The following is a 54,582-nucleotide window of genomic DNA, read 5'->3' as shown; positions in this document are numbered from 1 at the left end:
TGATCGAGGACACCGACTCCCTGGGCGTGTGGGACTGCCTGGAGGAGTACCCGGCCGACGACGTGGCGGCCGTCTACCGGCGCGGTCCCGCCGAGAGCGGCATCTACACCTGGATTCCGCAGCCCGTCGAGGGCCGCTGGTGGAGCTACTGACGGCTCACGCCACGGCTCGTCCCACGACCCGTTCCACGGTTCACTTCCGGGTACCGAGCTGCCGCCGGAGGGCGGCGGCGAAGTCCTCGGCCGCCATGAGCTGGGCGCGCAGCGTCTCGCAGCGGGCGTCGGCCACCTTCCGGTAGGCGTCCAGGCGCTCCCGCAGGCGCTCGCGCTCGGCGTCCGGCAGCGGCTCGTCGGAGGAGAGCCGGTCGGTGATCCGCAGCAGGTCCCGCATCTCCTCCAGGGAGAAGTCCAGCGGCTTCATCCGGCGGATGACCATCAGACGGTCGACGTCGGCCTCGGTGTAGAGGCGGAACCCGCCCTTGCTGCGGGCAGAGGGGACGACGAGTCCGACCTCCTCGTAGTGCCGGATGGTGCGCAGCGACAGGCCCGTGCGCTCGGCCACCTCGCCGATCTGCATCCACCGTTCGGTCATCGCCGCGCTCGTTTCCTGGCCATGTGCCATCGCCTTTCGAAATGGTGAGCGGAAACCGCGCGCGGCATGAATCATAAGTTCCCGGGCGGCGCTTGCCTGTGATTCACAACTCAGCGACCGGACTCTCCTCTAACGTTAGGGTAGAGTCGGCTTGTCCGCGGGCGGAACGACGCCCTCCCGCGGATCTTCCGGGCCATGATGCCCGACCGGCTCCGGACACCGGCCGCCGGGATCTCCCCGGTCCTCACCCGCCGTCCGGCACGGCGGGCCCGCGGCCCCTCCCCACTCCCCACGGAGCCGCGCACGCCGCGCGCACGTCCCCGCCTGCCGCGCCCGAACAGAAACGGATGCATGTCCGCCAACACAACGACGGCAGCCCGCCGGCTGCGCCCGTCCCGTCCCGACTGGCTGTCCTCGGCGAAGGTCCTCCGCACGGAGGTGCTGGCCGGTCTGGTGGTGGCCCTGGCCCTCATTCCCGAGGCGATCTCGTTCTCGGTCATCGCCGGGGTCGATCCGGCGGTGGGGCTGTTCTCCTCCTTCACCATGGCCGTGGTGATCGCCTTCGCCGGGGGCCGCCCGGCGATGATCTCCGCGGCCACCGGCGCCGTCGCGCTGGTCGTCGCCCCCCTCAACCACGAGCACGGCCTCGGCCACCTGGTGGCCGCCGTCATCCTCGGCGGACTGATCCAGATCGCGCTGGGCGCGCTCGGGGTGGCGAAGCTGATGCGCTTCGTGCCGCGCTCGGTGATGGTCGGCTTCGTCAACGCCCTCGCCGTCCTGATCTTCCTGGCCCAGGTCCCGGAACTCACCGACGTGCCCTGGCCGGTCTATCCGCTGGTCGCCGGCGGCCTGGCGCTGATGGTCCTGTTCCCGAAGGTCACCAGGACGGTGCCCGCCCCGCTGGTGTCCATCGTCGTCCTGACCTCGATCACCGTGGCCGCCGGAATCGCCGTCCCCACCGTCGGCGACCGGGGCGAACTGCCCTCGGCGCTGCCGACTCCCGGCCTGCCCGACGTGCCGTTCACCGTGCAGACCCTGACCACGGTCGCCCCCTACGCCCTCGCCCTGGCGCTGGTGGGTCTGATGGAGTCGCTGATGACGGCCAGACTGGTGGACGACATCACCGACACCCGTTCGGGCAGGACGCGCGAGGCCGTCGGCCAGGGCATCGCCAACGTCGTCACCGGCCTCTTCGGCGGCATGGGCGGCTGCGCGATGATCGGCCAGACCATGATCAACGTCAAGACCTCCGGCGCCCGCACCCGGTTGTCGACCTTCCTCGCCGGCGTCTTCCTGCTGCTCCTGGTCGTCACCCTGGGCCCGGTGGTCTCCACCATTCCGATGGCCGCCCTGGTCGCGGTGATGGTCCTGGTCTCCTTCGCCACCTTCGACTGGCACTCGGTCCACCCCAGGACCCTGAAGCGGATGCCGCCGGGCGAGACCCTCGTCATGGCCGTCACGGTGGCCGTCACCGTGGCCACCCACAACCTCGCCGCCGGCGTGGTCACCGGCGTGATCGCCGCGATGGTGGTCTTCGCCCGGCGCGTGGCCCGCCTGGTGGAGGTCTCCGCCGTGGTCGATCCCGACGGCACCAGCGTCGTCTACGCCGTCACCGGCGAGCTGTTCTTCGCCTCCTCCGACGACCTGGTCCACCGGTTCGACTACGCCGGCGACCCGGACGACGTCGTAATCGACCTCTCCGGCGCCCACATCTGGGACGCCTCCTCCGTCGCCGCCCTGGACGCGATCGAGACCAAGTACGCCGCCCGCGGCAAGAAGGTCACCGTCGTCGGTCTCAACCGGCCCAGCGCCGCCATGCGCGGCAGGCTCGCCGGGCGGCTGAACGCCGGGCACTGAGGAACGCGCGCCGGAACGCGCCGGCCGCCCGGTCCCCTCCGAGGGGTCCGGGCGGCCGGTGTGCTCCACGGCCCGCGGGGGCGCCGGATCAGCCGAACGGGATGCGCACGACGGACCGGTCACCGGTGCCGAGGGTGCTGGGCCCGTTGCCGATGGCGTTCCAGACCTCGACGCGGACCCTGCCGTTCGCCATGTCGCCCAGGCTGCCGGTGGCGGACTTCAGTCCACGGGCCTCGGTGTAGTGCTCGAAGCCGGGGACCGGGTCGGTGGCGAAGTACTGGTAGGTCTCCACGCGGTCCCAGCTCCCGTCGCCGGTGCGGTCGTAGGAGACGCGCACCTGCTGCCCGTTGGCGACCGTCGTCCCCGCGTCCACCTGGAGGTCGAAGCGGGTGGCGCCGCCGTTGTACCTGCCGTTCACGCCCGAGACCGTGAAGGTCTGCGGCTGGTACGGCGTCCCGTCGCGGTTGACGCCGCCGGCCGAGGCCAGGGTGACCGTGCCCGGGGAGCCCGCGCTGCCGAGCGTGCCGCCGGAGTTCAGGTAGAGCGTGCTGGACGTGGGCGGGTCGGTGGGGCCGCCGGACCCGCCGCGGGTCCAGACGGCGACGTAGTCCACCAGCATCGAGCGGCCGGGGACGGTGGCGGAGGTCGGGGTGGCGAACCCGGCCACGCCGTCGGGGAAGGCGCCGCCCATGGCGACGTTCAGCAGGATGAAGTAGCCCGCGTGCTCGGTCATGTTCGACCAGGTGGTGGCGGTGAACTGGCTCTGGGTGAGCCGGTGGAAGAGCTGGTCGTCCACGTACCAGCGCAGTTCGTTGGGCGTGACGCTGCGGTCCCACTCGAAGCGGTAGGTGTGGAACGCCGACTGGCAGGTGGACCCCGGGCAGGCGCGGCTGGCGCCCAGGCCCTGGGTCTCGTTGCAGTCGCCGCCGGGGTTGACGCCGCAGTGCAGGACGCCCCAGACGGCGTTGATGCCGTTGACGTTCTCCATGATGTCGAACTCGCCGATGGCCGGCCAGTTCCAGTAGTTGCCCCGGTAGGGGGAGCCCAGGGCCCAGAAGGCGGGCCAGTAGCCGAGGGCGGCGTCGCCGGTGACGTTCGGCATCTGGAGGCGGCTCTCGATCCGCAGCACCCCGCCCGCGGGCGCCTTGAAGTCGGCGCGGCGGGTCTCGATGCGGCCGGAGGTCCAGTTGCCCGCGCTGTCGCGCAGCGGCGTGATGCGCAGGTTGCCGTTGCCGTCCAGGGAGAGGTTGTCGGGCGAGTCGGTGTAGCGCTGCCGCTCGCCGGTGCCCCAGTTGGCGGGCCCGCCGGGGTAGTTGTGGCCGGTGTCGATCTGCCAGTTGGTGGAGGACGGCAGCGAGCGGGCGGGACCGTCGAAGTCGTCGCTCCACACGAGGTTCCAGCCGGGAACGGGGGGTACGGCGCCGCGCGCGGGCGGCGCCAGCAGGCCCGAGGTGAGCAGGGCCAGGGCGAGGGCGCCGGTGACCAGCGCGGCGAGAAGGGCCCCGGCCCCGCGCCCGGGTCTGCGGCGGGACAGGGGTGGAGCGGTGTCGTACGTGCTCATGGGAGCACCTCCTGCCTGGTGGGAGGGCGGCGCGGACGGCCCGCACCGGGGGGTGCGGGGGTGGGGGGACACGCCGCGCGAAGGGGGGTTGAGAGCGCTCTCACGTCTTATAAGTGCACTCACGCGGGGCGTCAATGACCTGACCACGTCAATTTCATGAAGACGGCGGAGCCGATGGGGTGGAATGCCGCACCCGTCCGCGTTCACCACGGAAAACACGACAGAAGGTGTCAGGTATCTCCGCGACCATGGCGGCATGACGACCAGTTGGGCGGACTTCGAGCGGACCGACCCCCGGTTCGCCTCGACGGTCCGGGCACGTTTCGAGCAGTACAAGCACCACGTCCTGGCCACGCTCCGTGCGGACGGGTCCCCGCGCCTCACCGGGCTGGAGGCGGACTTCCGGCACGGCGAGCTGTGGCTCGGCATGATGCCGAACTCCCGCAAGGCGCTGGACCTGCGGCGCGACCCCCGGTTCGCGCTGTACGCCAACCCCGGGCCGGACGACTCCATGTCCGACGGCGACGTGCGGATCAGCGGCCGGGCCGTGGAGGTGACCGACCCGGCGGTGATCGCCCGCTACGCCGAGGCCGTCGCGCCGCCGGAGCCCTTCCACCTGTTCCGGGCCGATCTGACCGAGGTGGTGCGCATCTCGGTGGAGGGCGAGGAACTGGTGCTGCGCACCTGGCGCCCGGGGCACCCGCCGCGCACGATCCGGCGCGGCAACGGCGACGAGCCGCCGCGCGTGGAGCCGGAGCGCGACGGGGCGCCGGCCTGAGGACCACGGGGTGCGGGGCGTCCGGCCGGGCGCCCCGCACCCTCGGAACCCCTCGCACCGGCCCCCTCAGTCGAGGACGTGCCGCAGGTAGGACCGGGGATCGGCGAGGTAGCGGCGCCAGTGGTCGACCAGGGCGAGGTCGCTCCAGGCCACCCGGCGCATGCCGTGCTCGCCGACCTCGACGATGTCCGCGCCGGGCAGCGCGGTCAGCAGCGGCGAGTGGGTGGCGCAGATGACCTGGCTGCCGTTCCGCACCAACTGGTCGAGGTAGCCGAGCAGTTCGAGGCAGGAGGAGAACGACAGCGCCGCCTCCGGCTCGTCCATCACGTACAGCCCGGGCTGGAGGAACTTCTGCCGGAACGCCGCGAGGAAGCCCTCGCCGTGGCTGACCGAATCCGGCGCGAAGCCCTCCCGGTACAGCGCGTCCAGCGCCGTCTCGGCGCGCAGGAAGAACCCCTTGCGGGCGGACCAACTGCCCAGCATGCGCCGTCCGCGCGGTGCCGCGTCGAAGCGGATCCGCTCGCCCAGCACCGACTTGGTCCGGTGGCTGGCGTAGCGCCAGTCGTGCGAGCCGCCCCAGGAGTCCAGGCCGAAGCCCTCCGCGAGGGCCTCGACCAGCGTCGACTTGCCCGAGCCGTTCTCCCCGACGAGGAAGGTCACCGGAGCGGTGAAGCGCAGTCCGTCCGCCAGGAGCTCACGCACACAGGGCACGGACCAGGGCCACTCCCCCTCGTCGTACGAGGCCACGTGTGCGTACGCGCGTTCGACGATCATCCGCCGAGTCTCTCACGGCACACGTCCGGGGGACGCGCCCGCAGGAGGAGCCGCCTCCCCCTCTCCGTCCTTCGCGCGGCCGAGGGGGCGGACGAACCGCGGCGGCACCTCCCACTCCCGGCCGCCCTCCAGGGGCCTAAGGTGGACGTAGGACCCCATCACGTCCATCACGACGCCGGCCCTTCCGCTGCGGACGTCCACGACCCGCTCCCCCAAGGACGGCAGGGCGCCGCTCGCGTCCCGCCCCTTCACCGCCGCTCCTCCGGTTCCACGCACCGCCCGGCGCACCGCTCGGTGCACCGCTCGAAGAAGTCGGCCAGACGGTCCGCGAGATCCGCGTGGCAGCCGCCCAGTTCGACGTGGGGGAAATCGGCGAAGCAGTGTCCGGCCCGCAGGGAGGGGAGGGTGATGCCCGTCGCCGCGCGCATCGCCGCTCCCAGTCTCTCGGCGGCCCGCTTCGCCCGCTGGTGAACCGCCTCGTCGGGCAGGTGCGGCTTCATGTGCTCCATGTCGGCCTCCGACGCCGAGTCGCTGTCCGTGAGCCCGGATTCCCCGGACCCCTTGTTCATGGAACGTAACCGCGCGATCACACAGAGCGGTACGGTGTTCATGCCTGCGGAACGTGAAACCCCTGAAAGCTCGCAAGAACGCGGGGAGTCGCATGGGAGCCAAGACGCCGAACGAGGGCCTGCGGCGGGTCCTGGCCGAGAGCCGCTGGTCACAGGCCCAACTCGCCATGGCCGTCAACCGCGTCGGGGCGGAGGCCGGGCTGCCCCTGCGGTACGACGAGTCCGCCGTGAGCCACTGGCTGAGCGGCACCAGGCCGAGGAAGGCCGTACGGCCCCTCATCCGCGAGGCCCTCTCCCGAAGGCTCCGCAGGCCGGTCACGCTGGCCGAGATCGAACTGGAGCCCGAGGAAACAGCTCCCGACACGGATACCGTGGAAGGACTGATGAACCTCGGGAGGACCGACATGGACCCTTCGCGCAGGAGCGTCCTCGGGGTCGGGCTGTTCTCCGTCGCACTGACCGTCCCCGGCTGGCAGGACGTGGTGGGCCGCATGGAGGCCGTCCGGACGGGCCGCGGCACGCGCATCGGCTGGCCGGAGGTCGACATGGTGATCGCCATGACCGAGCGCATCAGCGAACTGGACGACCAGTTCGGCGGCCGTCACGCCCGCCCCATGGCCGCGTCGTTCATGGTGAACACCGTCGCGGCCTACCTGCGCGCCGACGCCCCCGAGGACGTGCGCAAGGGCATGCTCTCCGCCGCCTCCGACCTGTGCTACCTCACCGGCTACATGGCCGTGGACGAAGGGCTCCAGGGGCTGGCCCAGCAGTACTACCTCAAGGCCCTGGAACTGGCCGGCGCGGCGGAGGACCACCTGACGTACTGCACGACGCTGCGCGGGATGAGCGTCCAGGCCGTCGACCTGGGCCACGGCCCGGAGGCCCTGCGCCTGGCCGACGCCGCCGCGGCGGCCTCCCCGCAGGCCGGGCCGCGGATGCGGGCCTTCCTCGCCGGTCAGCAGGCCCACGCGGCGGCCCAGACCGGCGACCGCCGCGGTGCGCTGGCGTACCTGAGGGAGGCGGAGGTGGCGATGGAGAAGGCCGAGTCACGCGCAAAGACCTTCGGTTCCTACAACCCTTCGTCGCTGATGTACCACGTTGGCCAAGTCCGGTACGAACTGGGCGACGTACCCGGCTCCATCGCTGCGATGCGGGAGTCCGACAAGCTGCGCCACCATTCGTTCCGCCGGAACCGTGTGCGGTACCTGTCCATGCTCGCCGAACGGCAGTTGCAACTGGGTCACCTCGAAGCCGCGTGCTCCACCTGGGGCAAAGCACTGGATATCTACCCCCAGGTGCAGTCAGGGCAGTGCGACGAGCGCATCTCCACCATGTACGCGAGCATCCGCCCGCACCTGCGGAACCGCGCCGCCCGCGAACTCCACGAGCGGGCCAGGGCGGTGGCCCCGGCCGTGCTCCGGGCCTGAAGCCCCCGCCGCCTCAACGGGGCGCGCCGCAGGGCGGGTTGACGGCGACGGCCTTGAAGAACGTGTAGTGGAGGGTGCCGTCGTCGTCGGCGATCCGGCGCAGTTCGGCGATCCCCCGGTCCCAGTCGTCCGGGGTGGTCAGGCCGAGGGCCAGCGCGTCGTCCCGGACGCCCTCGAACAGGGCGATGAAGGTGTTGCGGGTGAAGCCCTCGACCAGCTCCGGCCGGGTCCGGTCGGCGTAGACCGTCCGCGGGCGCACCACGACGTCGCCGTATCCGGCGCCGGTCAGCAGCGGTTGCAGCCTGCGGCCGATCAGCGCGTCGCCGCCGGCGGCGGCCTGCAACCGGACCTGGCAGTCGATCACCGCGCGGGCGCGGGCGCCGTCGGGGTGGAGGAGCGCCGACCCGTGGTCGCCCTCGACCACGGTGATGCTGCCGCCCGGCCGCAGCAGGCGGCGCAGGTCGCGCAGTGCCCGCTCCGGGTCCCACAGGTGCTCCAGCACGAAGCAGACGAAGAGGTGGTCGAAGGACGCGTCGGGGAACGGCAGGTCGAACAGGTCGGCGCGGTGCCACTCGACCGCCGCCCCGGGGCAGTGGGCCGCCACCCTGGCGCGGGCCCGTTCCAGGGAGTCCCCGTCGACGTCGACGGCGGTGATGTGCGCCCCGGGGCTGCCCGTGACCAGGTGCACCGTCTGGGCACCCACCCCGCAGCCGGCCTCCAGCACCCGGCTGCCCGCGGGGTAGGCGGTGCCCTGGTGCAGCAGTGCCGCCAGGATGTCCGCCTGGTCGCCCAGCCGTCGGGTCTCCTGCTCCGAGTACCCGTGCACGTAGTCGACCGTCATCGCGCCCCGCTCTCCCGTCGTTGTTCCCGATCCGGTGTTCACGGCTCCACCCTGGCCGCACAATGGCCCGGTGGACAGAGCCAAAGACAGTCCTGCCGACCGGTCCAAAGAGGCCGGGCTCCAGGCGGTCCGGCCCCCGGCCGCCGGGGCCGACTTCCTCCAGCTCGACATCGGCGAGGCACCGGCCGGCGGGCTGGCCGACTGGCTGGCGGGGCGGCTGCGGCTGGCGATCGCCGACGGCCGGCTGCCGGTGGGCAGCCGCCTGCCCGCCACCCGCGTCCTGGCGGCGGAGCTGCGCGTGTCCCGGGGCGTGGTCACCGACGCCTACCGACGGCTGGGCGAGGACGGGCACGTCGCCGGGCGCGGCCGGGGCGGGACGGTCGTCGTCGCCGCGCCCGTCCGGGCGCCCGCGCCGCCGACGCCTCCCGCGCCCGCCGGTCCGCCGTCCCCGGAGGCGGTCTTCGCCGCCGCGCCCGGCCCGGACGTCTTCGACCTGCTGCGGGCGGCGCCGGCGCGGATCGACCTGACCCCCGGCACACCGGACCTGGCCGCCTTCCCCCGGGCGGCCTGGCAGCGCGCCGAACGCCAGGTCCTCGGCGACCTCGCCTCCCCGGACCTGGGCTACGGCGATCCCCGCGGGGCGCCCGCGCTGCGGCTGGCCGTCGCCGGCTGGCTGGCCCGCAACCGCGGGGTCCGGGTGGACCCCGGCGAGGTGCTGGTCGTCTCCGGCACCGCCCAGGCCCTCACCCTGTTCGCGCAGGTGCTCCACGACGAGGGGGTGCGCGCGATGGCGGTGGAGGACCCCGGTTCGCTCGGCGCCCGGATGCACCTGAACGCCCGCCGGCTCGCCACCCCGCCGGTCCCGGTCGACGCCGAGGGGGTGCGCGTCGGCGACCTGCGCGCCACGGGCGCCCCGGTGGTGCTGCTCACCCCGGCCCACCAGTTCCCCACCGGCGTGGTGCTCAGCGGGGACCGGCGCCGCGAGCTGATGCGGTGGGCGGCCGGGGGCGGGCTGGTCTTCGAGGACGACTACGACGCCGAGCACCGCTACGACCGGCCGCCCGTCCCCGCCCTGCGGTCGATGCTCCCGGACCGCGTCGTCTACGCCGGCAGCGTCTCCAAGCTGCTGGCGCCCGCGCTGCGGGTGGGCTGGGTCCTGGCGCCCCCGGCGTACCGGGACGCCCTGGTGGACGCCAAGCGGTACGCCGACCTGGGCAACGCCGTGCTGCCGCAGCTCACCCTGGCACGGCTGATGGAGTCGGGCGAGCTGGAGCGCCACCTGCGCCTGCTGCGCGGACGCCACCGCCGCCGCCGGGACGCCATGGTCGGGGCGATCGGGAGGCACCTTCCGGGGGCGGTGGTCTACGGGGCGGCGGCGGGCCTGCACCTGATGGTCACCTTCGACGCCGGTTTCGCCGACACCGACCTCGCGGCCGCCGCGCTGGAGCGGGGCGTGAAGGTCCATCCGCTGTCCTGGCACGCCCGGCTCCCGCACCGGCCCGGGCTCGTCCTGGGGTACGCGGCCCGGACGCCGGACGAGATCGGCGAGGCGGTGGCGGTCCTGGGCACCGTCGTGCGGCGCCTGCTCTGAGCCGCAGCCGAGCGCGCAGGCGGGCCGCGTCCGGAGCCCCGGGAATTCACGTGCCGCGCGGCGCCCGATCGTCGACAATCCACGCGTGGTCATCATGAGCGTCGACAAGGCCGACCGCGGCCCGTTCCCCCGATCGTCCCTGACCGCGCTGGCCGGACGCGCCTTCGGCGCGATCCCGCCGCCGGCACTGGTGCTGCTCGGCATCGTCAGCGTTCAGGTGGGCGCGGCAGTGGCCAAGCACCTGTTCGGCGCGGTGGGCAGCTTCGGGACGGTCGCGTTGCGGCTGTTCTTCGCGGCAGCGGTGCTGGTGCTGGTGTGGCGGCCGTCGCTGCGCGTGAACCGCCGCACGTGGACGGTGGTGCTCGGCTACGGCGTGACGCTCGGCCTGATGAACCTGTGCTTCTACCTGGCACTGGCCCGGATTCCGCTGGGGATCGCGGTGACCGTCGAGTTCCTCGGGCCGCTGGCGGTGGCCCTGGCCGGGTCGAGACGGTGGCTGGACGCCTTCTGGGCCGTGCTCGCGGCAGGCGGTGTGGTCCTGCTGATGGAGGGACGCGGCGACCTCGACCTCGTCGGTTTCCTGTTCGCCCTCGCCGCGGGGGTGTGCTGGGGCCTGTACATCCTGGTCGGCGCGGCGTTGGGCCGCCACACCACGGAAGGCAACGGCCTGGCCCTGGGAATGGCCGTCGCGGCACTGGTGGTCGTACCGTTCGGCGTGGCCGACGGCGGGACGGCGCTGGTTCAGCCGTGGGTCCTGGTCGCGGGGCTCGGCGTGGCGCTGTTGTCGTCGGTGATCCCGTACTCGCTGGACCTGGAAGCGCTGCGCAAGATCCCACCGCGCGTGTTCGGCATCCTGATGAGCCTCGAACCGGCGATGGCGGCCCTCGTCGGTCTCGTCGTGCTCCGGGAGTCGCTGCACTGGTCGCAGTGGCTCGCGGTGCTGTGCGTGGTGGCCGCATCGGCGGGTGCCACACGGAGCACCCGCCCGGACGCCTGACCTCCGGCAACGGCAGGAGCGGTCACCTCGCCGGTGCCGGACGTGCCGCCGGGCCGATCGGAGGTTTCCGCGCCGCGGCGGGTCACAGCCGGAGCAGCGCCTCGTTCGCCGCGGCGCGCAGCTCCGGGCGTTCCCGGGCGGCGAGCAGCACCAGCCGGGCCCGCCGGTCGCCGAGCGCCCCCAGCCCCTCCACGCAGGCCCGGGCCACCGGCCAGTGGTGGGCGGGCCCCGCCAGGAGCCGGTCCAGGACGCGGATCAGCGTCGGTACGGAGGAGGGCGCGCGCAGGGCGGCCAGCAGCCGCACGGGGTGGAGGGCGTAGGAGGTGCGCAGTTCGTTCTCGGCCAGTGCCACCGCGGCCCGGGCGGTGCGCGGGTCGCCCAGGCGCAGCAGGGCCCGGGCGGCGGCGGCGCCGCGGGGCGGGTCGCGGTGGTTGAGCAGGAACACCAGGGTCTCGAAGGCGCGGCGGTCGCCGGCCCGGCCGAGGGTGCAGGCGGCCAGTTCCCTGGCCCACAACGGGCGCGCGGGGGCGGTGAGTTCGGCGGCCAGCGCGTCGCGGGCGGCGGGGGTGTCCCGCCGCGCCAGGGCGAGCAGCCGCTTGAACTCCTCCGGTTCCGCCTCGGCCCGCAGCCGCGCCACCAGCGCCTCGTCCACCGTGCCGGCCGTGTCGTGCACGTCCACCACCCCGCTCCCTCCCTGTGGCCCGCACCACATCCCCGGAAGCGGTCTACCCACTGGTGTTCTTGTTACCCACAAGTTAGCCTGCCCGACGGAGCGGTACCCCCGCTCAGGCGGCCTGGTGACGCGGCCGCCTGATGAGCAGTCGGTTCAGCACGCGTACGCAGGACGGGCACACGGCCCCGGGACAGGGCCGGTCTCGCCCGCTTCTCCCCCTGCCGTACGACGCGGGTCGGCGCGGTCGCGCGCGCCCGCGTCCACTCCTCTTCTCTCCTTTCTTCCAGCTCTTCCCGTCGTCACCGTCTCTTCTCCTCCCTGGAGTCCCGTGATGGACCGTCCCACCCTCTCCACCGTCGCCGTGGTCGGCCTCGGCACCATGGGCACCGGCATCGCCGAGGTCCTGGCCCGCGCGGGCCGCGAGGTCATCGGCATCGACACCGACCAGGACGCCGCCCGCCGGGCCGCCGCCGCGCTGGAGGCGTCCACCGCCCGCGCCGTGGAGCGCGAGCGCCTCACCGAGCGGGAGCGGCGCGACGTCCTCGCCCGCTTCCGCACCTTCGGCGACCTCCAGGCCGCCGCGGAGGCCGATCTGGTCATCGAGGTCGTGCCGGAGGACTACGGGCTCAAGCACCGGGTGATCACCGAACTGGACGGCATCGTCAAGCCGTCGGCCGTCATCGCCACCGGCACCAACGCGCTCTCGGTCACCCGGCTGGCCGCCGACTCCGCGCGCCCCGAGCGCGTGCTGGGGATGCACTTCTTCAACCCCGCGCCCGCGATGAAGCTGGTGGAGATCGTCTCCAGCGTGCTGACCGCCCCCGAGGCGGTCGCCGCGGTCACCGACCTCGCCCTCGACCTGGGCAAGGAGCCGATCGCGGTCGGCGACCGGCCCGGCTTCGTCGCCGACGGACTGCTGTTCGGCTACCTCAACCAGGCCGCGGCGATGTACGAGTCGCGGTACGCCACCCGCGAGGACATCGACGCCGCGATGCGGCTGGGCTGCGGCCTGCCGATGGGCCCGCTCGCCCTGCTGGACCTGATCGGCATCGACACCGCCCGCACCGTGCTGGAGGCGATGTACGCCGAGTCCCGCGACCGGCTGCACGCGCCCGCCCCGGTCCTGGGGCAGCTCACCGCGGCCGGTCTGACGGGGCGCAAGGCCGGGCGCGGCTTCTACACCTACGACGGTCCGGGCTCCTCCGCCGTGGTGCCGGACGCGCTGACCCCGCGCGCGGACGGGCGGGCCGGGACGCCGCGCGAGGTGCGCTCCGTCGGCGTGGTGGGCTCGGGCACCATGGCCGCCGGCATCGCCGAGGTGTTCGCCGGGGCGGGCTACCCGGTGGTGCTGGCCGCCCGGAGCGAGGAGAAGGCGGAGAGGGCCAGGGCCCGCATCGCCTCCTCGCTGGAGCGGTCGGTGCGCAAGGGGCGGATGACGGCCGGGGAACGGGAGGAGACGCTCGCCCGGATCACCCCGGCCGGTGAGCCGGCCGCGCTGTCCGGCGTCGACCTGGCGGTCGAGGCGGTGGCCGAGGACCTGCGGGTCAAGAAGGAGCTGTTCACGGCGCTGGACGGGGTGTGCAGGCCGGGCGCCGTGCTGGCCACCACCACCTCCTCGCTGCCCGTGGTCGCGTGCGCCCGGGCCACCTCGCGCCCGCGGGACGTGATCGGGATGCACTTCTTCAACCCCGCGCCCGCGATGAAGCTGGTGGAGGTGGTCCGCACCGTGCTGACGGACGACGACGTGCACGCCACCGTGCGCGAGGTGTGCGGGCGGATCGGCAAGCATCCGGTGGACTGCGGCGACCGGGCGGGCTTCATCGTCAACGCGCTGCTGTTCCCGTACCTGAACAACGCGGTGAAGATGGTGCAGGCGCACTACGCGAGCATGGACGACATCGACGCGGCGATGAGGCTCGGCGGCGGCTACCCGATGGGCCCGTTCGAGCTGCTCGACGTGGTGGGGCTGGACGTGTCCCTGGCGATCGAGCGGGTGCTGCACCAGGAGTTCCGCGAGCCGGGCCTGGCCCCCGCGCCGCTGCTGGAGCACCTGGTGGCCGCGGGCTGCCTGGGCCGCAAGAGCGGGCGGGGCTTCCGCGAGTACGCGAGGCGGTGATCCCGGCGCGCCCGGCGCACCCGCCCCACGCGGACCCCGGGTGGGGCGGGCTGCTGGAACGTGGCTGCTCACCCGCGGTTTGCAACGCGGCGTGTAACGTTCCACACATGTCCCAGCCCGTTGAATCCGCCCGTCCGCACGTGCCGAACCAGCGTCTGAAGATGCGCCGCGAGCTGGCCGCCGCCGCGATGGAGCTCTTCGCCACCAAGGGCTACGAGGAGACCACGGTCGACGAGATCGCGGCGGCGGCGGGGGTGGCCCGGCGCACCTTCTTCCGGCACTTCCGCTCCAAGGAAGAGGCGATCTTCCCGGACCACGACGACACCCTGGAGCGCGCCAAGGCGGTGCTGGACGCGGCCCCCGCCCACGAGAACCCGCTGGACACCGTGTGCCGGGGCATCAAGGAGGTCCTGAAGATGTACGCGGCCTCCCCGGCCGTCTCGGTCGAGCGCTACAAGCTCACCCGCAAGGTGCCCACCCTGCGGGAGCGGGAGATCGCGTCCGTGGCGCGCTACGAGCGCCTGTTCACGCGCTATCTGCTGGGCCACTTCGACGAGACCGCCGTCTCCCACCGGGACGGGGAGGACGACGGGCTCGACGAGCCGCTGCTCGCCGAGGTCGCCGCGTCGGCGGTGGTCACCGCGCACAACCACGTGCTGCGGCGCTGGCTGCGCGCGGGCGGCAAGGGCGATGTGGAGGCCCAGCTCGACCGCGCCTTCGCGATCGTGCGGCGGACCTTCGGCACCGGCTTCGTCGCCGGCCGGGCCGCCGCCGGGGCGCCCCCCGCCGCCACCGCCAGGGCCGAGAACGAGGTGCTGGTGACGGTGGCGCGCACGGACGCCCCGCTGGACCAGGTCATGCGCACGATCGAGCAGGCCCTGCGCCGCGGCTGAGCGCCCCGGGCCCCGCGGCGTCCCCGCACCGCCCCGCGCCCCTCCGTACAACAGCACAGATCCGGACGAACGCCTGTGGCCGCCTCCCCCCGGAGGCGGCCACAGGCGCTCATGCGTGCACCGCGCTCAACGGATGAGAGAAATTCCTGGCACCCAGTGTCTTGTGTGCTGGCACGCAGTGCCATAACGTGAGCCGTGTCCGGGCACTGTCCCCACGGCCGGTCCGTGCGTCCGGACGCCCGCGTCACCGGCACTTCCAGCGCTACCGCGCCGAGCCGCACTCCCCCGCCGAACCGACGGCACCAGCAGCTCATCAGCACGACCGGACAAGACCCCAGCGACCCCTCAAGCGTCCCGAACGCTCGCCGGAGGCCACACGTGAAGGAAATCCTGGACGCGATCCTCGCGTCGGACAGCACGCCCGCGGACTTCGCCCACCTTCCCCTGCCCGAGTCCTACCGCGCGGTGACCGTGCACAAGGACGAGGTGGAGATGTTCGCCGGGCTGTCCACCCCCGAGAAGGACCCCCGCAAGTCGCTGCACCTGGACGAGGTGCCGCTGCCGGAACTGGGCCCCGGCGAGGCGCTGGTGGCCGTGATGGCCAGCTCGGTGAACTACAACTCGGTGTGGACCTCGATCTTCGAGCCGGTGCCGACCTTCGCCTTCCTGGAGCGCTACGGCAAGCTCTCCCCGCTGGCCGCCCGCCACGACCTGCCGTACCACATCATCGGTTCCGACCTGGCGGGCGTGGTGCTGCGCACCGGCCCCGGCGTCAACGCCTGGCGGCCCGGCGACGAGGTCGTCGCGCACTGCCTGTCGGTGGAACTGGAGTCGGCCGACGGCCACGACGACACCATGCTCGACCCCGAGCAGCGCATCTGGGGCTTCGAGACCAACTTCGGCGGCCTCGCCGAGATCGCCCTGGTGAAGTCCAATCAGCTCATGCCCAAGCCCGCCCACCTGACCTGGGAGGAGGCCGCCGCCCCGGGCCTGGTGAACTCCACCGCCTACCGGCAGCTCGTCTCCCGCAACGGCGCCGCGATGAAGCAGGGCGACAACGTGCTGATCTGGGGCGCCAGCGGCGGACTGGGCTCCTACGCCACCCAGTTCGCCCTCGCCGGCGGCGCCACCCCGATCTGCGTGGTCTCCAGCCCGCAGAAGGCCGAGATCTGCCGCTCCATGGGCGCCGAGGCGATCATCGACCGCACCGCCGAGGGCTACCGGTTCTGGAAGGACGAGCACACCCAGGACCCGAAGGAGTGGAAGCGCTTCGGGGCGCGCATCCGCGAACTGACCGGCGGCGAGGACGTGGACATCGTCTTCGAGCACCCGGGACGGGAGACCTTCGGCGCGAGCGTCTACGTCACCCGCAAGGGCGGCACGATCGTCACCTGCGCCTCGACCTCCGGCTACATGCACAGCTACGACAACCGCTACCTGTGGATGAACCTCAAGCGGATCATCGGCTCGCACTTCGCCAACTACCGCGAGGCGTGGGAGGCCAACCGCCTCATCGCCAAGGGGAAGATCCACCCCACGCTGTCGAGGACGTACCCCCTGGAGGAGACCGGCCAGGCCGCCCACGACGTGCACCGCAACGTCCACCAGGGCAAGGTCGGCGTGCTGTGCCTGGCGCCGCGGGAGGGCCTGGGCGTCCGCGACCCCGAGACCCGCGCCGAGCACCTCCCGGCCATCAACCGCTTCCGGAACGTCTGAGGTCTCCCGTGGGCGAGCACGAGAAGCACCAGCGCAGGCCCAAGGACCGTCCGTGGCTGATGCGGACGTACGCCGGACACTCCACCGCCGAGGCGTCCAACGAGCTGTACCGGCGCAACCTGGCCAAGGGTCAGACCGGTCTGTCGGTCGCGTTCGACCTGCCGACGCAGACCGGCTACGACCCCGACCACGTCCTCGCCCGCGGCGAGGTCGGCCGGGTCGGGGTGCCGGTCTGCCACCTCGGCGACATGCGGCGGCTGTTGAAGGACATCCCCCTGGAGCGGATGAACACCTCCATGACCATCAACGCCACCGCCATGTGGCTGCTGGCGCTGTACCAGGTGGTCGCCGAGGAGCAGGGCGCGGACGTCTCCCGGCTCTCGGGGACCACGCAGAACGACATCGTCAAGGAGTACCTCTCGCGCGGGACGCACGTCTTCCCGCCGGGCCCGTCGCTGCGCCTGACCACCGACCTCATCGCCTACACCGTGGCGCACATGCCCCGGTGGAACCCGATCAACATCTGCAGCTACCACCTCCAGGAGGCCGGGGCCACCCCCGTCCAGGAGATCGCGTACGCCATGTCCACCGCCATCGCGGTGCTGGACGCCGTGCGCGACTCCGGGCAGGTGCCGCCGGAGCGGATGGGCGACGTCGTCGGCCGGATCTCCTTCTTCGTCAACGCGGGCGTCCGCTTCGTCGAGGAGATGTGCAAGATGCGGGCCTTCACCCGCATCTGGGACCGCATCACCCGCGAGCGGTACGGGATCGAGGACCCCAGGCAGCGCCGCTTCCGCTACGGCGTCCAGGTCAACTCGCTCGGCTTGACCGAGGTCCAGCCGGAGAACAACGTCCAGCGGATCGTGCTGGAGATGCTGGCCGTCACCCTCTCCAAGGACGCCCGCGCCCGCGCCGTGCAGCTCCCCGCCTGGAACGAGGCGCTCGGCCTGCCCCGGCCCTGGGACCAGCAGTGGTCGCTGCGCATCCAGCAGGTCCTCGCCCTGGAGAGCGACCTGCTGGAGTACGACGACCTGTTCGCCGGGTCGCGCGTGGTGGAGGCCAGGACCGCGGAGCTGGCCGAGGGCGCGCTCGCCGAGATCGGGCGCATCCAGGAGATGGGCGGTGCCCTGGCCGCGGTGGAGTCCGGCTACCTCAAGGCGCAACTGGTCGCCTCGCACGCCGAGCGCCGGGCCCGGATCGAGTCCGGCGAGGAGAAGGTCGTCGGGGTCAACTGCTTCCGGGAGACCGAGCCGAGCCCGCTGACCGCCGACCTGGACGCGGCCGTGCTGACCGTGGACCCGGCCGTCGAGGCCACGGTGGTGGCCGCGCTCCACCGCTGGCGCGACGAGCGGGACGAGGCCCGCGCCCAGCAGGCCCTGGCCGGGCTGAAGAGGGCCGCCGCGGGCGACGCCAACCTGGTGCCGGCCACCCTGGAGTGCGCCCGGGCCGGGGTGACCACCGGGGAGTGGGCGTGGGCGCTGCGGGACGTCTTCGGCGAGTACCGGGCCCCGACCGGGGTGGGCGGCGCGCCCCTGGCGACCCCCGCCGAGGAGGGCTCCGCGCTCGCCGCCGTACGGGCCAAGGCGGCGGCCACCGCCGCCGAGCTGGGCTGCGGCAGGCTGCGGCTGCTGGTCGGCAAGCCCGGCCTGGACGGGCACAGCAACGGCGCCGAGCAGATCGCCGTACGGGCGCGCGACGCGGGCTTCGAGGTGGTCTACCAGGGCATCCGGCTCACCCCCGAGCAGATCGTCTCGGCGGCCGTCGCCGAGGACGTGCACTGCGTGGGGCTGTCGATCCTCTCCGGCTCGCACGCCGAGCTGGTGCCCGACGTGCTGGAGCGGCTGCGCCGCGCCGGTGCGGGCGAGGTGCCGGTCGTCGTCGGCGGCATCATCCCGCGCTCCGACGCCGAGGCGCTGCGCGCCGCCGGGGTCGCCGCGGTCTTCACCCCGAAGGACTTCGGCATCACGGACATCATCGGCCGTATCGTCGACGAGATCCGCACCGCGAACAAGCTCGACCCCCTGGAGGTCCCCGCATGACCACCGCACCGTCCGCCGGAGCCGCCGGAGCCGGTTACGACCGGCTGCGTCCGCGCCGCTCCTGCCTGGCCGTGCCCGGCAGCAACCCGCGCTTCCTGGAGAAGGCCCAGACGCTCCCCGCGGACCAGGTCTTCCTGGACCTGGAGGACGCCTGCGCCCCGCTGGCCAAGGAGGGCGCGCGCCACCAGATCGTGGACGCGCTCAACAACGGCGACTGGAAGGGCAAGACCCGGGTCGTGCGGGTCAACGACTGGACGACGCACTGGACGTACCGCGACGTGATCACGGTCGTCGAGGGCGCCGGCCCCAACCTGGACTGCATCATGCTGCCCAAGGTGCAGGACGCCACCCAGGTCCGGGCGCTGGACATGCTGCTGACCCAGATCGAGAAGACGATGGGTCTGGACGTGGGCCGCATCGGCATCGAGGCGCAGATCGAGAACGCCCGGGGCCTGGTCAACGTCGACGAGATCGCGGCGGCCTCGCCGCGGCTGGAGACCATCGTCTTCGGCCCGGCCGACTTCATGGCCTCCATCAACATGAAGTCCCTGGTCGTGGGCGAGCAGCCGCCCGGCTACCCGGCCGACGCCTACCACTACATCCTGATGCGCATCCTGATGGCGGCCCGCACCCACGATCTCCAGGCGATCGACGGCCCGTACCTGCAGATCAAGAACGTGGACGGCTTCCGCGAGGTCGCCGGCCGCGCCGCCGCGCTCGGCTTCGACGGCAAGTGGGTGCTGCACCCGGGCCAGGTGGAGGCGGCCAACGAGGTCTTCTCCCCGTCCCAGGAGGACTACGACCACGCCGAGCTGATCCTCGACGCGTACGCGTACTTCACCTCCGAGGAGGGCGGCAAGAAGGGCTCGGCGATGCTCGGCGACGAGATGATCGACGAGGCCAGCCGCAAGATGGCGCTGGTCATCGCGGGCAAGGGCCGGGCCGCCGGCATGCGGCGGACCTCGAAGTTCGAGCCGCCCGCCGGCTGAGGCTCCCGGGAGCGGGCCGCCCCCCGCGGGGAAGGGGGCGGCCCCGGGCCGGGCACCGTTCGTCCACCACACCACCGGAGAGTCACACCATGCAGTTCGGCCGCACCTACGAGGAGTTCGAGGTCGGGGACGTCTACCGGCACTGGCCCGGCAAGACGGTCACGGAGTACGACGACCACCTCTTCTGCCTGCTGACCATGAACCACCACCCGCTCCACCTGGACGCCCACTACGCCGAGGGGACGACGGACTTCGGCCGGAACGTGGTGGTCGGCAACTACGTCTACTCGCTGCTGCTGGGCATGTCCGTGCCGGACGTCTCCGGCAAGGCGATCGCCAACCTGGAGGTCGAGTCGCTCCGGCACGTGGCGCCGACCTTCCACGGCGACACGGTCTACGGCGAGACGACGGTGCTGGACAAGGTCCCGTCGCGCTCCAAGTCCGACCGCGGCATCGTCCACGTCGAGACCCGGGGCTACAAGCAGGACGGCACCCTGGTGTGCGTCTTCCGCCGCAAGGTGATGGTGCCCACCGCCGAGTACGTCGAGAAGCGCGGGGGCGAGCAGCCCGGCCGCCCCGAGCCGCGCGAGGCCGGGCGGAACGCCGAGAAGGGAAGCGAGTGAGATGGGGCGCCTGGCGCAGACCGAGGGGCTGACGGACGTCCAGCGGGAGATCCTCTCCACCGTCCGTGACTTCGTCGACAAAGAGATACTTCCCGTGGCCACCGAGCTGGAGCACCGGGACGAGTACCCGGCCCAGATCGTGGAGGGCCTGAAGGAGCTGGGGATCTTCGGCCTGATGATCCCCGAGGAGTACGGCGGCCTGGGTGAGTCGCTGCTCACCTACGCCCTGTGCGTGGAGGAGATCTCCCGCGGCTGGATGAGCGTGTCGGGCATCATCAACACCCACTTCATCGTCGCGTACATGATCAAGCAGCACGGCACGCGGGAGCAGAAGGAGTACTTCCTGCCGAGGATGGCGGCCGGCGAGGTCCGGGGCGCCTTCTCGATGTCCGAGCCGGGCCTGGGCTCGGACGTGTCGGCGATCACCACCAAGGGCGTGCGCGACGGCGACGAGTACGTCCTGACCGGCCAGAAGATGTGGCTGACCAACGGCGGCACCTCCTCCCTGGTCGCGGTGCTGTGCCGGACCGACGAGGGCCACCCCGACGGCACCCCGCCCCACAAGTCGATGACCACCTTCCTGATCGAGAAGGAGCCCGGATTCGGGCAGGTCAAGCCGGGTCTGACGATTCCCGGCAAGATCGACAAGATGGGCTACAAGGGCGTCGACACCACCGAGCTGATCCTGGACGGCCTGCGCGTCCCGGCGAACCGGGTCCTGGGGGGCGAGACCGGCCGCGGCTTCTACCAGATGATGGACGGCGTCGAGGTCGGCCGGGTGAACGTGGCCGCCCGCGGCTGCGGCGTGGCGCAGCGCGCCTTCGAGCTGGGCATCGCCTACGCCCAGCAGCGGCACACCTTCGGCAAGCCGATCGCCCAGCACCAGGCGATCCAGTTCAAGTTGGCCGAAATGGCCACCAAGGTCGAGGCGGCGCACGCCCTGATGGTGGGCGCCGCGCGGAAGAAGGACTCCGGACGGCGCAACGACCTTGAGGCGGGCATGGCCAAATACCTCGCCTCGGAGTACTGCAAGGAGGTCGTGGAGGACGCGTTCCGCATCCACGGCGGTTACGGTTTCTCCAAGGAGTACGAGATCGAGCGGCTCTACCGCGAGGCCCCGATGCTCCTGATCGGTGAAGGCACTGCCGAGATCCAGAAGATGATCGTGGGACGACGCCTCCTGGAGGAGTACCGACTCCAGGGGTAAGATGCCTCCTTCGGGGTGTTTTCCCGGGAATGGGACCGCACCCCGACCGGGGGCGTCCCGAGGAGTTCCCGGTCCGGACTGGCGCTCTGGCTTGCCCAGTTGCCACCGGTAACCGATAGCATCCCGGGAAAGCCGCCGTCCCCCGTGTATACGCGGCACCCTCCGCTACGAAGGTCATCCATGCCCCACAGCCCATCCTCTGCACAACGCGGCCGTATCCGTCTCGCGCGCGGAGCGTCGCCGTGGCTCCTCCCGACCGTTGCCACCGCCGCCCTCGCCCTGGCCCGCGCCAGACGCTCCCGGCGCGCGGCCGTGGCAGCCGTGCCCGCCACCGCCCTGGCGGCGGGCATGCTGTGGTTCTTCCGCGACCCCGAGCGCGAGATCGCCCAGGGCCGCGTCCTCTCCCCGGCCGACGGCGTGGTGCAGAGCATCATGCCGTGGAAGGACGGGCGCACCCGCGTCGCGATCTTCATGAGCCCGCTGAACGTCCACGTCAACCGCGCCCCGATGGCGGGCACGGTGACGTCCGTGGAGCACGTCCCCGGCGGGTTCGTCCCGGCGTTCAACAAGGAGAGCGAGAACAACGAGCGGGTCGTCTGGCACTTCGACACCGAGCTGGGCGACATCGAGATGGTTCAGATCGCCGGCGCCGTGGCCCGGCGGATCGTCCCGTACGTCGAGCAGGGCACGAAGGTCGAGCAGGGTGAGCGGATCGGTCTGATCCGCTTCGGTTCGCGCGTGGACCTCTACCTCCCGGAGGGTGTCGAGGTCGCCGTCGAGGTCGGCCAGCCCACCACCGCGGGGGTGACTCGCCTTGACCGTGATTGACCCCGGACGCCAGACCTGGGTGCCTGAGGCCGAGGTCGGGGACGGCGCCGACGAGATGGACGACATGCCGCTGTCGATGCGGCTGTCGATAGCCGACGCCCTCACCCTCGGCAACGCCACCTGCGGCTTCATGGCGGTGTACTTCACCACCACCGGCGTGCTGATCCCGCACCTGACCGGCAGCGGGGACGGCGGCATGGCGCGGCACAGCGCCGCGACCGCCGTGATGCTGATGCTGCTGGCGTCGGTGTTCGACCTCTTCGACGGGCTCGTGGCGCGCAAGCTGCGCAGCTCGGCGATGGGCGCGGAGCTGGACAACCTCTCCGACCTGATCAGCTTCGGGCTGGCGCCCGCGTACTTCGTGCTGGTCTGGGGGATGGTCGCCAACGACGCGCACCAGCGGTTCTCGGCGCTCGCCGCGATCGTGGTGCTGCTGGCGGTGGTGCTGCGCCTGGCGAGGTTCTCCTGCGTGACCCTGCCCAACGGGGTGTTCCAGGGCATGCCGAGCCCCTTCGGGGCGCTGACGGTCGTCTCGATCGTGCTGCTGGAGCTGCCCTTCGTCCCGAGCCTGCTGGCGATCGTCGGGGTGGCCTGGCTGATGGTGAGCCGGGTGGAGTACCCCAAGCCGCGCGGCTGGCTGGCGGTGGCGATGCTCGGCTGGATCGTGCTGAGCATGGGCCTGCTGACGGCCTGGGCCTTCGACGCCCCGGGCGGTGAGCTGCTGCTGGAGACCGGCTGCGCGCTCCAGCTCGTGCTGGGCGCGGTGATCCCGCTGTTCGCCACCGCGCGGCGGGTCAACGCCTTCCGCGACCACCGCCGCGAGGCGCGGGCGGCGGCGCAGTCCTAGAGGACCGCGAGGACGGCCGGTCCACCTCGGGCGCCGGACGGGTTTCGACCCGTCCGGCGCCCGATCGCTTTTCGTCCGTCTTCCCCACTGCCCCGTCCGGCGGACGGCACACCCGTCGGCGGGAGGCGAAACTCCCGTCACCGGCGGGTGTGAGGAGGTGTGAGGACGGCCACGTCCGCCCGGTGGGCGGCGGCGGCCGGGAGGCGGGCCGCCGGGTGCCGGGTCACTCCCCGAAGGAGAAGGCCCGGGCGTGCTCCGAGGCCGCGGCCGGGCGGTGCACCTTCAGCCCGCCCTCGGTCTCCGCGTCGGGCTTGAGGATGAAGCTCTGCCGTGTGGAGGGCAGGTCCGGGTCCGAGAAGTCGTGCCTGATGCCGAAGCCGCCGTCGTAGGCGTCCAGGGACAGCAGGGCCTCCGCGACGCCCTCCCGGGTGAGGTCCTTGCCCTCGCACGCCTTCTTCAGCGCCGTGCCGAAGGCGGAGGCGGCGCTCCATCCCGCGGCCACTCCGTTGTCCAGGACGTCGCCGGGGTAGGCCCTGGCGTACTCCCGGGCGAGCCTGGCGGGGCCGGGCTCCGCCGAGCCGATGGGCAGGGTGGAGGCGGCCACGTAGTAGTCCTTCCGCAGCGCCGGGCCCGCCTGGGTCTCCAGCAGTTGCGGGGCGAACGCCGAGTTGTTGCCGACGACCGGCACGTCCAGGCCGCCGGCCGCCGCCACCCCGGCCAGGGAGGCCGCCTGGCGCGGCCCGGCGCTGATCACCACGGCCTTCACCCCGGCCCGTTTGAACGCCGCCACCTGCGCCGACATGTCCTCGTCGGTCGGTTTGATCTTCTGCTCGACGAGGGTGAGCCCGGCCCGCTCCGCGACGTACCGGGAGCCCTCCAGGGCGTTCTCCCCGTAGTCGCCCTCGAAGTAGACGTGGCCGATCCTGTCGCCCCGGGCGATCCTCTTCTCCTTCAGGAGGAAGTCGACGGCGTTGACCGTCTCCACGTCGTACGTCGCGCCGACGGTGCGGACGTACCGGCTGCCCAGCAGGTGGGCGGACCAGGCCTGGGGCAGCACCAGCAGTTTGTCCCGGGTGTCGATCCGCTCCTTGACGGCGCTGACGAACGGCGAGCCGAGGAACTGCACGAAGCCCACCACCCGGGGCTGGAGCTCGGTGTAGGCGGGGATGGCCCTGCCCGCGTCGTAGCCGTGGTCGCGGACGGTCAGCTCCAGCTTCCGTCCGCAGATCCCGCCGTCCTCGTTGATCCGGTCGACGTAGAGCTGCTGGGCCTGGGTGACGCTCTTGCCCAGGGAGGCGTAGACGCCGGTCATGTCGGTGAGGGCGCCGATCCGGATGACCTCGTCCGTCACGCCCTTGTCGGTCCGCACTCCCCCGGCGCCCGTGCCGCCGGAGCCGCCGTCGGCCGCCTTGCCGCTGCACCCGGCCGCGAGGAGGGTGAGGACGGCCGCGGCGAGCGCCGCCGCCGTGCGTGGTGTGCGCGTCTTCATGGTCTTCATGCCTCGTCCTTCATGAGGGGTCCGCGGCGGGCGGCGAGCCGCACCAGGCCGCCGGGCAGGAACAGCACGACGGCGACGATCGCGGCGCCGTACAGGTAGCGGGACATCTCACCCGGGGCGACCCCGCCCGTGCCGGGGGCGGAGACCAGGGGCAGGGCCTCGCTGTAGCGGGTGAGGACCTGGGGCAGCAGGGTGACGAACGCGGCCCCGGCGACGGCTCCCGCGACCGAGCCGAGACCGCCGATGACGATCATGGCCAGGTACTCCAGGGAGAGGACGAGCCCGAAGTACTCCGGCACGGCCTGCTGGAGGACCAGGGCCAGCAGCACCCCGGCCAGGCCCGCGTACATCGAGGACAGCACGAAGACCGCCGCCCGGTGGCGGGCGACGGGCACGCCCATCACCCCGGCCGCGATCCGGTGGTCGCGGATGGCGTGCATCGCCCGGCCGGGCCGGCCGCGCAGCACCCCGCGGGCGAACAGGACGCACAGGGCCAGCAGGACCAGCCCGGCGTACCAGAGCTTCTCCATCGCCTGGAACGGCACGGCGGCGACCACGGTCTCGCTGTCGTCGAAGGTGATGCCGAACAGCGACAGCGGCGGCACGGCGCGGCCGTTGTAGCCGCCGGTCAGGTGGTGGGCGTTGAACAGCACGTGCTGCCCGACGAAGATCAGCCCCAGGGTGGCGATGCCCAGGTACGCCCCGCGCAGCCGCCCGGCGATCGGGCTGAACGCCCCGCCCGCCGCGCCCGCCAGCAGCACCGCGAGGACCACCGCCAGCCAACTCGGCAGCCCCAGGCCGGCCGGTTCCCCGGCGCCGTCCCCGCCGTCCCCGGCCAGCACGCAGTAGCCGTAGGCGCCGACGGCCAGGAAGAAGGCGTGGCCGAGGGAGAGCTGGCCGGTGGCGCCGGTCAGCAGGTTCAGGCCGATCGCGCCGATGGCGGCGGCCATGGCCAGCAGCCCGGCCTGGAGCCAGAAGCGGTCCAGGTAGAAGGGGAGGGCGAGCAGCACCGCGCCCCCGGCCGCCGCCGCGTACACCGCGGGGCGGCGCGGCCGGCCCAGGCGCGGGGCCGGGCGGCCGGACGCGGCGCGGTCGCGGCCGGCGCCGGGGCGTTCGGGGGCGGGGTGCTCGGTGACGGCGGGACCGGACGACTCAGACACGGGCGGACTCCCTCGTTCCGAACAGGCCGGTCGGCCGCACCAGCAGGACCAGGATCATCACCAGGTAGGGCGCCAGGTCGCCGATGCCGCGGCCCAGGAAGGCCAGCTCGCTCTGGTAGCCGGTGGCCAGGGACTGGACGACGCCGATGACCAGCCCGCCGGCCAGGGCGCCGGTCGTGGAGTCCAGGCCGCCCAGGATCGCGGCGGGGAACGCCTTGAGGGCCGCCAGGGAGGTGCCGCGCTCCAGGCCCGGGGTGGGGAAGACGCTCAGGAACAGGGCGGCCACCGCGGCCAGGGCGCCGGCCACGGCCCAGGCGGACAGCGAGACGCGGCCCAGCCGGATGCCCATCAGCGCCGCCGTCTCCGGGTGCTCGGCCGCCGCGCGCATCGCCACGCCCCAGGAGGTGAGGCGGAAGGCCAGCAGGAAGGCGCCGATGATCAGGGCGGCGGCGGCGAAGGCGGCCACCCGGGTCTGCGGGACGGCGACCGGCCCGAGGGTGAGGACCGCATCGCCCCACGGGTCGCCCATGGGGTGGACGCGGGAGCCGATCCGGCGGGTCAGCTCGGTGATCAGGACGATGTCGACGCCGATGGTGACGATGGCCAGCACGCCGTGGTCGCGTCCCCGGTAGCGGCGGACCACCAGGAACTCGATCAGCGCGCCCAGCGCCGCGGCGCCGGCGACGCCCACCGCCAGGGCCGGCCAGAAGCCGATGTCGTCCCCGAGCACGGCGGTGAGGTAGCCGCCGGCCAGCAGCAGGGAGGCGTGGGCGAAGTTCACCACCTCGGTCGCCCTGAAGACGATCACGAAGCCGAGGGCGATCAGGGCGTAGACGGAGCCGATGGACAGTCCGCCCAGCAGCAGTTCGGCGAAGGTCGTCATGCGGTCGCCGCCTCCTGCCCCAGATAGGCGCGGAGGACGGCGGGGTCGCGCTGCACCCGCCCGGGCGGCCCGTCGGCGATCCGGCGGCCGAAGTCGAGCACGGTCACCGCGTCGGCGAGCCGCATCACCAGCCCCATGTCGTGTTCCACCAGGACGATCGAGATGCCCAGGCCGTCGCGCACGCCCGCGACGAGCGAGGCGGTGCGGCGGCGTTCGGCGGCGGTCATGCCGGCCACGGGCTCGTCGAGCAGCAGCAGCCGGGGCTCCGCGCACAGCGCGCGGGCGAACTCCACCAGCTTGCGCAGCCCGTACGGCAGCGTCCCGGCGGGCCGGTCCAGGTGCCGCTCCAGGCCGGTGAAGGCGGCGATCTCGCGCACCCGCGCGCGGTGCCGGGCCGCCTCGCGGGCGGCGGAGGGCAGCCGGAGCCCGGCGGCCAGGAAGCCGGCCCGGGTCAGCCGGTGGCGGCCCAGCATCAGGTTGTCGGCGACCGTGGCGTGCGGGGAGAGCGCGATGTTCTGGAAGGTGCGGGCCACGCCGAGGGCGGCGATCCGGTGCGGGGCCAGGCCGGTCAGCTCGTCGTCGCCGAGGCGGACGCTGCCAAAGGAGGCGCGGCAGACGCCGGAGAGCACGTTGAGGGTGGTGGACTTCCCCGCGCCGTTGGGGCCGATGACCGCGTGCACGCTGCCGGGCTCGACGGTGAAGGAGACGCCCTCCAGCGCGGTGAGCCCGGCGAAGCGCACGGTCAGGTCGCGCACCCGCAGCGGCGGGACGTCCGGGGCCGTCACGCCGACCACCTGCGCAGGGCCGGGACGGGGGCGGGCGCGGCGGAGGCGGAGCCGGGTGCGGGGTCGTCGGCGATGCCCAGGTAGCGGCGGCGCACCTCGTCGGAGGCGGCGAGTTCGTCCGCCGGTCCGGCCAGGGCCACCTCGCCGACCTCCAGCACGAACGCCTTCGAGGCCAGCCGCAGCGCGACGGCCGCGTTCTGCTCGACCAGCAGCACCGAGGTGCCCTGGGCGTTGATCTCCCGTACGGTCTCGGCGATCCGCTCGGCCATCAGCGGGGCCAGGCCGAGCGAGGGCTCGTCCAGCAGCAGCAGTCTCGGCCGGGCCATCAGGGCACGGCCCATCGCCAGCATCTGCTGCTCGCCGCCGGAGAGCAGCCCGGCCCGCTGGTGGGCCCGCTCGGCCAGCACCGGGAACAGGTCGTGCACCCGCGACCGCGCCTCCGCGACCGCGCGGCGGCCCCCGCCCGCCCCCAGGGCGCCGGCGCGGAGGTTGTCGGCCACGGTCATCCGGGCGAACACCTGCCGGCCCTCGGGGACCTGCACCACCCCGGCGGCCACCACCCGGTCGGGGGTGAGCCCGTCCAGGCGCCGCCCGGCGAAGACGACCGAGCCGGAGCCGATCGTCCCGCCGTGGAAGCGCAGGGTGCGCGAGATCGCCCGCAGCAGGGTCGTCTTGCCCGCACCGTTGCCGCCGAGGACGGCGACCACCGCGCCCTCGGGTACGTCCACGGAGACCGCGTTCAGCGCCCGTACCGGGCCGTAGCCCACGGACACCTCCCGCACCTCCAGCGAAGCGGCCGCCATCGGCCCTCCTCCTCGTCCGTCCTGCTTCCGTCCTGCTCGCCCGGCGGGCCCACCGGGGATCACGGCGCTCACCCCAGCACCGGCCGCGGCGGCCGTCCACGCGGGCGGCCGGATCCGCTGCCCGTGACCAGGGGCGCGGGGACGGGGCTGTGCACGGGCACAACGGACCGGCCGCCTCCGGTACGGCGGCGGCCGGACGGAGGGACGCGGGGGGCGGTCACACGCGGAGGCCCGGACCGCTTTCGGGCGGTCCGGGCCTCCGGGTCGTTCCGGCTCCCGTGCGGGTCAGAGGCGTTCGGCCGCCAGCCGTTCGGCGGCGCGCTCCAGCAGCGGGCCCGCCTGCGCCATGCAGACGGCCGGGTCCGGTTCGAGGTCGGTGAGCGCGTACGCCGCCTCGATGCCGGCGGCCCGCAGCGCGTCGGGCCCGATGCCCAGGCGCCCGCACACCGCGACCGTGCGGCGGCCCGCCCGGCGCGCGGCGGCGGCCACCCCGGCTGGGGCCTTGCCGCGCAGGGTCTGGGAGTCCAGCGAGCCCTCGCCGGTGATCACCAGGTCGGCGCGGTCCAGGGCCTCGGCGAAGCCCAGCACCTCCATCAGCACCTCGATGCCGGGCCGGAAGACCGCGTCCAGGGCGACCAGCGCCGCGTAGCCGACGCCGCCGGCGGCGCCCGCGCCGGGCAGGTCCGCGCACCGGGCGGCGCGCGGACCGACGGCGGCCTCCAGGACGCGGGCGTAGTGGGCGAGCGCGGCGTCCAGCACGGCGACGTCCTCGGCACCGGCCCCCTTCTGGGGCCCGTAGACGGCCGCGGCGCCCGCCGGTCCGGTGAGCGGGTTGTCGACGTCGCAGGCGAGGACGATCCCGACGTCCTTCAGGCGCGGGTCCAGACCCGTCAGGTCGGCCGTGGCCAGCTCCCGCAGCGCGCCGCCGCCCGGGCCGACCGGGTCGCCGCGCCCGTCGAGGAAGCGGGCGCCGAGCGCGGTGAGCATGCCGGCCCCGCCGTCGGTGGTCGCCGAGCCGCCGACGCCGAGGACGATGGTGCGCGCGCCCGCGTCGAGGGCCGCGAGCAGCAGCTCGCCCGAGCCGTAGGTGGTGGCCGTGAGCGGGGCGCGGACGCCCCGGGGCAGCCGCTGGAGCCCGGACGCCTCGGCCATCTCCACCACGGCGGTGCCGTCCCGCAGCGCGTAGGTGGCGGTGACCGGCTCGCCCAGCGGTCCGGTGACCCTCGCCTCGCGGCGCGCGAATCCCCCGGCGACCGCCGCGGCGACCGTGCCGTCCCCGCCGTCCGCGACGGGCAGCGCCTCGACCGCCACGCCGGGGCGGGCCCGGCGGAGTCCGGCCGCGACGTGCTCGGCGACCTCCACGGCGGTGAGCGAACCCTTGAACTTGTCCGCGGCGATCAGCACGCGGCCCGTCTCGGTGTGTGTTCCGTCCACGACGTCTCTCTCAGGTCTCGAACAGGCTGTCGCGCCGTCCTGACCCTACCGATGCCGGGCGGACGGGGCCACGGCGCGCCGGTACGGCGTGCCCCGTCCGCCCGCGCCCTGGCGCGGCGGCCCGCCCCTCGCGCGTCAACCAGGGTTGACATTCCCCGTGTGTCATCTTAGGTTGACAGACATGGCCGGATCAGAGGCAAGGGAAGCGGTCGACACCGCGGAGGCCGCCATGGACCGGGACCCCCGCGTGGGTCTGCGGGCGGTCGCCGCGCTGCGGCGGCTGGTGGAACGACTGGAAGCGCTGCAGGTGGACAACGCGCGCAGGCAGGGCTGGTCCTGGGAGGAGATCGGGGCCGCCCTCGGAGTCAGCAGGCAGGCCGTGCACAAGAAGCACGCCAGGAGGTAGGCGGGGATGTTCGAGAGGTTCACCCGGCAGGCCCGCACCACGGTGGTGGGAGCGGTTGAGGAGGCCCGCAGGCTCGGGCACGACTGGATCGGCACCGAGCACCTGCTCATCGCCGTGCTGCGGCAGCCCGACGAGCCGGGCGCGGCGACACTGGCCCGGCTGGGCGTCGACGCGGAGGCGGCGCGGGCGGCCGTGGAACGGCTGACCGACCGGAGCGGGGACGGGATCGGCGAGGAGGACGCGGAGGCGCTGCGGGCGCTGGGCATCGACCTGGAGGAGGTGCGGCGCCGGGCGGAGGACGCCTTCGGCCCCGGCGCGCTGGACCGGACGCCCGAGCCGCCGCGGGAGCGGCGCGGGCTGCGCTCCGTCCTGCCCTTCCGGCGCGGCGGCCGGGACCGGCGGCGCAACCAGGGCCACATCCCCTTCGCGCCGCGCGCCAAGAAGGCGCTGGAGCTGTCCCTGCGCGAGGCGCTCGCGCTGAAGGACCGTCACATCGGCTGCGAACACGTGGTGCTGGGGCTGCTGCGCTCCGAGGACCGGCTCACCGGCGACCTGTTCGCCCGGCTGGGCCTGGAGCCCGAGGCCGTGCGCTCCCAGGTCATCGCCGACCTGCGCCGCGCCGCGTAGGGCCCTGCCGGGCCGGGCCCGGCGGGCGCCTGCGTGCCGCGCGCTGACGCGGGCGCGTCAGCGCGCGGCGCGCAGGCGGCGCCAGACCGCCTTCGCCGCGTTGTGGCCCGACATGCCGTGCACGCCCGGCCCCGGCCAGGTGGCCGACGAGCACAGGTAGACGGCCGGGTGGGCGGTGGCGTACGGGACGCGGGCCAGCTTGGGGCGCAGCAGCGTCTGCAGCCCGGTGAAGGCGCCGCAGGCGATGTCGCCGCCCACGTAGTTGGCGTTGCGGGTGGCCAGTTCGGGCGGGCCGGCGGTGGCGCGGGCCAGCACCAGGTCCCGGAAGCCGGGCGCGAAGCGCTCGATCTGCCGCTCGATCGCCTCGGTGGCGTCCCCGCTCCAGCCGCGCGGCACATGGCCGTACGCCCAGAAGACGTGCTTGCCCTCCGGCGCCCGCGCGGGATCGACCAGGGTGGGCTGGGCGGTGATCAGGAACGGGGTGCGCGGCTGCTCGCCCCCGACGGCGGCGCGCAGCGCGGCGGCGATCTCGCGGCTGGACGGGCCGAGGTGGACGGTCCCGGCCCGGCGGGCGTCCTCGGAGGCCCACGGGACCGGCCCGTCCAGGGCGTAGTCGATCTTGAAGACGGCGGCGCCGTACCGGAAGCGGCGGTAGGCGTCGCCCAGGCCGGCGATCCTCGCCAGCGCGGTGGGCGAGGTGTCGAAGACGTAGGCGCGCGCGGGCGGCAGCTCGTCCAGCCGCCTGACCTCCACACCGGTGTGGACCACACCGCCCAGGTCCCGCAGGTACGCCGCGAGCGCGTCGGAGAGCGCCTGCGAGCCGCCGCGCGGCAGCGGCCAGCCGACCTCGTGCGCGGCCAGCGCGAAGACCAGGGCGATGCCGCCGGTGGCGGGCGAGGTGGGCGGCCCGATGGCGTGGGCGGCCAGCCCGAACAGCAGCGCGCGGGCCCGGTCGTCGCGGAAGCGGCGCGCCAGCCAGTCCACGGGGCGGAGGCCCAACAGCCCGAAGCGGGCCAGGGTGACCGGGTCGCGCGGCGGCCCGTCCCACGGCACCTTGAGGAAGTCCGCGGCCAGGGCCTTCCAGCGGCCCAGGAACGGCGTCACCAGACGGCGGTACGTCCCCGCGTCGCGCGGCCCGAACGAGGCGGCCGTCTCGGCGACCGAGCGGGCCAGCAGCCCGGCCGTGCCGTCCGGGAAGGGGTGGGCCAGGGGCAGCTCGGGGTGCAGCCACTCCAGGCCGTACCGGTGGAGCGGCATGGCGGTGAAGGCGGGCGAGCCGACGCCCAGCGGGTGGACGGCCGAGCAGGGGTCGTGCCGGAAGCCGGGGAGGGTCAGCTCCTCGGTGCGCGCCCCTCCCCCGACCGCGTCCATCGCCTCGAACAGCTCCACGGAGAAGCCCCGCCGGGCCAGCTCGACGGCGGCGGTCAGGCCGTTCGGCCCGGCTCCCACCACGACCGCGTCACGCATCGACGGCACCTCCGGCTCTCCCCTCGGCGCTGGGGCTGGGGTCTGTGGCCTGCCCGGCGGAGGCCAGCAGGGAGAGGATACGACGCACCGTCAACTCGTCCCGGGCCGCGGTGAAGGGCAGGGCGTTGCCGCCCGCGAGGCGGAAGGGCTCCCCGGTCAGCGTGGCGTGGCCGCCGCCCGCCTCGGCCACCAGCAGCAGGCCGGCGGCGTGGTCCCAGGCGTTCTCCCAGGAGAAGGCCACCGCGTCGAGCGCGCCGCGCGCCACACCCAGGTACTCCAGCCCCGCCGAGCCGCACGGCCGCGGCTTGACGCCCTCGGTGTACAGGCCGAGCAGGGCGCGCTTCTGCTCGTCGGTGGTGAAGTCCGGGTGGGAGCAGGCGACCTCCAGCGCCGCGCCCGGCGCGGGGCTGCCGGAGCGCAGGACCTCGCCGTTCAGGTACGCCCCCGCGCCGCGCCGGGCGACGGCCAGCTCCCCCAGGGCGGGGGCGTACGTCCAGGAGGCCAGCACCTCGCCGCCGTGGGCGAGGGCCACCAGGGTGCAGAAGCCGGGGTCGCCGTGGACGAACTGCCGGGTGCCGTCCACCGGGTCCACGATCCACACCGGGGCGTCACCGCCCAGCGCCCGGTACACCGCCGGACTGGCGTGCACCGCCTCCTCGCCGACGACCACGGAGCCGGGCAGCAGCGCGGTCAGGGCGGCCGTCAGGCGCTCCTCCGCGCGGTGGTCGGCGATGGTGACCAGGTCGTGCGGGCCGGTCTTCTCGGTCACCTCGTGCGCGGCAAGCTGCCGCCAGCGCGGCATGATCTCCGCGGCCGCGGCCGCGCGGACCGCCTCCTCGACACCTGCCGCCAACTCGTCACTGATCATCTCTCCATGGAAGCACGCCGCGCCGTGTTCCGGCCGGGCGGCGGGTGGCGGCGAGGTGAAGGGACCGTTCCGCACGGCCCGGGCGCCGGTCAGCGGCCGGCCGCGTACCCCTGCATCCCGCGCGGATTGGCCGCCGCCGACAGCACGCCCGTCTCCGGGTCGCGGGCCACGGCGCACAGCCGCCCCTCCGACCAGGGGCCGCCGACGGTCACCGCGTGCCCGCGGCGCCGCAGCTCGCCGATCACCTCCGCGCCGGCGCGGGACTCGATCGTGACGGCGCCCGGCCGCATGGCGCGCGGGTGGAACGAGCCGGGGAAGCTCTCGTGGTGCCAGTTCGGCGCGTCGATGGCGCCCTGGAGGTCGGGCCCGCCGCGGACCGCCGGGCGCAGGGCGACCGCGAGGAGGAAGTGGGTCTGCCACTGGTCCTGCTGGTCGCCGCCGGGCGTGCCGAACGCCAGCACCGGCTCGCCGCCGCGCAGCGCGAGCGAGGGGCTGAGGGTGGTGCGCGGGCGGCGGCCGGGGGTGAGGGTGTTCGGCAGTCCCGGCTCCAGCCAGGCCATCTGCAGCCGGGTCCCGAGCGGGAAGCCGAGGGCGGGGACGACGGGGTTGGACTGGAGCCAGCCGCCGCTGGGCGTGGCGCTGACCATGTTGCCCCAGCGGTCCACGACGTCCAGGTGGCAGGTGTCGCCCGCCGTCGCGCCGTCCCGGGCGACGGTGGGCTCGCCCGTGCCCGCCGCCGGGGCGCTCCCCGCCCGGGCGGCGGCGGTCAGGGCCCGCGCGCCCAGCCGGGGGGTGCGGCCGCCGGGGGCGCCGGGGCGCAGGTCGCGGGAGGCCCGCTCGCCGACGAGCGCCCGGCGCGCGGTGGCGTACGCGTCGGAGAGCAGGTCCTCCAGCGGCACCCTCCCGGCGCCCTCCGCGTCGCCGTACCACGCCTCCCGGTCGGCGAAGGCGAGCTTGCTCGCCTCGATCAGGGTGTGGACGTACTCCCCCGTGCCGTACGCCGGGCCCCCTTCGGGCAGGTCCGCCAGGAGGGCGAGCTGCTGGAGCAGGACGGGCCCCTGGGACCAGGGGCCCGCCTTGCAGACCGTCCAGCCGTGCCAGTCGTAGGTGACCGGCTCCTCGTACGCCGCCGACCAGGCGGCGAGGTCGTCGCCGGTGAGGGTGCCCGCGTGGCGCTCGCCGGAGGTGTCCAGGACGGGACGGGCGGCGAAGCCGGCCAGCTCCTCGGCGATGAAGCCCTCCCGCCACACCCGCCGGGCGGCCTCGATGCGCCGTTCGCGCCCGGGGCCGGCCGCCTCCGCCTCGGCCAGCAGGCGCCGCCAGGTGGCGGCGAGCGCGGGGTTGCGCAGCAGGGCGCCCGGCGCCGGGGGGCGTCCGCCGGGCAGGTAGAGCTCGGCGGAGGTGGTCCACTCGGTCTCGAACAGCTCGCGCACGGCCGCCACCGTGGCCCCGATCCGCTCGACGGCCGGGTGTCCGCGCTCGGCGTAGCCGATGGCGTGTCCCAGGACGTCCCGCAGTTCCCTGGTCCCGTGGTCGCGCAGCAGCGTCATCCAGGCGTCGAACGCCCCGGGCACGGCGGCGGCCAGCGGTCCGGTGCCGGGCACCAGGTCCAGGCCGAGCGAGGTGTAGTGCTCCACGGTGGCGCCGCGCGGCGCGGGCCCCTGCCCGCACAGCACCCGCACCGGCCCGCCGGCGGGCGCCAGGATGATCGGCACCTCCCCGGCGGGCCCGTTGAGGTGCGGCTCGACCACGTGGAGGACGAAGCCGGCCGCGACGGCCGCGTCGAAGGCGTTGCCGCCGTCCTCCAGCACCGCCATGGCGGAGGCCGACGCGAGCCAGTGCGTGCTGGAGACCATGCCGAAGGTCCCCTGGAGGGTCGGCCGGGTGGTGAACGTCATCGGCGGGCTCCCGCTGGTGTGCGCTGGGGTTCGTCGTCAAGGGCGCAGTGTGCCACCGCCGCGCGGAAACCGGTCGGGGCCGGACGGTCCGGCTGCGTAGGCTCGGGCACATGAGCACGGACGGGACGGGCGGGACGGACGGCGCGGGCACCGCGGACGGCCGGAGGCCGCTGGTGGCGATCCTCAGCGGCGCGGGGATCTCCACCGACTCCGGAATCCCCGACTACCGGGGGCCGAACGGGGTGTGGCGCAAGGACCCCGAGGCCGAGAAGCTCGTCACCTACGCGTACTACATGTCCGATCCGCAGGTCCGCCGCCGCTCCTGGCAGATGCGGCTGAACGGCCCGGCGCTGCGGGCCCGGCCCAACGCCGCGCACGAGGCGGTGGCGCGGCTGGAGCGGTCCGGGGTGCCGGTGCGGGTGATCACGCAGAACGTGGACGGGCTGCACCAGATGGCCGGGATGCCCGAGCGCAAGGTGCTGGAGCTGCACGGCACCGCGCGGGCCGTGGTGTGCACGGCGTGTTCGGCGCGCTCGGAGATGGCGGAGGCGCTGCGGCGGGTGGCGGCCGGCGACCCGGACCCGGCGTGCGAGGAGTGCGGCGGCGTCCTGAAGTCGGCCACCGTGATGTTCGGCGAGCCGCTGGACCCGCGGGTGCTCGGCGAGGCGGTGGCCATCGCCAGGGCGTGCGAGGTCTTCGTCGCGGTCGGCACCAGCCTCCAGGTCCAGCCCGCCGCCTCGCTCGCCGGGATCGCGGCCGGGCACGGCGCGCGGCTGGTGATCGTCAACGCCGAGCCCACGCCGTACGACGCCCTCGCCGAGAGGGTGGTCCGCGAGCCCATCGGGCAGGCGCTGCCGGCGCTGCTCCGGGAGCTGGCGGCGGGCTGACGCCCCGGCCCCGCCGGGACGCCGGCGCCGGTCACGGGCACGGTCACGGCCGGCCGCAGGTGCCGCGCGGCAGGAAGTGGCCGTACCCGGCCCGCCCGACGTACGCGCCGCGGTCGAGGACCGGCTCGCCGCGCACCAGGACGGTCTCGGCCCGGCCGGTGACCCGCATGCCCTCGTAGGCGGAGTAGTCGACGTTCATGTGGTGGGTGGCGGCCGAGAGGGTGTGCTCGGCGGCCGGGTCGTAGACGACCACGTCGGCGTCCGCGCCGGGGGCGAGGGAACCCTTCCGCCCGGCCAGGCCGAACATCCGCGCCGGGGCGGCGCAGGCCAGCTCGATCCAGCGGCGGCGGGAGAGGCGGCCGGCGACCACGGCCTGGTGGAGCAGGTCCATCCGGTGCTCGATGCCCGGCAGGCCGCCGGGGATCTTCGAGAAGTCGCCGCGGCCCTGCTCCTTCTGCCCGGCGAAGTTGAACGGGCAGTGGTCGGTGGAGACCACCTGGAGGTCGCCGGTGTGCAGCGCCCGCCACAGGGCGGCCTGGTGCTCCGGGGGGCGCAGCGGGGCGGTGCAGACGTACTTGGCGCCCTCGAAGCCCGGCACGGCGAGCTTCTCGGCGGACAGGAAGAGGTACTGCGGGCAGGTCTCGCCGAAGACCGGCAGGTCCCGGTCGCGGGCCGCCGCCAGCTCCTCCGCGGCCTCCCGCGCCGAGACGTGCACCACGTACAGCGGCGCCCCGGCGACCCGGGCGAGCTGGATCGCGCGGTGGGTGGCCTCGGCCTCCAGCAGGGGGTCGCGGACCTCGCCGTGGTGGCGCGGCCCGGTACGGCCCTCGGCGAGGGCCTGCCCGGTCAGGACGTCGATGGCGACGCCGTTCTCCGCGTGCACCATGACCAGGGCGCCGTTGTCCGCAGCCCGCCGCAGGGCGCGCAGGATCTGCCCGTCGTCGCTGTGGTAGGTCCCCGGATACGTCATGTACAGCCGGAAGGAGGTGATGCCCTCCTCCACCAGGAGGTCCATCTCCTTCAGCGTCGCGTCGTTGACGTCGGAGAGGATCATGTGGAAGGCGTAGTCGACGGCGCACTGCCCGTCGGCCTTGGCGTACCACAGGTCCAGGCCCTCGCGCAGGGTGTGGCCGCGGCTCTGGACGGCGAAGTCGACGACGGTCGTGGTGCCGCCCCAGGCCGCGGCGCGGGTGCCGGTGGCGAAGGTGTCGGCGGAGAAGGTCCCGTCGAAGGGGAAGTCCAGGTGGGTGTGGACGTCGACCCCGCCCGGGATGACGTACCGGCCGGTGGCGTCGATGACGCGGTCCGCCGTCCAGTCCTCGGCGCAGGCGCTGCCGTGCGCGGCCAGGGCGGCGATCCGCGGTCCTTCGATCAGGACGTCGGCGTACAGCTCCTCGGCGGCGGTGACGACGAGTCCGCCGCGGACGACCGTGCGGCTCATGCGCCCATCTCCTCCGGGCAGCGTCCGGATGGTCCCCGAGTGCGACGGTAGGTCCGCTCCCGCGCCGCGGCAACCCGGCCGCCGCGGCACCGGCCGGCTCCCCGGGCCGCCGGGCGCGTCCGGGCCGCCCGGAAGGCCGGAACCGGTCTGTCAGGTCCCGAACAAAGGTGCGCCGGCGCCGCTACGCTTCCGCCCCATGAACGACAACCTGCGCGAGATCGTGCTGGGCGTGCTCGCGGCCGGCGTCACCACGTCGCTCGGCTGGTTCGGCCGCACCTGCCTGTGGCGCCGCGGACTCCGCCGCAGGCAGCGCTTCTTCGGACTGCCGGACCACTCCGAGTGCCTGCTGGTGGTCGGCCGCAAGGCCGCCACGGGCGAGGGCGCCGTGGCCCGCGACGACGTCTTCGCGCTGCTGGAGTTGTCCGCGCTGATCAAGGAGTGCGGCGCGCACGCGCAGGTGATGTCCCACGACACCGTCCGCCAGGGCTTCGGCGAGCACACCGAGTTCTGCATCGGCGGCCCGGCCTCGAACTCCCGCACGGCCGCCCACCTCCATTCGCTGCTGCCGGGGGTCCGGGTGGACACCGGCGCCGAACCGGGCCCGGACCGGGGGGCGTTCACCATCGGCGGCGAGCACTACCGGATGGAGCGGGGGTCGGTGGAGTACGTCCTGCTCGCCCGGCTCACCGCGGGCGAGGGCTCCCGTCCGGTCTTCCTCTCCTGCGGCCAGCGGGCCGTCACCAACCAGGCCGCCATCCGCCACCTCGCCCGCCACCACGCCCGACTGGCCCGCAAGTACGGCCTGAACGGCGACTTCTGCCTGCTGCTGAAGGTGGTCAACTCCCAGGCGTACGGCCCGGACGTCGTCGAACTGGTCGCGGACGTCACCCAGGCCGCCACCAGCCCGCCGCCCTCACCCGCACCCGCGCCCGGCGGCCGGCGCCAGCACCGGGCGATGAGTTGAGGGAGGTACCGGAGAAAACCGGCGAGAAACCGGCGGAGAGGCCGGCGACGAGGGCGCGGAAGGGCCGGTGGGGGCCGCGCCGGTGACTCCCGCCGCGCTCCGGGACTTTCCCCCACCGGCACACCGATGTACCGATGATGTTGCCGACGGCGCCTCTTCCGGGGGTAGTCGTCCTTCTACCCTGTTGACCTAGGTACGAAGATCACTCCCCGTACCGGTGCAGGCGGCAGCACGGAGAGGAGTCCCGCATGGGCGACAGCAGACCGGTCTACCAGCGGATCGCCGACGACCTGCGGCAGCAGATCGACGAGGGGGTGCTGGCCGTGGGCGCCCGGATCCCCTCGCGCTCCGAGCTGAAACGCACCTACGCCGCCAGCGACCAGACCGTGGACCGGGCGGTGCGCGTGCTCAAGGCCGCGGGCTACGCCGAGGGGCAGTTCGGGCGCGGGGTGTTCGTCACCGACCGCCGTCCCGCCGGGAGCCTGCTGCGCACCGCGGAGGAGGTGGACTCCCCGTTCGCCGCCCGGATCAACACCGGCGGGGCCCCCACCCCGCTGCTGTGGGAGGCCACGTCCACCACCGCGGACGCCCCGCCGCGGATCGCCGAGCGCCTGGGGATCGCCGCGGGCGACCGCGTGATGTGCACGCAGTACGAGTACCTCGCCGACCGGCGGCCCCTCCAGCTCGCCACGAGCTGGGAGCCGCTGGCGCTCACCGAGGGCACCGAGGTGGTCTTCCCCGAGCGCGGCCCGTACGCCCGGCGCGGGGTGCGCGAGCGGTTCGCGGCCATCGGCGTGCGGGTGGTGCGGGCCACCGAACTGGTCGGCTCGCGCCCGGCCACCACCCTGGAGGCGGAGGCCCTGGGCTGCTCACCGGGGCAGTGCGTGACGGTCATCGAGCGCACGCACCACGCGGCGGACGGCCGGGCGGTGGAGACCTCCGACATCGTGGTCCGCGCGGACCGCTGGCGGCTGGAGTACCACATCGCCTTCCCCGGCTGACGCCCCTTCCCGGTACTCCCCTTGCTCGCCGCCGACCGCCCGGCACGGACCGCCGTGCCCCGGGCCGCTGCGCCTCGGGCCTGCATCCCCGGCCTACGCCTCGGACGCCTCCGCGTACATCTGCGACAGCTCCGGAGTGCCGCTGAACGCCCAGTCGTGCCCCGCCTCCACCACGTCGATCTCCCGTCCGGAGGCGAGCCGCACCACCGGCCGGCCGCTCGGCCACACCTGCCAGCGGGCCCCCGGCACCGTGCGGACGATCACCGTGCCCAGGTACAGGCCGGCGTCGTTGCCCAGCCAGGGCAGCACCTCGGAGTCGTCGCGCCAGAGCGGCAGGAGCTGGTCGAGGGCCGACAGGGACTCCGCCGTGTCGTCCAGTTCGACGCCCGCCGCTCCGGCCTGCCGGCGCAGCAGTTCGCACTCGGAGAGCAACTGCGCCACGCCCTCGGCGTCGTGGGAGGCGTCCTCCATCACCGCCACGCCGCGGGACGCGCCGTACCGCTTGCGCCAGTTGTCCAGGAAGGGGATGTTCATACGCCTCAGGGTGACACCGCGGACGTGATGAGCACCACAGGCACGCGGAGGACGGCGCGGTCCGCCGCCCCGGGCGTCACGCCTCCCGCACCCGTCACACCTGGAGGTCGACCACGACCGGGGCGTGGTCCGACGCACCCTTGCCCTTGCGCTCCTCGCGGTCGACGTACGCGTCCTTCACCGCCGCCTCGAAGGCCGGGTTGCCGTAGACCAGGTCGATGCGCATGCCCTTGTTCTTGGGGAAGCTCAGTTGCCGGTAGTCCCAGTAGGTGTAGGGGCGGTCGTACTTCAGCGGACGCGGCACGACGTCGGCCAGGCCCACCGCCCGCAGCTCGGCCAGCGCCTGGCGCTCGGCGGGGGTGACGTGGGTGGCGCCCTCGAAGACGGCCGGGTCGAACACGTCCTCGTCCGTCGGGGCGACGTTGTAGTCGCCGAGGATGGCGAAGGGCCGCTCCCCCGCCTCCCGTTCGGCCAGGTCCCGCAGGGCGGCGAACCACTGGAGCTTGTAGGCGAAGTGCGGGTGGCCCACCTCGCGCCCGTTGGGCACGTACACCGACCACAGGCGCACCCCGCCGCAGGTCGCGCCCACCGCGCGGGGCTCCTGGACCCCCTCGTACCCCGGCCCGCCGGGCAGGCCGATCACCGGCTCCTCCAGGCCGACCCGGGAGACGATCGCCACGCCGTTCCAGCGGCCGGTGGCGTTGACCGCGGCCTCGTAGCCGAGCTCGCGCAGCGGCCCGGCCGGGAACGCCTCCGCCGTGCACTTCAGCTCCTGCAGGCACACCACGTCCGTGCCGGTGTTCTCCAGCCAGGCCAGCAGCCGCGGCAGCCGGGAGGTGATCGAGTTGACGTTCCAGGTGGCGATGCGCATGGCAGCGAATCTACCGCCCGGCACCGACACCGCGGGGCACGGCCGGTGCCGGGCGGCCCGCGGTCCGGCGGCTCCCGGGGCCGGTCAGAGCGCGACGCTCTGGCCGGGCACCAGCCGCACGTGCTCCGCGCCGCCGACGCCGGGGCCGTCCGGGCCGAGCATCCGCCCGTAGACGGGCGGGGCGAACTCCGACAGCAGCCCGTCGTGGATGTCGTACGCCACCCTCGGGCGCACCTCGCGGAGGTAGTCGATGACCTCGGAGACCTTGCTCCAGGGGGCCTGCACCGGCAGCAGCAGGGTGTCCACCGGGCGGTTCGGCACGGTCAGCGCGTCACCGGGGTGGAACACCACGCCGTCGCCGGTGGCGACGGCGTACCCGACGTTGGTGATGCGCGGGATGTCCGGGTGGATGACGGCGTGCAGTTCGCCGTGCACCTCCACCTCGAAGCCCGCGGCGGTGAAGGTGTCGCCGTCGCCGACGGTGTGGACGCGTCCGGGGAAGGCGGCCGAGAGCCGCTCGGCGACGCTGCGCAGGGTCCAGACCCGGGTGGCCGGATTGGCCTCCAGGGCGGCGCGCAGCCTCCCCTCGTCGAAGTGGTCGGGGTGCTCGTGGGTGACCAGGATCGCGTCCGCGCCGACCGCGGCGTCCTCCTCGCTGAAGCCGCCCGGGTCGATGACGAGGGTGCGTCCGTCGCGGTGCAGGGCGACACAGGAGTGGCCCTTCTTCGTGAGCTCCATGGGGTCATTGTGCTCCCCGGGGTGACGGGCGGCGGGCGGCGGGGACCCGCCCGCGGAACGGGTTCCCGCCGCCCCGGACCGGCACCGCGGCCGGTACGTCACCGGAGTGAAGCCCGCCGATCGGGTGGGGCTCCACTGGCGTAACGCAGAGCGCGCCCGCTCCTCGCCTGTGCAAATACTGCTGTCCATGGCGGATCGAGAACGGCGCACGCGGACAGAGACCGACACCGGGGCGCGGGTGCGCGGCCCGGAGGAGGCGGCGGAACAGGCCTGTGCGCGGCTCGCCGGTCTGATCGGCCACGACCTGGAGGGCGTGTCGGCCGTCTGCCGTGCCGAGGACGGCTGGCACGTGTGCGTCGACGTCCTGGAGGTGCCCCGCATCCCCGACACCACCAGCCTGCTGGCCACCTACGAGGTGGAGATCGACCAGCACGGCGAACTCCTCCAGTACCGCAGGGTCCGCCGTTACCGGCGCGGCGCCACCGACGACTGACGCACGCGGCGGTGGCCCGCCTCCGGAGAGGACTTCCACCATGCCCACCACCACGACGACCTACAGCGACGACATCGTCTGCGTCCCCCGCGCGGGAAACCTCTACGACGTCCTCGACCTCATCCTCGACCGCGGAATGGTGATCGACGTCTTCCTGAGAGTCTCACTCGTCGGCATCGAGATCCTCAAGATCGACGCCCGGATCGTGGTGGCGAGCGTGGACACCTACCTCCGTTTCGCCGAGGCGTGCAACCGCCTGGACCTGGAGGCCGACCGGAGCAGGACCGTCCCCGAGCTGTTCGGCGGCGCCGGCGGCGCGGCGGGCGCCGGCGGCAGGTCGGTCGCCAAGAAGACCGCGAAGACCCTGGGCGGCGCGGTGCGCAGGGCCGTCACCGGCGGCGGGGAGGAAGAGGAGGCCGAGGAGCACGAGGAGCCGGAGGGCGAGGCGGAGCGGCCGGAGAGGCGTCCGCCGAGGGAGGCCCGCCCGCGCAAGCGCGCTTCCGCACCCCCGCGGGGCACCCGGCCGGAACGGGGTGAGCCGTGACCGCACACGGTGTCTACGTCTACGGCATCGTCCGCTCCGGCCACCCGGGGGTGGACGGCCGCCCCGGTGTCGGGCTGCCGCCCCGCCCGGTGCGCGCGCTGCCGGTCTCCGGGCTGGCCGCCGTCGTCAGCGACGCGCCCGAGGGGCTGCGGGCCCGCCGCCGCGACCTGATGGCGCACCAGGACCTGCTGCTCGCCCTGGCGGCCCACGGCCCGGTGCTGCCGATGCGCTTCGGCATGGTCGCCCCCGACGAGGACTCCCTGGTGAGCCGGCTGGAGCCGCCGGAGGACCACCTGGCCGCGCTGGAGCGCCTGGCGGACCGGGCCGAGATGAACCTCAAGGCGATGCCCGCCGAGGACGCGCTGGAGGACCTGGTCCGACAGGACGCACGGGTGCGCAGGCTCCGGCAGGCGGCGCTGCGGGTCCCCGGGTACGAGGCCGACGTCCGCCTGGGCGAGGCCGTGGCCGCGGGCCTGGACCGCAGGGCCCGCGAGGCGGCGCGGCTGGTGGCGGCCGAGCTGTCCGCGCTGGCCGACGGCACGGCCCCCGGCTCGCGGACGCCCGGCTGTGTGCTGAACACGTCGTTCCTGGTCCCCCGCGCGCGGATGGAGCGCTTCACCGCCGCCGCGGAGGAGCTGGCCGTACGGCACCGCCGCCGCGCCGTACTGCGGCTGACCGGGCCGCTCCCCTGCTACAGCTTCGTCGACACCGCCACCGCGTCCGCCCTCCGGTCCGTCCGGGCCGGGGTGTGAGAGGGGGCGACCGTGGGACTCGTGACCGGGATCCTGCTCCTCCCCCTGGCGCCGGTCCGGGGCGTGGTGTGGCTGGCCGACCGCGTCGCCGACGCGGCGGAGCGGGAACTGCACGACCCCGCAGCGCTGCGGGTCCGGCTCGCGGCGCTCTACGAAGCCCTGGAAGCCGGCGAGATCAGTACCGAGGAGTTCGAACGAGAAGAAGACCGGCTGCTGGACCTGCTCGAACGGCGCCCGCACCCCGCGTGAGCGCTTCGGACGGCATGGACACCTGACGCGAAGGCATACCGAATGAACGATCCCAAGAAGACCACCCTTGCGGCTGCCGTCGTAGGCGGGTACCTCCTGGGCAGGACCAGGAAGGGCAAGCTCGCCCTCCTCCTCGCCTCGATCATCGCGGGCCGCAAACTCCCCCTGAATCCCCAGGACCTCATCGCCCAGGGGCTGAGGAGGGCCGTCGAGACCCCCCAGTTCCGGGAACTGACCGAGCAGGTGCGTAACGAACTGCTGCAGTCCGGGCGCGCGGCGGCCCGGGCGGCCGCGGACCGTGCGATGAGTTCCTACGCGGACACCCTCCGCCAGCGGACCGAGGAATTGCGGCGCCGGGGCGGCGGGGGCAAGCAGGAACCGCAGGAGCGCGAGGAGCCCGAGCGCGAAGAGGGTGAAGAGCCCGAGCGCGAGGAACCCGGGCGCGGAGAGCGCGAAGAGCCCGAGCGCAAGGAAGCGGAGGGCAAGGAAGCGGAGGACAAGGAACCGGAACCCGAGGAGTCCGGGCGCGAGGAAGCCGGGGAGGAGTCCGGCCGCCGTCCGCGCCGGGAGGAGCGGAAGCCGCCCGGCGACCGGAGGGACTCCTCCGACCGGGAAGCAGCGAAGAAGCCGTCCCCCCGCACCGGCCACCGGAGGTAGGCAGCCATGGTCGACAACAACCAGGGCACCACGCAGGACGAGTCCGGTCTCGACCGGCTCAAGGAGGAACTGGGCAACTTCCTCCATGCCCAGGCCCAGCACCTGATCGGTTCCGTCGGTGGCCGCATCGGCCACCTGACCGACCGGATCGGCAGCGGCGACGGCGGCGGAGGCGGAGGCATGCTGGCGGTCGGCCGGCGCGTCCTCGGCGGCGAGTCACCCGCCAAGGCCTTCATCAGCGAGAAGGTCAAGGGCCTCAAGGACAAGGCCGTGGGCGGCGTCAAGAACATCTTCGGCGGCGGTGGCGGCGGCGGAGGAGGGGGGAGGGGCGGAAGCGTCAAGGTGACCAACATCGTCGAGTCGGTCGACATCGGTCTCCCGATCCGCACGGTGTACGACGCATGGACCCAGTTGGAGGAGTTCAACACCTTCACCAAGGGCGTCCAGAGCGTCTCCATGTCCGACGAGGTCGAGTCCGACTGGAGGGTGAAGGTCGCCTTCTCCAACCGCAGTTGGAAGGCCACGATCCAGGAGCAGATCCCCGACCAGCGGATCGTGTGGACCTCCGAGGGCCCCAAGGGGACCACGCACGGTGCCGTCAGCTTCCACGAGCTGGCGCCGAACCTCACCCGGGTGGTCGTGGTCGTCGAGTACTACCCGTCCGGGTTCTTCGAGAAGACCGGCAACCTGTGGCGGGCCCAGGGACGCCGGCTGAGGCTCGACCTCAAGCACTTCCAGCGCCACGTCACGCTCACCGACAAGGAGGAACTCGGTGAGGGCTGGCGCGGTGAGATCCGGAACGGAGAGGTGGTCCTCAGCCACGAGGACGCCGTCGAGCAGGAGCGGCGGAAAGCCGCCGAGGGCAGGGAGGAAGAGGAAGAAGGGGAGGAAGAGGAGGAGGAAGAGGAGGAGCCGCGCCGCGGGAGGGACGAGGAGGAAGAGGAGGAGGACGAGTACGAGGACGAGGAACCGGAGGACTACGACGAGGAGGAAGAGGACTACGAGGACGAGGACCGGCGGGGCCGATGACGAACACCGTGACGGAACCGGCCCCGTACTACGACCACCCGCCCACCGGGCCGTCCACCAGCAGTCTCGCCGACATCCTCGAACGCGTCCTCGACAAGGGCATCGTCATCGCCGGCGACATCAAGATCGACCTCCTCGACATCGAGCTCCTGACCATCCGGCTGCGCCTGTTCGTGGCCTCGGTCGACACCGCGCGGAAGGCCGGCATCGACTGGTGGGAGACCGATCCCGCGCTGTCCACGCGCGCCGCGCACAACGCCCTCGCCGACGAGAACGAGCGGCTGCGCCGGCGGCTGGCCGAGCTGGAACCGGAGGCGGCCGACGCATGACCGGCACCGTCCCCCTCGACACCACCACCCTCACCTGCGTCTTCGCGGTCTGCCGCGCCCGCGGTGCAAAGGCGCCCGAAGGCGTGTCCGGGCACGCGGGAGGAGGCGCCCTGCGCACGCTCTCCGCAGGGCGTCTCACCGCCGTCGTGCAGCACGTCCCGGCGGCCGGCTTCTCGCAGGAGGCCCTGCGGGAGCGGCTGGCCGACCGGCGGACGCTGGAGAGCTGCGCACGGGCCCACCACGCGGTGGTCTCGGCCGTGGCGGCCGTCGCGGACACCGTGCCCCTGCCCCTGGCCACGCTCTACCTCGACGACGAGCGCGCCCGCTCCGCCCTCGTCGGCGACGAGCAGCGGTTCCTCGACGCCCTGGAGCGGATCGCGGGCCGTGTCGAGTGGGGCGTGAAGGTCTACGCCGCCGCGCCGCGGGCCCGGCCGGCGCAGCCTCGTACGCCGTCCGCCCCCGCCCCCACCCCGTCCCCCGGCCCCGGCGCGGGACGGGCGTACCTGGAGCGGGTCCGGAGCCGCCGGCAGGAGCAGGACCGGTTCCGCGACGCGGCGCTGCGCACGGCCGAGCGGGTGGACTCCGCCGCACGCGCCGTCGCCGTCGCCGCCCGGCGGCTGCGCGCGCACGGCCCGGAGGCGACCGGGGGGCACCGGTGGCAGGTGCTGAACGCGGCCTATCTGCTCCCGGCCGGCCAGGAGCGGCGGCTGCGGGAGGCCCTGGCCCCGTACCGGCGGGTCCCGGGCGTGGAGCTGGAACTCTCGGGGCCGTGGGTCCCCTACTCCTTCGCCGAAGGGAGCGCCCCCGCATGACCACCCTGCCGGAGACCCCCTGGGGCGACGCCCCCGCGGAGGCGCTCGGTCCGGTCGGCGTCCCGCTCGTGGACCTGCTGGACAGGGTCCTGGCCACCGGTGTCGTCATCAGCGGGGACGTGGTGATCGCCATCGCGGAGGTGCCGCTGGTGCGGCTCTCCCTGCACGCGCTGCTCTCCACCGTCAGCGAGCGGGTGCCCGCCCCCTGGACCGGCAGCGGGCCGCTGTGACGACCGGCAACCGCATCGACCTCGACCGCGACACCGTCGGGCGCGACCTCGCCGCCCTGGTCCTCACGATCGTCGAACTGCTGCGGCAGCTCATCGAACGCCAGGCCGTCCGCCGGGTGGACAGCGGGACGCTCAGCGACGAGCAGGTGGAGCGGATCGGGGTCACGCTCATGCTCCTGGAGGAGCGGATGACCGAGCTGCGCGAGCACTTCGGTCTCGACCCCGAGGACCTCAACCTCGACCTCGGCCCGCTGGGCACCCTGCTGCCCCGCGGCTGAACCCCGGTGCGGCGGTCCCCGCGGCGCGGCCGGTCCTAGTCCCGGGGCGTGGTCTCCTCCTGGATGACGCGCCGGGCGACGGCGAAGGCGGCGTTCGCGGCGGGCACCCCGCAGTAGACGGCCGTGTGCAGCAGCACCTCCTTGATCTCGTCCGGGGTGAGCCCGTTGCGCAGCGCGGCGCGGGTGTGGGAGGCCAGCTCGTCCAGGTGGCCGCGGGCGGTGAGGGCGGTGAGGGTGATCACCGAGCGGGTGCGGCGGTCGATGCCGGTGCGGGCCCACACCTCGCCCCAGGCGTAGCGGGTGAGGAAGTCCTGGAAGTCGCCGGTGAAGGCGTCGGTCTCCGCCATGACCCGGTCCACGTGGGCGTCGCCGAGCACGTCGCGGCGGATGCCCATGCCGATGTCGTACGACGGGAAGGAGCCGGTCGGGCGGGGTTCGCCGGCCGTCAGGGCGGCGACGGCGCCCTGCGGCGGGGCGTCCCGGTCCGGGGCGGCGGGTGCGGGGTCCGCGGTCGTGTCCGCCCGGCTCACGGTGGTCACGGCGTTCGCGGGCGGCGGGGCGTACGGGGCGGGGGCGACGGCCGGGGAGTCCTGCCGTCCGGCGGGCAGCGCGGCGGAGAAGTGGCCCGCCAGCAGCTCGGTGACCTCGCCGGGCCGCTCCACGGGGGTCATGTGGCGGGAGTCGGGGACGAGGGCGAGCCGGGCGTCGGGGATTCCGGCGACCAGGGCGCGGGCGTCGGCGGGCGGGGTGACCTGGTCCTCGGCCCCGGCGACGACCAGGGTGGGCACGCCGATCCGGCCCAGCTCCCGGCGCAGGTCGAAGGAGACCAGCGCCTCGCAGGCGGCTATGTAGCAGCCGGGGTCGGTGGTGCGGACCATCTGGACGGCCCAGTCGACGATGGCGGGCTGGGCGGCGGCGAAGGCGGGGGTGAACCAGCGCTCGGGGGTGGAGCGGGCGATGGGGTCCAGCCCGTTGGTGCGGACGACGACCCCGCGCTGCCGCCAGGAGTCGGGGGTGCCGTAGCGGGGCGCGGAGGAGACCAGCGCGAGGGAGACCACCCTCCGGGGCGCTCCCAGCGCGAGCTGGGCGCCGACGGCCCCGCCCAGGGAGCAGCCCGCATAGGCGAAGCGGTCCACGCCGAGGGAGTCGATCGTGGCCAGCAGCCGGGCGGCGAGGTCGGCGACGGTGGCCGCGGGGTGGGCGGGGGCGCCTCCGTGGCCGGGCAGGTCGAAGCGGAGGACGCGCCAGTGGCGGCTCAGCTCCGGCACCTGGCGGTCCCACATGTGCCAGGTGGTGCCGAGTGCCGGCCCCAGCACGACCAGGGGGGCGTCGGGCGGTCCGTCGATCCGGTACTGGAGGGTCTTGGTCTCGCTCACGCCGCCCCACGCTACCGACCGCCGGATGCGGCGCGGCCGGGCGGGTGCGCCGGGCGGCGGGGGCGGCGGCGCGGCACGGCCGGCGGCACGGGGAGGTGCCGGAGGGTCAGAACTCGGCCGTGGAGACGACGTAGACCCGCAGCCGCTCCTCGCGGGTGACGTCCACGGTGATCGCCAGGTCGGGTCGCTCGCCGGGGCGCTCCACCCGGGCGCCCGCGTACCGGTGGCCGGGGACGTCGAGGTCCCAGCCCACCACGTCCGCCTGCCGGTCGCCGACGCCCTCCCGGCCCTCGCGCAGCGCGGAGGGGTGGCTGCCCACCTCCCTCATGAAGGCGTGCAGCCTCTCCCGCGAGGTGCGGAACTGGACGTAGAAGGAGCTGCGCTCCCAACTGTTGGTCTCGTAGTGCGCCACATAGCTCGCCCCGGGCGGCACGGGCACCTCGTAGATGCGGCGCTCGACCTTGCTCGGCCACCGCCACACCAGGCCGGGGGCCGCGGCGTCCCGCTGCTTGTCCCGGCCGCTCTCGCGGCTCTGGAAGGCGGACAGCACCAGGTAGCCGGCCGGGACCGCAATCAGCAGCACCACCACGATCGCGGCCAGCCAGCGGTGCTTGGGGCGGTGCGGCGGGCGGTCCGGCTGCGGCAGGACGGTCACGGTCACCGGCCGGTCACCCACCCGCGCGTCGGCAGCAGGCTGACCCCGGCGCGCTCGTACCGCTCCACGCGGCGGCGGTTGGCGCGGCGGAACCGGCGGGCGACCAGCCGGGCGAGGTCCGCGGCGCCGACCATGCCGGCCTCCGGGCCGAGCTGGGCGCGGACGATGCGGGCCTCGGGGCGGTAGCCGCGGCCGGTGAGGTGGCGGCGGAACGCCTCCCGGGCGGGACCGATGAGGAGTTCGTCGGCGGCGCTGACACCGCCGCCGACGACGAAGCAGGACGGATCCAGCGCGGCGGCCAGGTTGGCGATGCCGACCCCGAGCCACTCGCCGATCTCGTGGAGGAGCTCGGTGCACATCGCGTCGCCCTCGCGGGCCAGCTCGGTGATCAGCGGACCGGTGATGTCGGGGATGCGGCCGCCGACGCGCTCGATGAGCCCGTACGCGACGGGGGACTCGGCCGCCGCCAGCTCGCGGGCCTCGCGGACCAGGGCGTTGCCGGAGCTGTACTGCTCCCAGCAGCCGCGGTTGCCGCAGGGGCAGCGGTGGCCGCCGGGCACGACCTGCATGTGGCCGAACTCTCCGGCCACGCCGTACCGCCCCCTCTTGACCTGGCCGTTCTCCAGTATGGCGCCGCCGATGCCGGTGCCGAGGGTGATCATCACGAGGTGGTCCTCGCCGCGTCCCGCGCCGAAGCGCCACTCGCCCCAGGCGGCGGTGTTGGCGTCGTTGTCGACCATGACGGGGACGGCCAGCCGGGCGGTCAGCGCGTCGCGCAGCGGCTCGTCGCGCCAGGCCAGGTGCGGGGCGAACAGCACCCGGGAGCGGTCGGCGTCCACCCAGCCGGCCGCGCCGATGCCGACGGCGTGCACGTCGTGGCGGTCGGAGAGGTCGAGGACCAGTTCGGCGATGGTGTCCTCGACGACCTTGGGACTCTTGGACTTGTCGGGGGTCTCGGTGCGGACCTTCTCCAGGATGTTGCCGTCGGCGTCGACGACGCCCGCCATCACCTTCGTACCGCCGATGTCGATGCCCACCGTCGGTACGCGCGGCGCGGACAGGTGCGAGCGCCGCTCGCGGGTGGCGACGGTCCGCAGCACCGTCGCTCTGGCGGAGCCACGGTGCGCCCGGTCACGGTACGTACTCATCGGCCTGATTCTGCCCTACGTGCGGTCGCCGTCCCGGCGGGAGGGCGGGGTGCGCTCCGATCCGTGGCGGAGCCGTTCCCGTTCCCCGCGTCCGCCGTCCCTGTACGGACCCGTACCCCCGTACGGGCTCCCTGCGCCGTGACCACCGAGTTCCGCCCCTTCCGTCCCGCCTTGTCCCGTCCTGTCCGGCTGACGATCCGTGCCGCCGGGCACGGACGAGGCCCGGCCCGGCGCCGCCCAAGTATCCGTCACCGCGGCGCGCGGGGACAGCGGGGGCACGGGAGGAGGTTCCGCGGGGGTCCGGTGGGGTCCGCGGGAGGAGCGCGGAGGGCCGCCGGGGGCGGCGGTCAGGAGCGGACGAGGAGCTGGAACTCGAAGGCGTAGCGGGAGGCGCGGTAGAGGTGGGAGCCGTACTCCACGGCCCGCCCGGTGTCGTCGAAGGCCGTGCGGTGCATGGTCAGCAGCGGAGCGCCCTCCGTCTCGCCCAGCAACTCGGCCTCCTCGGCGGTGGCCGACCGGGCGCCGATCGCCTGCCGGGCGCTGTGGAGGGTGACCCCGGCGGACCGCAGCAGCCGGTACAGGCCGGTGCTCTCCAGGCCGGCGCTGTCGAGGTCGACCAGGTCGGACGGCAGGTGGTTGCGCAGGTAGGCCATCGGTTCGCCGTGGGTGGACCGCAGCCGCTCCACCAGGCGCACCTCGGTGCCCTCGGGGATGCCGAGGGCCGCGGCGACCTCGGCGGTCGCCTCCACGGTGTCCAGCCGCAGGACCCGGGTGCCGGGGCGCTGCCCGGCGGCCTCCAGGTCGTCGTAGAGGCTGCTCAGCTCCAGCGGGCGCTTGATCTGGCTGTGCACGACCTGGGTGCCGATGCCCCGGCGGCGGACCAGCAGGCCCTTGTCCACCAGGGCCTGGATGGCCTGCCGGACGGTGGGCCGGGACAGGCCGAGCCGTCCGGCCAGCTCGATCTCGTTGCCCAGCAGGCTTCCGGGGGAGAGCCTGCCCTGCTCGATGGCCGCTTCGAGCTGCTGGGAGAGCTGGAAGTACAGCGGGACCGGGCTGCTGCGGTCCACGCTGAACTGGAGGTCCACCGGATCCTTCTTCGCCACGGTGCGGAGCCTAGCCGCGACGACCATTGACGGGAAGTCCTGAGGTCAGGTTGTCCGGACATTTAAGGGACGGTGCGGGGACGGCCGCCCCGCGGCGGGGCTCCGCTCCCCGTCCGGCCCGGTCCCCGTCCGGCTCGGTCCCCGGGATCGCGTTAGAACCGCACCGGCAGGCGGTGCGGACCGCGGATGAGCAGGCCCTGCCGCCAGGTGACGGCCGCGGGGTGGACGTCCAGGGCGAGGTCCGGGCAGCGGTCCAGCAGCGCCCGGATCGCGACGCGGCCCTCCAGCCGGGCCAGCGGGGCGCCCAGGCAGTAGTGGATGCCGTGGCCGAAGGCGAGGTGTCCCCGTGTCTCGCGGCGGATGTCGAAGCGGTCCGGCTCCGGGAAGCGGTCCGGATCGCGGTCGCCGTCGGCCATGGCCGCCAGCACCACCTCGCCCCCGCCGGGGATGACGGTCCCGCCGATCTCGACGGGCTCGGTGGTGAAGCGGTAGGTGGCCGTCTCGACGGGGCCGTCGTAGCGCAGCATCTCCTCGACCGCGCCCCCGGTGAGGGAGGGGTCCGAGCGCAGCAGCGCGAGCTGGTCGGGGTGGGTGAGCAGGGCGAGGGTGCCGTTGGCGATCAGGTTGACGGTGGTCTCGTGGCCCGCGATGAGCAACAGCCAGGCCATGCCGAGCAGTTCGTCGGCGGAGAGCCGGTCGCCGTCCTCGTCGGCGGTGTGCAGCAGGGCGCTCAGCAGGTCCTCGCCCGGCTGCTTCCGCTTCTCCTCCAGCAGGCCGGCGAGGTAGTCGGTGACGGCGGCCTTGGCCGCCGCCTTCTCCTGGGCGGGGGCGCTGCCGACGACGGTGCCCGACCAGGCGCGGAAGGCGTCCCGGTCCAGGAACGGCACGCCCAGCAGCTCGCAGATCACCGTGATGGGCAGCGGGAAGGCGTAGGCGTCCACCAGGTCCGCCCGCCGGTCCGGGAGGGCCAGCATCTCGTCCAGCAGGCCGTCGGCGATCTCCCGCACGCGCGGCTCCAGGCCCTCCACGCGCCGCGCGGTGAACTCGCGGGCCACGAGCTTGCGCAGCCGGGTGTGGTCCGGCGGGTCGCTGCTGAGCATGCTGACCCCGGTGGCCAGGGGCTCCACCCCCAGGGTGGGCGAGGCGTTCTTCCAGCTCTTGGACAGCCGGGGGTCGGCGAGGACGGCCCGCGCCTCCTCGTGTCCGAGGACCAGCCACACCTCGGCGCCCTCGGGCGTCCGCACCCGGTGCACCGGGCCGCGCCTGCGCAGCTCGGCGTAGACCGGGTACGGGTCGCGGGCGAAGTCCCCGCCCATCCGCGCCAGGTCGACCACCGGTGCGTCCGCGTCGGCGGTGCCGGTGGTGGTGATGGTGCCGGTGCCGGCCGGGACCGTGGACCCGTCCGTGACCGTGCGCTCGCGTGTGCTCATCCGCGCCTCCCCTGCGTAACCGGGTCGTCACCGATCATGCCAGGCGGCGGGTCCGGGCCGCCGTCGTTATCCGGTCAGGTGGCCGCCCTCCGCCGCCCGGTGGCGCTCCCGGTGGCGCGCGGACGGCGCCGTGGGGCGCCCGGCAGGTTTCCGCGGGACGGAAGGGGGTCTTTCGGACAGGTGTCCGGGGCCGGGTGTCCCGGACCGCCCACCTCGCCCGCGCTGCACCGGCGGCCCTCGCCGGCCGCCCGCCGAGGGGCCCCTGACCGGCCCGAACGCCGTCACGCGGCCGGTGTGGGGGCCGGGAGGGGCCGGTAGGCTGCGCCTGACCCGAGCCGAAAGGATCGCGACGTGCCGCCGTCCGCCGAGCACCAGCCCGCCGCCCCGAGCACCGGCGGCGTCCAGTCCCTGGAGCGCGCCTTCGACCTGCTGGAGCGGATGGCCGACGCCGGGGGCGAGGTCGGGCTGAGCGAGCTGGCCGGCAGCAGCGGACTGCCCCTGCCCACCATCCACCGGCTGGTGCGCACCCTGGTGGCCTGCGGCTACGTACGCCAGCAGGCCAACCGCCGCTACGCGCTCGGCCCCCGCCTCATCCGGCTCGGCGAGAGCGCCTCGCGGCTGCTGGGCGCCTGGGCGCGGCCGCACCTGGCGCGGCTGGCCGAGGAGACCGGCGAGACCGCGAACATGGCGCTGCTGGACGGCGACGAGGTGGTGTACGTCGCGCAGGCGCCCTCCCGGCACTCGGTGCGGATGTTCACCGAGGTCGGCCGCCGGGTGCTGCCCCACTCCACGGGGGTGGGCAAGGCGCTGCTGGCGCACCTCCCGGACGGGGAGGTGCGGGCGCTGCTGGCCCGCACCGGCATGCCCGCCGTCACCGAGAGGACCATCACCTCGCCGGAGGTCTTCCTGGCGGCCCTGGAGCAGGTGCGCGAGAGCGGGTACGCCGTGGACGACAACGAGCAGGAGGTCGGGGTGCGCTGCATCGCCGTTCCGGTGCCCGGTGCGCCGACGGCCGCCGCCATCTCGGTCTCGGGCCCGGCGGGCCGGGTGACGGACGCCGCCCGGGACAGGTTCGTCCCGCTGCTGCAGGAGACGGCCCGTGACCTCTCGGCCGCGCTGGCCGGCACCCGGCCCGCCTCCGCCTGACCTCCCGCACGGTCCGTGCCGCCCGCGCCGGGGCCCGCCGCCCGGCACCGCCCGCCGCCGTTCAGCCCGACGGCCGCCCGAAGAGCTCGACGGCGTTGCGCACCGCTCCCAGCGCCCCCGCCAGCGCGCTCACCGAACCGATCGCTCCCGCGATCAGCAGCAGCGAGTGGCGCAGCCGGGCGATGTCGGGCCCGCCCGCGCGGATCATGGCGTCCACGGCGGCCAGCTCCTCCTCGGCCGTCCCGCGGTCCGCCAGGTCCGCGCGGTAACCGGCCAGCTCGCGGCGCAGGCGGGTGACGGCCCGGTGCAGTTCGATGACCCGCGGGTCCTCCTGGCCGTGCACGACCGTGCGCTGTTCTACCGCTTCCCTTCGCAACGCAGCTCCCCCCACATGGATGCTGTGTGCCGTTGTCGTCCCGCCGTTCCGCCGCTGCCGGGCGCGGGTGTCCGCTGTACGTTGCGCGTGCGTCGGCCCCGCTTCCGGCACCGGCCCAACGCCGGGCGTCCGGAAGAGGTCCGCACAGTAAACGCCACTCTCCGCACATCGCGCCACACGGAGGGCGAAACCCGGGGCACAATTCAGGCCACTCGAATCGGTGTTCCCCCACCTCACGTCTCTGGCATATGCCAAGGGCAAAAACATAGACGGAGCAGCGGCGGATGGAACCGGCGGGGACCGTCCCCGCGGAACCGACGGAGGACCGGCATGGCGATTCCCGGCCCGGAAAACGACCGGCGACCGCCCCGTGCCGCCGGGCTGCTGCCCGCCGCGGGCGGCGGGCGGCGGCTGGGCGGGCGCCCCACGGCGCTCCTCCCCCACCGCGGCCGTCCGCTGGTCGAGCACGCGGCACGGGCCCTGCGGGGGCTGCGGCCCGGCGCCCGTGGTGCCCGGGGCGGACGGCCGCCGGGGTGCGCGACCGGGCCGCCCTGCCGGGCCGCGTCCTGCTGGACGACCGCCGGGGGAGGGCATGGGCTCGTCGGCTCGTCCCGGCGCGTGGGCCTGGCGCCCCCGGCCGCCCCGGGCGCCGGTGCGGTGGCGGTCCCGCCCGCCGACCGGCCCGGCACCAGCGCGCCCCACGCCTCGTTCAGCAGACCGCCGAGACCGTGCAGCGCGGAGAGCGGATCGCGGATCCCCGTCAGCCGCGCGGCACGCGCCCCGTCGGCCCGCT

At 74.2% G+C, this 54,582-nt stretch carries 57 protein-coding genes (1 of these 57 only partly in view); 31 read left to right on the top strand and 26 right to left on the bottom strand.

The window, feature by feature from the left end; all coding sequences use genetic code 11:
- On the top strand, positions 1-152 hold the 3' portion of the coding sequence (locus VE546_RS17710) for a hypothetical protein (RefSeq protein ID WP_324923397.1). It extends 88 nt beyond the left edge of the window; only the last 152 of its 240 coding nucleotides appear in the window; its start codon lies beyond the left edge, outside the window; the stop codon is at positions 150-152.
- Positions 153-192: 40 nt separating this feature from the next.
- Here the strand turns inward: VE546_RS17710 and VE546_RS17705 are convergent, their stop codons facing one another.
- Positions 193-591 (bottom strand): MerR family transcriptional regulator, encoded by a 399-nt coding sequence (locus VE546_RS17705; protein WP_324923395.1) that lies wholly within the window; start codon positions 589-591, stop codon positions 193-195.
- Positions 592-942: 351 nt separating this feature from the next.
- Between VE546_RS17705 and VE546_RS17700 the strand changes: the two genes are divergently transcribed.
- Positions 943-2,448 (top strand): SulP family inorganic anion transporter, encoded by a 1,506-nt coding sequence (locus tag VE546_RS17700; RefSeq protein WP_324923393.1) that lies wholly within the window; start codon positions 943-945, stop codon positions 2,446-2,448.
- Positions 2,449-2,536: 88 nt separating this feature from the next.
- Here the strand turns inward: VE546_RS17700 and VE546_RS17695 are convergent, their stop codons facing one another.
- A complete protein-coding gene (locus tag VE546_RS17695) occupies positions 2,537-4,009 on the bottom strand; it encodes a glycoside hydrolase family 16 protein (protein ID WP_324923391.1) in 1,473 nt (490 codons plus the stop codon).
- A gap of 256 nt (positions 4,010-4,265) precedes the next feature.
- On the opposite strand from VE546_RS17695, the gene VE546_RS17690 reads away from it, so the two are divergent.
- On the top strand, positions 4,266-4,787 hold the full coding sequence (locus VE546_RS17690) for a pyridoxamine 5'-phosphate oxidase family protein (protein WP_324923389.1): 522 nt from the start codon (positions 4,266-4,268) through the stop codon (positions 4,785-4,787).
- Between the two features lie 66 nt (positions 4,788-4,853).
- On the opposite strand, the gene VE546_RS17685 is transcribed toward VE546_RS17690, so the two are convergent.
- A complete protein-coding gene (locus VE546_RS17685; protein WP_324923387.1) occupies positions 4,854-5,561 on the bottom strand; it encodes an AAA family ATPase in 708 nt (235 codons plus the stop codon).
- Positions 5,562-5,809: 248 nt separating this feature from the next.
- Positions 5,810-6,172: a hypothetical protein gene (locus VE546_RS17680; protein ID WP_324923385.1), complete on the bottom strand. Its 363-nt coding sequence runs from the start codon at positions 6,170-6,172 to the stop codon at positions 5,810-5,812.
- A 50-nt stretch (positions 6,173-6,222) separates the two neighbouring features.
- Between VE546_RS17680 and VE546_RS17675 the strand changes: the two genes are divergently transcribed.
- Positions 6,223-7,557: a tetratricopeptide repeat protein gene (locus tag VE546_RS17675; protein ID WP_324923383.1), complete on the top strand. Its 1,335-nt coding sequence runs from the start codon at positions 6,223-6,225 to the stop codon at positions 7,555-7,557.
- A gap of 13 nt (positions 7,558-7,570) precedes the next feature.
- On the opposite strand, the gene VE546_RS17670 is transcribed toward VE546_RS17675, so the two are convergent.
- Complete coding sequence (locus tag VE546_RS17670; RefSeq protein ID WP_324923381.1) at positions 7,571-8,398, bottom strand: methyltransferase domain-containing protein; 828 nt, start codon at positions 8,396-8,398, stop codon at positions 7,571-7,573.
- Between the two features lie 70 nt (positions 8,399-8,468).
- Between VE546_RS17670 and VE546_RS17665 the strand changes: the two genes are divergently transcribed.
- Both VE546_RS17665 and VE546_RS17660 read left to right on the top strand, forming a co-directional pair.
- Positions 8,469-9,989, top strand: coding sequence for a PLP-dependent aminotransferase family protein (locus VE546_RS17665; RefSeq protein ID WP_324923379.1), 1,521 nt, complete (start codon positions 8,469-8,471; stop codon positions 9,987-9,989).
- A gap of 94 nt (positions 9,990-10,083) precedes the next feature.
- Positions 10,084-10,986, top strand: a complete 903-nt coding sequence (locus VE546_RS17660; RefSeq protein ID WP_324923424.1) for a DMT family transporter — start codon at positions 10,084-10,086, stop codon at positions 10,984-10,986.
- Between the two features lie 82 nt (positions 10,987-11,068).
- Here VE546_RS17660 and VE546_RS17655 read toward each other — a convergent pair whose 3' ends face one another.
- Positions 11,069-11,665, bottom strand: a complete 597-nt coding sequence (locus VE546_RS17655) for a HEAT repeat domain-containing protein (RefSeq protein ID WP_324923376.1) — start codon at positions 11,663-11,665, stop codon at positions 11,069-11,071.
- A gap of 325 nt (positions 11,666-11,990) precedes the next feature.
- Between VE546_RS17655 and VE546_RS17650 the strand changes: the two genes are divergently transcribed.
- From VE546_RS17650 to pssA, 9 genes are all read left to right on the top strand, one after another.
- Complete coding sequence (locus VE546_RS17650; protein ID WP_324923374.1) at positions 11,991-13,775, top strand: 3-hydroxyacyl-CoA dehydrogenase family protein; 1,785 nt, start codon at positions 11,991-11,993, stop codon at positions 13,773-13,775.
- 107 nt (positions 13,776-13,882) lie between these two features.
- Positions 13,883-14,668 carry a TetR family transcriptional regulator gene (locus tag VE546_RS17645; protein ID WP_324923372.1) on the top strand — a complete coding sequence of 262 codons (786 nt, stop codon included), beginning with the start codon at positions 13,883-13,885 and terminating at the stop codon, positions 14,666-14,668.
- 378 nt (positions 14,669-15,046) lie between these two features.
- Positions 15,047-16,384 (top strand): crotonyl-CoA carboxylase/reductase, encoded by a 1,338-nt coding sequence (ccrA, locus tag VE546_RS17640; RefSeq protein ID WP_324923370.1) that lies wholly within the window; start codon positions 15,047-15,049, stop codon positions 16,382-16,384.
- A gap of 8 nt (positions 16,385-16,392) precedes the next feature.
- Positions 16,393-18,423 (top strand): protein meaA, encoded by a 2,031-nt coding sequence (locus VE546_RS17635; RefSeq protein ID WP_324923368.1) that lies wholly within the window; start codon positions 16,393-16,395, stop codon positions 18,421-18,423.
- The gene (locus tag VE546_RS17630) at positions 18,420-19,412 is read left to right on the top strand and encodes a CoA ester lyase (protein ID WP_324923366.1); all 993 of its coding nucleotides are present in this window, start codon (positions 18,420-18,422) and stop codon (positions 19,410-19,412) included. The genes VE546_RS17635 and VE546_RS17630 overlap by 4 nt, the downstream gene beginning before the upstream one ends.
- A gap of 89 nt (positions 19,413-19,501) precedes the next feature.
- Entirely contained in the window at positions 19,502-20,035 is a 534-nt protein-coding gene (locus VE546_RS17625; RefSeq protein WP_324923364.1) for a MaoC family dehydratase, read from the top strand.
- 1 nt (position 20,036) lies between these two features.
- Complete coding sequence (locus tag VE546_RS17620) at positions 20,037-21,242, top strand: acyl-CoA dehydrogenase family protein (protein ID WP_324923362.1); 1,206 nt, start codon at positions 20,037-20,039, stop codon at positions 21,240-21,242.
- Positions 21,243-21,422: 180 nt separating this feature from the next.
- Positions 21,423-22,070 carry a phosphatidylserine decarboxylase gene (locus VE546_RS17615; RefSeq protein ID WP_324923360.1) on the top strand — a complete coding sequence of 216 codons (648 nt, stop codon included), beginning with the start codon at positions 21,423-21,425 and terminating at the stop codon, positions 22,068-22,070.
- Positions 22,057-22,917 carry a CDP-diacylglycerol--serine O-phosphatidyltransferase gene (gene pssA, locus VE546_RS17610; protein WP_324923358.1) on the top strand — a complete coding sequence of 287 codons (861 nt, stop codon included), beginning with the start codon at positions 22,057-22,059 and terminating at the stop codon, positions 22,915-22,917. The genes VE546_RS17615 and pssA overlap by 14 nt, the downstream gene beginning before the upstream one ends.
- A 223-nt stretch (positions 22,918-23,140) precedes the next feature.
- On the opposite strand, the gene VE546_RS17605 is transcribed toward pssA, so the two are convergent.
- The 6 genes from VE546_RS17605 to VE546_RS17580 form a co-directional block, all read right to left on the bottom strand.
- Complete coding sequence (locus VE546_RS17605) at positions 23,141-24,415, bottom strand: ABC transporter substrate-binding protein (RefSeq protein ID WP_414720512.1); 1,275 nt, start codon at positions 24,413-24,415, stop codon at positions 23,141-23,143.
- The gene (locus VE546_RS17600; protein ID WP_414720511.1) at positions 24,412-25,575 is read right to left on the bottom strand and encodes a branched-chain amino acid ABC transporter permease; all 1,164 of its coding nucleotides are present in this window, start codon (positions 25,573-25,575) and stop codon (positions 24,412-24,414) included. Before VE546_RS17600 ends, VE546_RS17605 begins: the two co-directional genes overlap by 4 nt.
- Positions 25,568-26,458 (bottom strand): branched-chain amino acid ABC transporter permease, encoded by an 891-nt coding sequence (locus tag VE546_RS17595; RefSeq protein WP_324923356.1) that lies wholly within the window; start codon positions 26,456-26,458, stop codon positions 25,568-25,570. The genes VE546_RS17600 and VE546_RS17595 overlap by 8 nt, the downstream gene beginning before the upstream one ends.
- On the bottom strand, positions 26,455-27,252 hold the full coding sequence (locus VE546_RS17590) for an ABC transporter ATP-binding protein (RefSeq protein ID WP_324923354.1): 798 nt from the start codon (positions 27,250-27,252) through the stop codon (positions 26,455-26,457). The genes VE546_RS17595 and VE546_RS17590 overlap by 4 nt, the downstream gene beginning before the upstream one ends.
- Positions 27,240-28,046: an ABC transporter ATP-binding protein gene (locus VE546_RS17585; RefSeq protein ID WP_324923352.1), complete on the bottom strand. Its 807-nt coding sequence runs from the start codon at positions 28,044-28,046 to the stop codon at positions 27,240-27,242. The genes VE546_RS17590 and VE546_RS17585 overlap by 13 nt, the downstream gene beginning before the upstream one ends.
- 285 nt (positions 28,047-28,331) lie before the next feature.
- Positions 28,332-29,480, bottom strand: coding sequence for a glycerate kinase (locus VE546_RS17580; RefSeq protein WP_324923350.1), 1,149 nt, complete (start codon positions 29,478-29,480; stop codon positions 28,332-28,334).
- A gap of 181 nt (positions 29,481-29,661) precedes the next feature.
- Between VE546_RS17580 and VE546_RS17575 the strand changes: the two genes are divergently transcribed.
- The gene (locus tag VE546_RS17575) at positions 29,662-29,886 is read left to right on the top strand and encodes a hypothetical protein (protein ID WP_100205412.1); all 225 of its coding nucleotides are present in this window, start codon (positions 29,662-29,664) and stop codon (positions 29,884-29,886) included.
- A gap of 6 nt (positions 29,887-29,892) precedes the next feature.
- Positions 29,893-30,513, top strand: a complete 621-nt coding sequence (locus VE546_RS17570; protein WP_324923346.1) for a Clp protease N-terminal domain-containing protein — start codon at positions 29,893-29,895, stop codon at positions 30,511-30,513.
- A gap of 57 nt (positions 30,514-30,570) precedes the next feature.
- Here VE546_RS17570 and VE546_RS17565 read toward each other — a convergent pair whose 3' ends face one another.
- The 3 genes from VE546_RS17565 to VE546_RS17555 form a co-directional block, all read right to left on the bottom strand.
- The gene (locus tag VE546_RS17565) at positions 30,571-31,980 is read right to left on the bottom strand and encodes an NAD(P)/FAD-dependent oxidoreductase (protein ID WP_324923344.1); all 1,410 of its coding nucleotides are present in this window, start codon (positions 31,978-31,980) and stop codon (positions 30,571-30,573) included.
- Positions 31,973-32,848: an inositol monophosphatase family protein gene (locus VE546_RS17560; protein ID WP_324923342.1), complete on the bottom strand. Its 876-nt coding sequence runs from the start codon at positions 32,846-32,848 to the stop codon at positions 31,973-31,975. The genes VE546_RS17565 and VE546_RS17560 overlap by 8 nt, the downstream gene beginning before the upstream one ends.
- Positions 32,849-32,937: 89 nt before the next feature.
- On the bottom strand, positions 32,938-34,746 hold the full coding sequence (locus tag VE546_RS17555) for a gamma-glutamyltransferase family protein (protein WP_324923340.1): 1,809 nt from the start codon (positions 34,744-34,746) through the stop codon (positions 32,938-32,940).
- A 110-nt stretch (positions 34,747-34,856) separates the two neighbouring features.
- On the opposite strand from VE546_RS17555, the gene VE546_RS17550 reads away from it, so the two are divergent.
- Entirely contained in the window at positions 34,857-35,633 is a 777-nt protein-coding gene (locus VE546_RS17550) for an SIR2 family NAD-dependent protein deacylase (RefSeq protein WP_324923338.1), read from the top strand.
- 43 nt (positions 35,634-35,676) lie between these two features.
- Here VE546_RS17550 and hydA read toward each other — a convergent pair whose 3' ends face one another.
- A complete protein-coding gene (gene hydA, locus VE546_RS17545; protein WP_324923336.1) occupies positions 35,677-37,074 on the bottom strand; it encodes a dihydropyrimidinase in 1,398 nt (465 codons plus the stop codon).
- Positions 37,075-37,270: 196 nt separating this feature from the next.
- Between hydA and VE546_RS17540 the strand changes: the two genes are divergently transcribed.
- Positions 37,271-38,038 carry a hypothetical protein gene (locus VE546_RS17540; RefSeq protein WP_324923335.1) on the top strand — a complete coding sequence of 256 codons (768 nt, stop codon included), beginning with the start codon at positions 37,271-37,273 and terminating at the stop codon, positions 38,036-38,038.
- 248 nt (positions 38,039-38,286) lie between these two features.
- The gene (locus VE546_RS17535; protein WP_324923333.1) at positions 38,287-39,039 is read left to right on the top strand and encodes a GntR family transcriptional regulator; all 753 of its coding nucleotides are present in this window, start codon (positions 38,287-38,289) and stop codon (positions 39,037-39,039) included.
- A 93-nt stretch (positions 39,040-39,132) separates the two neighbouring features.
- Here VE546_RS17535 and VE546_RS17530 read toward each other — a convergent pair whose 3' ends face one another.
- The 3 genes from VE546_RS17530 to VE546_RS17520 all read right to left on the bottom strand — a co-directional run bounded on the left by VE546_RS17530 (position 39,133) and on the right by VE546_RS17520 (position 41,182).
- Positions 39,133-39,573, bottom strand: coding sequence for a DUF6278 family protein (locus VE546_RS17530; protein ID WP_324923331.1), 441 nt, complete (start codon positions 39,571-39,573; stop codon positions 39,133-39,135).
- Between the two features lie 94 nt (positions 39,574-39,667).
- Entirely contained in the window at positions 39,668-40,444 is a 777-nt protein-coding gene (locus tag VE546_RS17525; protein WP_324923329.1) for an exodeoxyribonuclease III, read from the bottom strand.
- Positions 40,445-40,528: 84 nt separating this feature from the next.
- Complete coding sequence (locus VE546_RS17520) at positions 40,529-41,182, bottom strand: MBL fold metallo-hydrolase (RefSeq protein WP_324923327.1); 654 nt, start codon at positions 41,180-41,182, stop codon at positions 40,529-40,531.
- 187 nt (positions 41,183-41,369) lie between these two features.
- Here VE546_RS17520 and VE546_RS17515 point away from each other — a divergent pair, with 187 nt between their 5' ends.
- From VE546_RS17515 to VE546_RS17470, 10 genes are read left to right on the top strand one after another with little or no spacing between them, the layout of a single operon-like run.
- Positions 41,370-41,675, top strand: a complete 306-nt coding sequence (locus tag VE546_RS17515; protein WP_324923325.1) for a gas vesicle protein — start codon at positions 41,370-41,372, stop codon at positions 41,673-41,675.
- Positions 41,676-41,715: 40 nt separating this feature from the next.
- The gene (gene gvpJ / locus VE546_RS17510; protein ID WP_324923323.1) at positions 41,716-42,219 is read left to right on the top strand and encodes a gas vesicle protein GvpJ; all 504 of its coding nucleotides are present in this window, start codon (positions 41,716-41,718) and stop codon (positions 42,217-42,219) included.
- Complete coding sequence (locus VE546_RS17505; RefSeq protein WP_324923321.1) at positions 42,216-42,971, top strand: GvpL/GvpF family gas vesicle protein; 756 nt, start codon at positions 42,216-42,218, stop codon at positions 42,969-42,971. Before gvpJ ends, VE546_RS17505 begins: the two co-directional genes overlap by 4 nt.
- A 12-nt stretch (positions 42,972-42,983) precedes the next feature.
- On the top strand, positions 42,984-43,220 hold the full coding sequence (locus VE546_RS17500; protein ID WP_324923319.1) for a gas vesicle protein GvpG: 237 nt from the start codon (positions 42,984-42,986) through the stop codon (positions 43,218-43,220).
- Between the two features lie 42 nt (positions 43,221-43,262).
- Entirely contained in the window at positions 43,263-43,877 is a 615-nt protein-coding gene (locus VE546_RS17495; RefSeq protein ID WP_324923317.1) for a hypothetical protein, read from the top strand.
- A gap of 6 nt (positions 43,878-43,883) precedes the next feature.
- On the top strand, positions 43,884-44,906 hold the full coding sequence (locus VE546_RS17490) for an SRPBCC family protein (protein WP_324923316.1): 1,023 nt from the start codon (positions 43,884-43,886) through the stop codon (positions 44,904-44,906).
- Positions 44,903-45,235 carry a gas vesicle protein gene (locus VE546_RS17485; RefSeq protein WP_324923314.1) on the top strand — a complete coding sequence of 111 codons (333 nt, stop codon included), beginning with the start codon at positions 44,903-44,905 and terminating at the stop codon, positions 45,233-45,235. The genes VE546_RS17490 and VE546_RS17485 overlap by 4 nt, the downstream gene beginning before the upstream one ends.
- On the top strand, positions 45,232-46,047 hold the full coding sequence (locus VE546_RS17480) for a GvpL/GvpF family gas vesicle protein (protein WP_324923312.1): 816 nt from the start codon (positions 45,232-45,234) through the stop codon (positions 46,045-46,047). Before VE546_RS17485 ends, VE546_RS17480 begins: the two co-directional genes overlap by 4 nt.
- Positions 46,044-46,277, top strand: a complete 234-nt coding sequence (locus tag VE546_RS17475; RefSeq protein ID WP_324923310.1) for a gas vesicle protein — start codon at positions 46,044-46,046, stop codon at positions 46,275-46,277. The genes VE546_RS17480 and VE546_RS17475 overlap by 4 nt, the downstream gene beginning before the upstream one ends.
- A complete protein-coding gene (locus VE546_RS17470) occupies positions 46,274-46,555 on the top strand; it encodes a gas vesicle protein K (RefSeq protein WP_324923309.1) in 282 nt (93 codons plus the stop codon). The genes VE546_RS17475 and VE546_RS17470 overlap by 4 nt, the downstream gene beginning before the upstream one ends.
- Positions 46,556-46,590: 35 nt before the next feature.
- On the opposite strand, the gene pcaC is transcribed toward VE546_RS17470, so the two are convergent.
- From pcaC to VE546_RS17445, 5 genes are all read right to left on the bottom strand, one after another.
- Positions 46,591-47,931: a 4-carboxymuconolactone decarboxylase gene (gene pcaC / locus VE546_RS17465; protein WP_324923307.1), complete on the bottom strand. Its 1,341-nt coding sequence runs from the start codon at positions 47,929-47,931 to the stop codon at positions 46,591-46,593.
- Positions 47,932-48,037: 106 nt separating this feature from the next.
- Complete coding sequence (locus VE546_RS17460) at positions 48,038-48,592, bottom strand: hypothetical protein (protein WP_324923305.1); 555 nt, start codon at positions 48,590-48,592, stop codon at positions 48,038-48,040.
- Positions 48,589-49,734 (bottom strand): ROK family glucokinase, encoded by a 1,146-nt coding sequence (locus VE546_RS17455; RefSeq protein WP_324923303.1) that lies wholly within the window; start codon positions 49,732-49,734, stop codon positions 48,589-48,591. The genes VE546_RS17460 and VE546_RS17455 overlap by 4 nt, the downstream gene beginning before the upstream one ends.
- A gap of 347 nt (positions 49,735-50,081) precedes the next feature.
- Complete coding sequence (locus tag VE546_RS17450) at positions 50,082-50,801, bottom strand: GntR family transcriptional regulator (RefSeq protein WP_324923419.1); 720 nt, start codon at positions 50,799-50,801, stop codon at positions 50,082-50,084.
- 188 nt (positions 50,802-50,989) lie between these two features.
- On the bottom strand, positions 50,990-52,153 hold the full coding sequence (locus VE546_RS17445; RefSeq protein WP_324923417.1) for a cytochrome P450: 1,164 nt from the start codon (positions 52,151-52,153) through the stop codon (positions 50,990-50,992).
- 465 nt (positions 52,154-52,618) lie between these two features.
- Between VE546_RS17445 and VE546_RS17440 the strand changes: the two genes are divergently transcribed.
- Complete coding sequence (locus VE546_RS17440; RefSeq protein WP_324923301.1) at positions 52,619-53,413, top strand: IclR family transcriptional regulator; 795 nt, start codon at positions 52,619-52,621, stop codon at positions 53,411-53,413.
- Positions 53,414-53,474: 61 nt separating this feature from the next.
- On the opposite strand, the gene VE546_RS17435 is transcribed toward VE546_RS17440, so the two are convergent.
- Complete coding sequence (locus VE546_RS17435) at positions 53,475-53,789, bottom strand: DUF5955 family protein (RefSeq protein WP_324923299.1); 315 nt, start codon at positions 53,787-53,789, stop codon at positions 53,475-53,477.
- A 233-nt stretch (positions 53,790-54,022) separates the two neighbouring features.
- A complete protein-coding gene (locus VE546_RS27990; protein WP_414720514.1) occupies positions 54,023-54,544 on the bottom strand; it encodes a hypothetical protein in 522 nt (173 codons plus the stop codon).
- Between the last annotated feature and the right edge of the window lie 38 nt (positions 54,545-54,582).

The sequence above is a fragment of the Streptomyces sp. genome (assembly GCF_035644915.1).
GTDB lineage: Bacteria > Actinomycetota > Actinomycetes > Streptomycetales > Streptomycetaceae > Streptomyces.
The sequence above is the reverse complement of the archived record's forward strand: the minus strand, read 5'-3'. Positions and strand labels throughout refer to the sequence as shown.

What these genes read in the sequence shown, in the direction of transcription:
- VE546_RS17705 (WP_324923395.1), bottom strand. Translation starts at nt 591, where the DNA reads ATGACCGAACGGTGGATGCAGATCGGCGAGGTGGCCGAGCGCACGGGC.
- VE546_RS17700 (WP_324923393.1), top strand. Translation starts at nt 943, where the DNA reads ATGTCCGCCAACACAACGACGGCAGCCCGCCGGCTGCGCCCGTCCCGT.
- VE546_RS17695 (WP_324923391.1), bottom strand. Translation starts at nt 4,009, where the DNA reads ATGAGCACGTACGACACCGCTCCACCCCTGTCCCGCCGCAGACCCGGG.
- VE546_RS17690 (WP_324923389.1), top strand. Translation starts at nt 4,266, where the DNA reads ATGACGACCAGTTGGGCGGACTTCGAGCGGACCGACCCCCGGTTCGCC.
- VE546_RS17685 (WP_324923387.1), bottom strand. Translation starts at nt 5,561, where the DNA reads ATGATCGTCGAACGCGCGTACGCACACGTGGCCTCGTACGACGAGGGG.
- VE546_RS17680 (WP_324923385.1), bottom strand. Translation starts at nt 6,172, where the DNA reads ATGAACACCGTACCGCTCTGTGTGATCGCGCGGTTACGTTCCATGAAC.
- VE546_RS17675 (WP_324923383.1), top strand. Translation starts at nt 6,223, where the DNA reads ATGGGAGCCAAGACGCCGAACGAGGGCCTGCGGCGGGTCCTGGCCGAG.
- VE546_RS17670 (WP_324923381.1), bottom strand. Translation starts at nt 8,398, where the DNA reads ATGACGGTCGACTACGTGCACGGGTACTCGGAGCAGGAGACCCGACGG.
- VE546_RS17660 (WP_324923424.1), top strand. Translation starts at nt 10,084, where the DNA reads ATGAGCGTCGACAAGGCCGACCGCGGCCCGTTCCCCCGATCGTCCCTG.
- VE546_RS17650 (WP_324923374.1), top strand. Translation starts at nt 11,991, where the DNA reads ATGGACCGTCCCACCCTCTCCACCGTCGCCGTGGTCGGCCTCGGCACC.
- VE546_RS17645 (WP_324923372.1), top strand. Translation starts at nt 13,883, where the DNA reads ATGTCCCAGCCCGTTGAATCCGCCCGTCCGCACGTGCCGAACCAGCGT.
- VE546_RS17630 (WP_324923366.1), top strand. Translation starts at nt 18,420, where the DNA reads ATGACCACCGCACCGTCCGCCGGAGCCGCCGGAGCCGGTTACGACCGG.
- VE546_RS17625 (WP_324923364.1), top strand. Translation starts at nt 19,502, where the DNA reads ATGCAGTTCGGCCGCACCTACGAGGAGTTCGAGGTCGGGGACGTCTAC.
- VE546_RS17620 (WP_324923362.1), top strand. Translation starts at nt 20,037, where the DNA reads ATGGGGCGCCTGGCGCAGACCGAGGGGCTGACGGACGTCCAGCGGGAG.
- VE546_RS17615 (WP_324923360.1), top strand. Translation starts at nt 21,423, where the DNA reads ATGCCCCACAGCCCATCCTCTGCACAACGCGGCCGTATCCGTCTCGCG.
- VE546_RS17605 (WP_414720512.1), bottom strand. Translation starts at nt 24,415, where the DNA reads ATGAAGACCATGAAGACGCGCACACCACGCACGGCGGCGGCGCTCGCC.
- VE546_RS17595 (WP_324923356.1), bottom strand. Translation starts at nt 26,458, where the DNA reads ATGACGACCTTCGCCGAACTGCTGCTGGGCGGACTGTCCATCGGCTCC.
- VE546_RS17585 (WP_324923352.1), bottom strand. Translation starts at nt 28,046, where the DNA reads ATGGCGGCCGCTTCGCTGGAGGTGCGGGAGGTGTCCGTGGGCTACGGC.
- VE546_RS17575 (WP_100205412.1), top strand. Translation starts at nt 29,662, where the DNA reads ATGGCCGGATCAGAGGCAAGGGAAGCGGTCGACACCGCGGAGGCCGCC.
- VE546_RS17570 (WP_324923346.1), top strand. Translation starts at nt 29,893, where the DNA reads ATGTTCGAGAGGTTCACCCGGCAGGCCCGCACCACGGTGGTGGGAGCG.
- VE546_RS17565 (WP_324923344.1), bottom strand. Translation starts at nt 31,980, where the DNA reads ATGCGTGACGCGGTCGTGGTGGGAGCCGGGCCGAACGGCCTGACCGCC.
- VE546_RS17560 (WP_324923342.1), bottom strand. Translation starts at nt 32,848, where the DNA reads ATGATCAGTGACGAGTTGGCGGCAGGTGTCGAGGAGGCGGTCCGCGCG.
- VE546_RS17555 (WP_324923340.1), bottom strand. Translation starts at nt 34,746, where the DNA reads ATGACGTTCACCACCCGGCCGACCCTCCAGGGGACCTTCGGCATGGTC.
- VE546_RS17550 (WP_324923338.1), top strand. Translation starts at nt 34,857, where the DNA reads ATGAGCACGGACGGGACGGGCGGGACGGACGGCGCGGGCACCGCGGAC.
- hydA (WP_324923336.1), bottom strand. Translation starts at nt 37,074, where the DNA reads ATGAGCCGCACGGTCGTCCGCGGCGGACTCGTCGTCACCGCCGCCGAG.
- VE546_RS17540 (WP_324923335.1), top strand. Translation starts at nt 37,271, where the DNA reads ATGAACGACAACCTGCGCGAGATCGTGCTGGGCGTGCTCGCGGCCGGC.
- VE546_RS17535 (WP_324923333.1), top strand. Translation starts at nt 38,287, where the DNA reads ATGGGCGACAGCAGACCGGTCTACCAGCGGATCGCCGACGACCTGCGG.
- VE546_RS17530 (WP_324923331.1), bottom strand. Translation starts at nt 39,573, where the DNA reads ATGAACATCCCCTTCCTGGACAACTGGCGCAAGCGGTACGGCGCGTCC.
- VE546_RS17525 (WP_324923329.1), bottom strand. Translation starts at nt 40,444, where the DNA reads ATGCGCATCGCCACCTGGAACGTCAACTCGATCACCTCCCGGCTGCCG.
- VE546_RS17520 (WP_324923327.1), bottom strand. Translation starts at nt 41,182, where the DNA reads ATGGAGCTCACGAAGAAGGGCCACTCCTGTGTCGCCCTGCACCGCGAC.
- VE546_RS17515 (WP_324923325.1), top strand. Translation starts at nt 41,370, where the DNA reads ATGGCGGATCGAGAACGGCGCACGCGGACAGAGACCGACACCGGGGCG.
- gvpJ (WP_324923323.1), top strand. Translation starts at nt 41,716, where the DNA reads ATGCCCACCACCACGACGACCTACAGCGACGACATCGTCTGCGTCCCC.
- VE546_RS17495 (WP_324923317.1), top strand. Translation starts at nt 43,263, where the DNA reads ATGAACGATCCCAAGAAGACCACCCTTGCGGCTGCCGTCGTAGGCGGG.
- VE546_RS17490 (WP_324923316.1), top strand. Translation starts at nt 43,884, where the DNA reads ATGGTCGACAACAACCAGGGCACCACGCAGGACGAGTCCGGTCTCGAC.
- VE546_RS17485 (WP_324923314.1), top strand. Translation starts at nt 44,903, where the DNA reads ATGACGAACACCGTGACGGAACCGGCCCCGTACTACGACCACCCGCCC.
- VE546_RS17480 (WP_324923312.1), top strand. Translation starts at nt 45,232, where the DNA reads ATGACCGGCACCGTCCCCCTCGACACCACCACCCTCACCTGCGTCTTC.
- VE546_RS17475 (WP_324923310.1), top strand. Translation starts at nt 46,044, where the DNA reads ATGACCACCCTGCCGGAGACCCCCTGGGGCGACGCCCCCGCGGAGGCG.
- VE546_RS17455 (WP_324923303.1), bottom strand. Translation starts at nt 49,734, where the DNA reads ATGAGTACGTACCGTGACCGGGCGCACCGTGGCTCCGCCAGAGCGACG.
- VE546_RS17445 (WP_324923417.1), bottom strand. Translation starts at nt 52,153, where the DNA reads ATGGGCGGGGACTTCGCCCGCGACCCGTACCCGGTCTACGCCGAGCTG.